45 protein-coding genes (1 of these 45 running past the window's edge) are annotated in these 57,671 nt (G+C 49.0%); 35 read left to right on the plus strand and 10 right to left on the minus strand.

What is annotated here, in order from left to right:
* The 7 genes from dnaA (at window position 1) to NM686_RS00035 (ending at window position 10,981) form a co-directional block, all read left to right on the plus strand.
* On the plus strand, window positions 1-1,317 hold the full coding sequence (dnaA, locus tag NM686_RS00005; protein ID WP_255189895.1) for a chromosomal replication initiator protein DnaA: 1,317 nt from the start codon (window positions 1-3) through the stop codon (window positions 1,315-1,317).
* 190 nt (window positions 1,318-1,507) lie between these two features.
* Window positions 1,508-2,611 (plus strand): DNA polymerase III subunit beta, encoded by a 1,104-nt coding sequence (gene dnaN, locus NM686_RS00010; RefSeq protein ID WP_255189896.1) that lies wholly within the window; start codon window positions 1,508-1,510, stop codon window positions 2,609-2,611.
* A 9-nt stretch (window positions 2,612-2,620) separates the two neighbouring features.
* Window positions 2,621-3,694: a DNA replication/repair protein RecF gene (gene recF / locus NM686_RS00015; protein WP_255189897.1), complete on the plus strand. Its 1,074-nt coding sequence runs from the start codon at window positions 2,621-2,623 to the stop codon at window positions 3,692-3,694.
* Between the two features lie 115 nt (window positions 3,695-3,809).
* Window positions 3,810-6,215, plus strand: a complete 2,406-nt coding sequence (gene gyrB / locus NM686_RS00020) for a DNA topoisomerase (ATP-hydrolyzing) subunit B (protein WP_255189898.1) — start codon at window positions 3,810-3,812, stop codon at window positions 6,213-6,215.
* A 258-nt stretch (window positions 6,216-6,473) separates the two neighbouring features.
* Complete coding sequence (locus NM686_RS00025) at window positions 6,474-8,309, plus strand: SIR2 family protein (protein WP_255189899.1); 1,836 nt, start codon at window positions 6,474-6,476, stop codon at window positions 8,307-8,309.
* 29 nt (window positions 8,310-8,338) lie between these two features.
* On the plus strand, window positions 8,339-9,589 hold the full coding sequence (locus NM686_RS00030; RefSeq protein WP_255187011.1) for an ISL3 family transposase: 1,251 nt from the start codon (window positions 8,339-8,341) through the stop codon (window positions 9,587-9,589).
* 6 nt (window positions 9,590-9,595) lie between these two features.
* Window positions 9,596-10,981 (plus strand): argonaute/piwi family protein, encoded by a 1,386-nt coding sequence (locus NM686_RS00035; protein ID WP_269022099.1) that lies wholly within the window; start codon window positions 9,596-9,598, stop codon window positions 10,979-10,981.
* 15 nt (window positions 10,982-10,996) lie between these two features.
* On the opposite strand, the gene NM686_RS00040 is transcribed toward NM686_RS00035, so the two are convergent.
* Entirely contained in the window at window positions 10,997-11,254 is a 258-nt protein-coding gene (locus NM686_RS00040) for a helix-turn-helix domain-containing protein (RefSeq protein WP_255189901.1), read from the minus strand.
* Between the two features lie 97 nt (window positions 11,255-11,351).
* Here NM686_RS00040 and NM686_RS00045 point away from each other — a divergent pair, with 97 nt between their 5' ends.
* The 9 genes from NM686_RS00045 (at window position 11,352) to NM686_RS00085 (ending at window position 21,345) form a co-directional block, all read left to right on the plus strand.
* Complete coding sequence (locus NM686_RS00045; RefSeq protein WP_255189902.1) at window positions 11,352-12,524, plus strand: hypothetical protein; 1,173 nt, start codon at window positions 11,352-11,354, stop codon at window positions 12,522-12,524.
* A gap of 265 nt (window positions 12,525-12,789) precedes the next feature.
* Window positions 12,790-13,212, plus strand: a complete 423-nt coding sequence (locus NM686_RS00050) for a helix-turn-helix domain-containing protein (protein ID WP_255189903.1) — start codon at window positions 12,790-12,792, stop codon at window positions 13,210-13,212.
* A 246-nt stretch (window positions 13,213-13,458) separates the two neighbouring features.
* Window positions 13,459-13,965: a TnsA endonuclease N-terminal domain-containing protein gene (locus NM686_RS00055; RefSeq protein ID WP_255189904.1), complete on the plus strand. Its 507-nt coding sequence runs from the start codon at window positions 13,459-13,461 to the stop codon at window positions 13,963-13,965.
* Window positions 13,962-14,180 (plus strand): hypothetical protein, encoded by a 219-nt coding sequence (locus tag NM686_RS00060; RefSeq protein WP_255189905.1) that lies wholly within the window; start codon window positions 13,962-13,964, stop codon window positions 14,178-14,180. The genes NM686_RS00055 and NM686_RS00060 overlap by 4 nt, the downstream gene beginning before the upstream one ends.
* Window positions 14,143-16,158, plus strand: a complete 2,016-nt coding sequence (locus NM686_RS00065) for a Mu transposase C-terminal domain-containing protein (protein ID WP_255189906.1) — start codon at window positions 14,143-14,145, stop codon at window positions 16,156-16,158. The genes NM686_RS00060 and NM686_RS00065 overlap by 38 nt, the downstream gene beginning before the upstream one ends.
* On the plus strand, window positions 16,148-17,119 hold the full coding sequence (locus NM686_RS00070; RefSeq protein ID WP_255189907.1) for a TniB family NTP-binding protein: 972 nt from the start codon (window positions 16,148-16,150) through the stop codon (window positions 17,117-17,119). The genes NM686_RS00065 and NM686_RS00070 overlap by 11 nt, the downstream gene beginning before the upstream one ends.
* Entirely contained in the window at window positions 17,113-18,492 is a 1,380-nt protein-coding gene (locus tag NM686_RS00075; RefSeq protein WP_255189908.1) for a TniQ family protein, read from the plus strand. The genes NM686_RS00070 and NM686_RS00075 overlap by 7 nt, the downstream gene beginning before the upstream one ends.
* A gap of 76 nt (window positions 18,493-18,568) precedes the next feature.
* Complete coding sequence (locus NM686_RS00080) at window positions 18,569-20,374, plus strand: TniQ family protein (RefSeq protein WP_269023021.1); 1,806 nt, start codon at window positions 18,569-18,571, stop codon at window positions 20,372-20,374.
* 380 nt (window positions 20,375-20,754) lie between these two features.
* Entirely contained in the window at window positions 20,755-21,345 is a 591-nt protein-coding gene (locus NM686_RS00085) for a hypothetical protein (protein ID WP_255189910.1), read from the plus strand.
* A 337-nt stretch (window positions 21,346-21,682) separates the two neighbouring features.
* On the opposite strand, the gene NM686_RS00090 is transcribed toward NM686_RS00085, so the two are convergent.
* Window positions 21,683-22,627, minus strand: a complete 945-nt coding sequence (locus tag NM686_RS00090; protein ID WP_255189911.1) for a Wadjet anti-phage system protein JetD domain-containing protein — start codon at window positions 22,625-22,627, stop codon at window positions 21,683-21,685.
* 75 nt (window positions 22,628-22,702) lie between these two features.
* Between NM686_RS00090 and NM686_RS00095 the strand changes: the two genes are divergently transcribed.
* Window positions 22,703-24,037 carry an IS1380 family transposase gene (locus tag NM686_RS00095; protein WP_255188233.1) on the plus strand — a complete coding sequence of 445 codons (1,335 nt, stop codon included), beginning with the start codon at window positions 22,703-22,705 and terminating at the stop codon, window positions 24,035-24,037.
* Window positions 24,038-24,252: 215 nt separating this feature from the next.
* Here NM686_RS00095 and NM686_RS00100 read toward each other — a convergent pair whose 3' ends face one another.
* The 4 genes from NM686_RS00100 to NM686_RS00115 are packed head-to-tail and all read right to left on the minus strand — an operon-like array spanning window position 24,253 to window position 30,238.
* Entirely contained in the window at window positions 24,253-24,543 is a 291-nt protein-coding gene (locus NM686_RS00100) for a DUF3322 domain-containing protein (RefSeq protein WP_255189912.1), read from the minus strand.
* A 1-nt stretch (window position 24,544) separates the two neighbouring features.
* The gene (locus NM686_RS00105) at window positions 24,545-27,928 is read right to left on the minus strand and encodes an ATP-binding protein (protein ID WP_255189913.1); all 3,384 of its coding nucleotides are present in this window, start codon (window positions 27,926-27,928) and stop codon (window positions 24,545-24,547) included.
* Window positions 27,921-28,781 (minus strand): DUF4194 domain-containing protein, encoded by an 861-nt coding sequence (locus tag NM686_RS00110; protein WP_064006614.1) that lies wholly within the window; start codon window positions 28,779-28,781, stop codon window positions 27,921-27,923. Before NM686_RS00110 ends, NM686_RS00105 begins: the two co-directional genes overlap by 8 nt.
* Window positions 28,778-30,238 carry a DUF3375 domain-containing protein gene (locus tag NM686_RS00115; protein ID WP_255189914.1) on the minus strand — a complete coding sequence of 487 codons (1,461 nt, stop codon included), beginning with the start codon at window positions 30,236-30,238 and terminating at the stop codon, window positions 28,778-28,780. Before NM686_RS00115 ends, NM686_RS00110 begins: the two co-directional genes overlap by 4 nt.
* Window positions 30,239-30,423: 185 nt before the next feature.
* Between NM686_RS00115 and NM686_RS00120 the strand changes: the two genes are divergently transcribed.
* From NM686_RS00120 to NM686_RS00180, 13 genes are all read left to right on the plus strand, one after another.
* Window positions 30,424-31,338 (plus strand): WYL domain-containing protein, encoded by a 915-nt coding sequence (locus tag NM686_RS00120; RefSeq protein WP_064006616.1) that lies wholly within the window; start codon window positions 30,424-30,426, stop codon window positions 31,336-31,338.
* Between the two features lie 17 nt (window positions 31,339-31,355).
* The gene (gene hhe, locus NM686_RS00125) at window positions 31,356-36,827 is read left to right on the plus strand and encodes a DUF4011 domain-containing anti-phage protein Hhe (RefSeq protein ID WP_255189915.1); all 5,472 of its coding nucleotides are present in this window, start codon (window positions 31,356-31,358) and stop codon (window positions 36,825-36,827) included.
* 224 nt (window positions 36,828-37,051) lie between these two features.
* The gene (locus NM686_RS00130) at window positions 37,052-37,855 is read left to right on the plus strand and encodes a TIGR04255 family protein (protein ID WP_255189916.1); all 804 of its coding nucleotides are present in this window, start codon (window positions 37,052-37,054) and stop codon (window positions 37,853-37,855) included.
* An 18-nt stretch (window positions 37,856-37,873) separates the two neighbouring features.
* Window positions 37,874-38,512, plus strand: coding sequence for a helix-turn-helix domain-containing protein (locus NM686_RS00135; protein ID WP_255189917.1), 639 nt, complete (start codon window positions 37,874-37,876; stop codon window positions 38,510-38,512).
* Between the two features lie 4 nt (window positions 38,513-38,516).
* Window positions 38,517-39,365 carry a hypothetical protein gene (locus tag NM686_RS00140; protein WP_269022107.1) on the plus strand — a complete coding sequence of 283 codons (849 nt, stop codon included), beginning with the start codon at window positions 38,517-38,519 and terminating at the stop codon, window positions 39,363-39,365.
* Between the two features lie 159 nt (window positions 39,366-39,524).
* Entirely contained in the window at window positions 39,525-39,839 is a 315-nt protein-coding gene (locus tag NM686_RS00145) for a type II toxin-antitoxin system HicB family antitoxin (RefSeq protein WP_269022109.1), read from the plus strand.
* Window positions 39,836-40,048: a type II toxin-antitoxin system HicA family toxin gene (locus tag NM686_RS00150; RefSeq protein WP_255189920.1), complete on the plus strand. Its 213-nt coding sequence runs from the start codon at window positions 39,836-39,838 to the stop codon at window positions 40,046-40,048. The genes NM686_RS00145 and NM686_RS00150 overlap by 4 nt, the downstream gene beginning before the upstream one ends.
* Window positions 40,049-40,216: 168 nt before the next feature.
* A complete protein-coding gene (locus tag NM686_RS00155; protein WP_255189921.1) occupies window positions 40,217-40,777 on the plus strand; it encodes a hypothetical protein in 561 nt (186 codons plus the stop codon).
* Window positions 40,778-40,899: 122 nt separating this feature from the next.
* Window positions 40,900-42,267, plus strand: coding sequence for a cytochrome P450 (locus NM686_RS00160; protein WP_255189922.1), 1,368 nt, complete (start codon window positions 40,900-40,902; stop codon window positions 42,265-42,267).
* Between the two features lie 284 nt (window positions 42,268-42,551).
* A complete protein-coding gene (locus NM686_RS00165; protein ID WP_255189923.1) occupies window positions 42,552-43,160 on the plus strand; it encodes a Uma2 family endonuclease in 609 nt (202 codons plus the stop codon).
* A gap of 247 nt (window positions 43,161-43,407) precedes the next feature.
* Entirely contained in the window at window positions 43,408-43,581 is a 174-nt protein-coding gene (locus NM686_RS00170) for a hypothetical protein (RefSeq protein ID WP_255189924.1), read from the plus strand.
* Between the two features lie 60 nt (window positions 43,582-43,641).
* Entirely contained in the window at window positions 43,642-44,115 is a 474-nt protein-coding gene (locus NM686_RS00175) for a copper resistance protein NlpE (RefSeq protein WP_255189925.1), read from the plus strand.
* A 178-nt stretch (window positions 44,116-44,293) separates the two neighbouring features.
* Entirely contained in the window at window positions 44,294-44,716 is a 423-nt protein-coding gene (locus tag NM686_RS00180) for a ProQ/FinO family protein (RefSeq protein WP_255189926.1), read from the plus strand.
* 438 nt (window positions 44,717-45,154) lie between these two features.
* Here NM686_RS00180 and haoB read toward each other — a convergent pair whose 3' ends face one another.
* Together haoB and NM686_RS00190 are read right to left on the minus strand one after the other, a co-directional pair.
* A complete protein-coding gene (haoB, locus tag NM686_RS00185) occupies window positions 45,155-46,150 on the minus strand; it encodes a hydroxylamine oxidation protein HaoB (RefSeq protein ID WP_255189927.1) in 996 nt (331 codons plus the stop codon).
* On the minus strand, window positions 46,150-47,817 hold the full coding sequence (locus NM686_RS00190) for a multiheme c-type cytochrome (protein WP_255189928.1): 1,668 nt from the start codon (window positions 47,815-47,817) through the stop codon (window positions 46,150-46,152). Before NM686_RS00190 ends, haoB begins: the two co-directional genes overlap by 1 nt.
* A 354-nt stretch (window positions 47,818-48,171) precedes the next feature.
* On the opposite strand from NM686_RS00190, the gene NM686_RS00195 reads away from it, so the two are divergent.
* From NM686_RS00195 to NM686_RS00210, 4 genes are all read left to right on the plus strand, one after another.
* Window positions 48,172-49,113 carry a hypothetical protein gene (locus NM686_RS00195; RefSeq protein WP_255189929.1) on the plus strand — a complete coding sequence of 314 codons (942 nt, stop codon included), beginning with the start codon at window positions 48,172-48,174 and terminating at the stop codon, window positions 49,111-49,113.
* A 60-nt stretch (window positions 49,114-49,173) separates the two neighbouring features.
* Window positions 49,174-49,848, plus strand: a complete 675-nt coding sequence (locus tag NM686_RS00200; RefSeq protein ID WP_255189930.1) for a transaldolase family protein — start codon at window positions 49,174-49,176, stop codon at window positions 49,846-49,848.
* 203 nt (window positions 49,849-50,051) lie between these two features.
* A complete protein-coding gene (locus NM686_RS00205; RefSeq protein WP_255189931.1) occupies window positions 50,052-50,633 on the plus strand; it encodes a hypothetical protein in 582 nt (193 codons plus the stop codon).
* Window positions 50,634-50,812: 179 nt separating this feature from the next.
* Window positions 50,813-52,189, plus strand: a complete 1,377-nt coding sequence (locus tag NM686_RS00210) for a 3'-5' exonuclease family protein (RefSeq protein ID WP_255189932.1) — start codon at window positions 50,813-50,815, stop codon at window positions 52,187-52,189.
* A gap of 286 nt (window positions 52,190-52,475) precedes the next feature.
* On the opposite strand, the gene NM686_RS00215 is transcribed toward NM686_RS00210, so the two are convergent.
* Both NM686_RS00215 and NM686_RS00220 read right to left on the minus strand, forming a co-directional pair.
* Window positions 52,476-53,339 carry a pirin family protein gene (locus NM686_RS00215; protein WP_255189933.1) on the minus strand — a complete coding sequence of 288 codons (864 nt, stop codon included), beginning with the start codon at window positions 53,337-53,339 and terminating at the stop codon, window positions 52,476-52,478.
* A gap of 28 nt (window positions 53,340-53,367) precedes the next feature.
* Window positions 53,368-53,967: an FMN-dependent NADH-azoreductase gene (locus NM686_RS00220; RefSeq protein ID WP_255189934.1), complete on the minus strand. Its 600-nt coding sequence runs from the start codon at window positions 53,965-53,967 to the stop codon at window positions 53,368-53,370.
* Window positions 53,968-54,358: 391 nt separating this feature from the next.
* Between NM686_RS00220 and NM686_RS00225 the strand changes: the two genes are divergently transcribed.
* On the plus strand, window positions 54,359-57,671 hold the 5' portion of the coding sequence (locus NM686_RS00225; protein WP_255189935.1) for an EAL domain-containing protein. 14 nt of this gene lie beyond the right edge of the window; only the first 3,313 of its 3,327 coding nucleotides appear in the window; its start codon is at window positions 54,359-54,361; the stop codon falls past the right edge of the window.

A 57,671-nucleotide genomic window follows, 5' to 3' on the forward strand; every position in this document is an offset into this window, starting at 1 on the left:
ATGAGCGCTATTTGGAACAATTGTCTGGCTAAACTTGAACACGAGATCCCCACCAACGATTTCAGCACCTGGATACGTCCGCTGCAGGCGGTCGAGACCGAAAGTCAGCTGAAATTGCTGGCTCCCAATCGCTTCATTATCGACCACATCAAACAGCATTTTTTCGCCATCATCGAAGATGCGGTCAACGAATTTTCCAACGCCACGTTGGCCGTGCATTTTGAAATCGGCAGTAAAAAAGCCCCGGCTATCAAAGCACCGACTTTGCAAAAAGCCCCGGCACAAAAGAAAAACCAGCCGAACTTTTTGAACAAGGCTTTTACCTTCGAAAGCTTCGTCGAAGGCAAATCCAACCAATTGGCTCGCGCGGCGTCCGTTACCGTGGCCGACAACGTCGGCAAGGTTTACAACCCGCTTTTTATATATGGCGCCTCCGGCTTGGGTAAAACCCATTTGATGCATGCAATAGGCAATGCGGTACTGCAAAAAAAACCGGACGCCAACATCGTCTATCTGCATTCGGAAAAATTCGTGCAGGACATGGTCAAGGCGTTGCAACAAAACAGCATCAATTATTTCAAGGACTATTACCGCAACATCGACGTGCTGTTGATGGACGACATCCAGTTTCTGGCCGGCAAGGAACGCTCGCAGGAAGAGTTTTTCCACACCTTCAATAATCTGCTGGATCAAAAGCATCAGGTCGTATTGACCTGCGATAAATATCCCAAGGAAATTCAAGGCCTGGAAGACCGCTTGAAATCCCGTTTCAGTTGGGGCCTGCCGGTGGCAATCGAGCCGCCCGATCTGGAAACCCGCACCGCGATCCTGATCAAGAAAGCCCTGCAAGCCGGCGTGGATCTGAATCACGAAGTCGCCTTCTTCATTGCCAAGCGCATTCCATCCAATGTGCGTGACTTGGAAGGCGCCTTGCGGCGCGTCATCGCCAATTCGCAATTCACCGGCCGCGAAATCACGCTGGAATTCACCAAGGAAGCCTTGCACGACCTGATCAGCCTGCAGGACAAATTGGTCAGCATAGACAACATTCAGAAAACCGTGGCCGAATATTTCAAAATTCGGGTGGCGGATTTGTCGTCCAAGAGCCGCAAGCAATCGTTGACCCGGCCGCGGCAGATCGCGATGACCCTGGCGCGCGAACTGACTTCGCACAGCTATCCGGAAATCGGTGACGCCTTTGGTGGCCGCGACCACACCACGGTCATCAATGCCTGCAAACGAGTCGCGGAACTGAAAGACGAAGACGTCAAGATCGCGGAAGACTATAAAAACCTGTTGAGAACTTTGTCGCATTGATTGCGGATAAGTTGGGGATAAACTGAGATTGGTTTGCCTCGCCCAGGTTATCCCCAAGTCTGCAACAAGCTTGATCGGCAATGAACAACAGGGTTAATCGTTAGCTAACCGGATGATTTATATTTATAAAGCGGTGTTTTCCACAGCTTTTCGCTGATGTAGTAATAACAATAAATTAAAAAATATTTATATGAAATTTATTATTAGTAGAGATCAAATATTGGCGCCGCTGCAACAAATCGTCAGCGTCATCGAAAAACGGCAAACCATGGCCATCTTGTCCAACGTGTTGCTGCAAGTAAACGACGGCAGTTTGGTCATGACGGGATCCGATACCGAAATTCAAATGGTCAGCAAGTTGAACCTGGAATCCCCAGCGGACGATGGCGAAATCACCGTACCGGCCCGCAAGTTTTTGGATATTTGCCGTTTATTGCCGAGCGCCGCCGAGATCAAATTCGAACTGCAAGAAGACAAGGTCAAATTGAGCTCGGGACGCAGCCGCTTTTCGTTGAGCACCTTGCCGGCCGAGCATTATCCCGAGTTCAACGAATCGGAATTCGAATACCAGTTTTTGTTGAATGCCGGCAAGTTCAAAAAAGGCCTGGATAAGACTATCTTCTGCATGGCCAATCAGGACGTGCGCTATTACCTGAATGGTTTGCTGCTGCATATCAGCAATTCCCGGCTGAAGATGGTCGCGTCCGACGGGCATCGGCTGTCGATTTTCGAAGACGACATCGGTCAAGCCACCGGCTACGAAGCACGCATCATTTTGCCCAGAAAAGCCGTGCAGGAATTGAGCCGCTTGCTGGACGATGGCGATGCTGAATTGAACATCCAGTTTTCCAACAACCACATCAAGATTTATTACAAGGATGTGGTGTTTTCGTCCAAGTTGATCGACGCCAAATTTCCCGATTTCAGCAAGGTGTTCAATCAAGCCTTCATGAGTCCGATGTTGATCCAGAAGCAGTTGCTGCGTGAGGCTTTGACGCGGGTGGCGATTCTGTCCAACGAGAAATACAAGGGCGTGACCTTCGACATCGCCGGCGATCAGCTCAAACTCAGCACCCACAACCCGGAACACGACGAAGCCGAAGAAGAATTGATCATCGATTACCAAGGCCAGCCCTTGAGTATTTCGTTCAATTCGCAATACATGCTGGATGCGGTGACCAATCTGGATTCGGAGATGTCGTTGATCACGATAGCCGCCAACGCCAGCAGTTGCTTCATCGAAGAACCGGAACGCCCCTTGTTCAAGTTCATCGTCATGCCGATGCGCATGTAATCAGCGCTCATGACGCTGTTGAAACTGGATGTTTTCTCGGTAAGAAACATCCATTCTGCCAGTATTCAACCTGCACCAACCCTCAATTTGATCACCGGCGCCAATGCCAGCGGCAAAAGCTCATTGCTGGAAGCAATGTTCATCCTGGGCAGGGCGCGTTCCTTTCGCACTCATCACATCAAACAAGCGATCAGCTTCGATCAACCGCAGTTGATCGTTGCCGCTCAACTGCGACACTTTAACGGTTCGATCAGCCAGATCGGTATTCAGATCGACGGCAAGCAAACCGAAATCCGTATCGATCAGGAGAACCGGCAAAAGGCCGATTTGGCTTATGTCCTGCCTGTGCAATTGATACACCCGAAGAGCTATCGACTATTGGATGCCGGCCCGCAAAACCGGCGCGAGTTTCTGGATTGGGGCATTTTCAATCACAACAAAAACTTCCTGACCAACTGGCGCAAATTCAGCAAGGCCCTGCAACAGCGTAATGCCTTGCTGAAAAGTCGACAGCTCAGGGAAATTTCGGCTTGGGATAGAGAACTGGCCGAATACGGCAGCTTGGTCAATGATTTCCGTCAAGACTATATCCAGGCCTTGCAACCGGTTTTTTTGCAAATGGCCGGGTATTTCCTGGACACGACGCAGATCGATTTGCGCTTCAATGCGGGCTGGGACGAGAAGCAAGCCTTGGAACAGGTTCTTAAAGCCGATCTGGACAAAGACCTGCGTTACGGTTTTACCCATAGCGGCCCGCATCGAGCCGATTTTCTGACGTTTCACAACCATAAACTGGCCAAGGATTATTTATCCCGCGGTCAGCAAAAGCTGCTGGTATTGGCCTTGTTGTTGTCGCAAGTCAGTTTACTGAACCAAGAAGCGCAGAATAATTGCTGTATCTTGATCGATGATCTGACGGCCGAATTGGATACAGAAAACAGGGCAAAATTGCTAAAATACTTGGCTGGCATCGGCTGTCAGGTCTTTATGACTGCTACTGAACTGGCCGACTTCGGCGACTTGAACGGCGCTGAAAATTACAAAGTGTTTCACGTGGAACAAGGTTGCATAAAACCTGTTTAAAGTTCCACGTGGAACATCGATAACACGCATCAAGCACGTTTCTTCAAGCCGTTTATATGGCGCGCAAAAGCTGATACGGCATTGTTGTACAACACCAAACAATGGATACAAAACCATGAGTGAGCAATACGATAGTTCGAATATCACAGTACTGAAAGGACTTGACGCCGTGCGAAAACGGCCTGGCATGTACATCGGCGATACCGACGACGGCTCCGGTTTGCATCACATGGTGTTCGAAGTCGTCGACAATTCCATCGACGAAGCCTTAGCGGGTTACTGTAAGGGTGTGGACGTGGTGATACACGAAAACGGCTCGGTATCGGTATCGGACGACGGCCGGGGGATTCCGGTGGATATTCATGCCGAAGAAGGCCGTTCCGCCGCCGAGGTGATCATGACCGTGCTGCATGCCGGCGGTAAGTTCGACGATAACGCCTACAAAGTTTCAGGTGGTTTGCACGGGGTAGGGGTATCGGTGGTCAATGCACTATCCGAAGAGCTGACCTTGAAAATCCGCAAGAACGGCAAGCTGCACATGCAGAAATATGTCCTGGGTGAGCCGGTTGCGCCTTTGGCTATCATCGGGGATGCCGAGGGTAGTGGCACTTACATCAATTTCAAGCCCAGCCCGACGATTTTCACCAACATCGAGTTTCAATACGACATCCTGGCCAAGCGCTTGCGTGAACTGTCGTTTCTGAACTCCGGCGTGCGTATTTCCTTGAGGGACGAAAGAACCGGCAAGGAAGATGTGTTCGAATTCGAAGGTGGCATCAGCGCCTTTGTTCAGCATCTGAACAAGAACAAGACGCCGTTGTTCGAGAAAGTCTTCCATTTTCAAGCCGAGAAAGAAGGCGTCACGGTGGAAGTGGCCATGCAGTGGAACGACTCTTACCAGGAAAACGTATTCTGCTATACCAACAACATCCCACAGCGGGACGGCGGCACGCACCTGGCCGGCTTCCGCGCCGCGCTGACCCGAACCATCAATCAATACATCGAAACCAACGGCCTGGCGAAGAAGGAAAAAGTCGCCACTACTGGTGACGATGCCCGCGAAGGCTTGACTGCGGTATTGTCGGTGAAAGTGCCCGATCCCAAGTTCTCGTCGCAAACCAAGGACAAGCTGGTATCGTCCGAAGTGAAACCCTTGGTCGAATCGACCATGAATGAAAAGCTGCAGGAATTCTTGTTGGAACAGCCGCAAGTGGCCAAAGCCATCGCAGGCAAGATCATCGACGCCGCCCGCGCCCGCGAAGCGGCCCGTAAAGCCCGTGAAATGACACGCCGCAAGACCACGCTGGATATTGCCGGCCTGCCCGGCAAATTGGCCGACTGTCAGGAAAAAGATCCGGCCTTGTCGGAACTGTTCATCGTGGAAGGGGACTCGGCGGGCGGCTCCGCCAAACAGGGCAGGGATCGTCGCACCCAGGCGATACTGCCGCTGAAAGGTAAAATCCTGAATGTGGAAAGAGCCCGCTTCGATAGAATGATTTCTTCCGAGGAAGTTGGCACCTTGATCACCGCGCTGGGCTGTGGTATCGGCAAGGATGAATATAACGTTGATAAACTGCGTTACCACCGCATCATCATCATGACAGATGCCGACGTCGACGGCTCTCACATTCGCACGTTGCTACTGACTTTTTTCTACCGGCAATTACCGGAACTGGTCGAGCGCGGTCACATCTATATCGCCCAGCCGCCGCTGTACAAGGTCAAGAAAGGCAAGCAGGAAACTTACGTCAAGGACGACGTCGCGTTGAATCAATATCTGATTCAATTGGCCCTGGATAAAGCCCAACTGCAAACCGATGCCGACACGCCGGTCATTCAAGGCCAAGGCCTGGAAAAGCTGGCGACAGAATTCGCCGGCGTCATGGCCGTGATCAATCGCCTGTCCAGACGTTACGACGATTTGTACCTGGAACAAATGACTTATCTGCGACCCTTGGACGAAGCCACCAAAGCCGACAAGGAAAAACTTCGCGCCTGGTTCGAGCAATTGGAAACGAATCTGAACGCCGGCGACCACAAGGCCGTATTCAGCACCGAGATCAAGTACCACGGCAGCGACGACTTCGACATTACCATCAACAAGCGCCTGCACGGCATCACCAAAACCTTCGTATTGCACGCCACTTTCTTCTCGGGTCCCGATTATCAAAAAATCGCCCGTTATGCCGAAGAAACCCTGAGCCTGTTCGGCCCGGATTCGGTGATGCGCATGGGTGAACGTGAACAACCGGTGTCCAACTTCAAGGAAGCCTTTGAGTGGATGATGAGGGAAGTCAAGAAAGGTCAACACATCCAGCGCTACAAAGGTCTGGGCGAGATGAACCCGGAACAACTCTGGGAAACCACGCTGGACGCCAACAGCCGCCGCCTGCTGCAAGTCACTATCCATGACGCCATCGCCGCCGACGAAATCTTCACGACCCTGATGGGCGACGTGGTCGAACCGCGCCGCGATTTCATCGTCAAGAACGCGCTGGACGTGGCGAATTTGGATGTATAGCGGAGTATTGTCGGATGCCACAATTATTGAAAAGTGTGCCAAATTAGTGAAAAACTAGTGACACAAAAAATGAAAAAATCCGACGATTTTTACCTGCTCCAAAAACGATAATGATTGCCGAACCACTAATTAGACTTTTTGAGTTTCTTGGTTGGTTCGGTAGTCCCATGTTTGATTTAGGATCATGTTACTTTTGAATAAAGATATTGGTATATGACGGTAATCTCCGAGTTTCCGTCGTCAGGAGGTGTTGAGTGGATGAGCATTGATGCCTTTGTTCGGTCTATAGCTGTTAATAGTGGCCGCCCAGTATGCATGTTACTGGGCGCTGGAGCTTCAATTTCATCTGGAATGCCGTCGGCTCAACGCTGTATTTGGGAGTGGAAGCAAGATATATTTGTTACCAATAACCCCACTCTACGTGAATCAGTCGGTGAGTTGTCGTTACCTGGTACTCGAAACAGAATTCAACGCTGGCTGGACCAGCGGGGTTACTTTCCATCTGAAGATAGTCCGGAAGAATATTCTTTCTACGCACAAGAGTGCTACCCTACCGGCCAAGACCGTCGAAGTTATTTCCATTCGTATGTAGCCAACGCTAAACCTCATATTGGCTATCGTCTTCTGCCACTGATGGCTAGCGCCGGTACAGTCCGGAGTGTCTGGACAACAAATTTTGACGGGCTCGTAAGTCGGGCTTGCGCTGCAGCAGATATTATTTCCGTTGAAGTTGGTATTGATACAGTTAAGCGAGCCGTTCGCCAACACGTAGAAAGGGAACTTCGAATTGTTTCATTGCACGGTGATTTTCGTTACGACGAGTTAAAGAACACTAGCGATGAGTTACAACAACAAGAGGCAGAACTTCGGGAAGAGTTTCTTCATGAACTCAGAGATTACGATCTTGTTGTTGCTGGGTACAGTGGTCGTGATCAGTCGCTCATGGATATTCTTATGGAAGCTTATGGCGAGTCTTGTCCTTGTCGACTGTACTGGTGTGGATTTGGTCAGGAAATTTCCGAGCCTGTAAAAGCTGTTTTATCTCGTGCCCGTTCTGTCGGGCGAGATGCTTTCTATATCGCCACTGACGGGTTTGATGATGTCTTGTCGAGGTTGGCACTCAGGCAATTAGAGGGTGATCTTTTAAAAGTTGCCAAACAGACGATTGCTGTATCTACCGAGACTATAAAAGGTCCGATGGCTTTTGCTGTTCCACCGCTTCCAGCAACCGCGCTCGTCAAAAGTAACGCCTATCCTCTCACCTGTCCTACCCAAGTTTTTAAACTAGATTTATCAGTTCCTGATAATGTGAATAGGCGTGATTGGCTCGATGAACATATATCTCCGAGCCAAGGAATAATTGTTTCAATGAATGATGGGGTATTGGCAATTTCTGATGCAGCCAATATTCAAAAAGCCTTTGGTACTGCTCTTCGTAGCTATCCAAAAGCTATTGCGCTGTCTGAAGAAGATGTTATTAAGGATGGACGGATACAATCACTTCTTCGCCGAGCATTGATTAGAGCGATTGCTGATCAGTTCAAGATCGAAACGGATGATGTACGCCGGATTTGGGAAGCCGATTTTTACGATACCAAGGTTCATGAAAGGATAAAGTATCGCTTGCATCGCGCCCTATCTTTTCGATTGTTATCATTGGAACGAAAACCCCATCTAGTGCTTATGCCTGAGGTTGTTGCAAAACTTCCCAATGGCCAATTGGCGGGAAGTGAAGCCTCGAAAGCATTGCGAGCCGATGTTTATGGTTATCAACATAATGATGTTTTCAACGCCGATCTTGATCGTTGGAGAACGAGGCTAACAAATATTGACATCGTAGCTCAGGGAGGAGCGATGTTTCGAATCGATCATGCCCCTCTTTATGCTGGATTGATTCAAAATGGTCGTCGACCTCTAGATTCTGACTTGCAACGGTATGCCAAGCAAAGCGGGCTCGTTGTTACCGATGCCAACCTAATTTTTTGCGCGTCCAACGGACATTCGGAGGTAAAAGATCCTGGCTCTTCCGTATTTTGCGGAGAAACCACTACATGTAGTGCTATAGTCTTTGCCTGCCACAGTGAGTTTTGCTAAGGTCGACAATTTAACGCTGGAGTATCGTGATGACACAGTCGCTACTTCAAATACCGCTGGATATACCTGATGTTTGTATCGAAAAAGTTGAAACCACCGCCAAAGGCGAGTTCATCATCACGGTCAGTAGTACGTTAACCAGTGCAACCTGCCATCAATGCGGCCAGAGGATCGATAAGTTTTATGGCTATGGCAGAGAAATCACCTTGCGTCATTTGTCGATTTTCGATCGGCCGGTTTGGATCAAGCTAACCCCCAAGCGCTATCGATGCCCTGACTGCCCCAAAGGTCCGACGACCACGCAACAATGTGGCTGGTATAACTGGAAAAGCCCCCATACCAAAGCGTATGAGCAGTGGATATTGCGTGAATTGATCAACAGCAGCGTGACCGACATGGACGTGAAGCACGGCATCAGCGCCGAAGCGGCGGAAGGGATTATCAATCGGCACGTGGCCCAACAAGTTGATTGGTCTGCCATCCAAGGCATTCGCTTGCTGGGACTGGATGAAATCGCTTTGAAAAAAGGGCATCAAGATTTTGTGGTCATCGTGTCGGCTATCGATACCGAGGACCATAAGCGGATTCTGGCGGTGCTGCCCGACCGCAAAAAAGAAACGGTTAAAGCCTTTTTGCAGAATATTCCCGAGGCACAGCAACACGCGTTACAACGCGTCTGCGTGGACATGTATGAAGGGTATCGCAACGCCGTCTATGAGACATTGCCCGGCGTCGAGGTGGTGGTTGATCGCTTCCATGTCGCCAAGCATTATCGAGACGGCGCCGACCAGGTCCGCAAGGCGGAAATGAAAAAACTCAAGAATACCCTGTCTGCCGAGGATTATGCCAAGCTGAAAGGCGCGATGTGGGCTTTTCGGAAGCGCTGGATGGAACTCTCTGCCGATCAGCAAACCGTTTTGCTTTTTCTATTCCAGCAAGCCCCCATTTTGCGAGAAGTCTATATCCAACGGGAGCTTTTGACGGGTATTTTTGAGCGCCGACTCAATAAGGCTGAGGCCGAAAAAGCCTTGGATCGCTGGATGGAGCATATCAAAGTCTTGAAGTTGAAGGGCTTTGATGCGTTTGTCAAAACCTATCAAAACTGGCGAAATGAAATCACCAACTATTTCATTCGCCGGGAAACCAGTGGCTTTGTTGAAGGGCTTAACAACAAAATCAAAAGCATCAAACGACGCTGCTTTGGCATTTACAATACCGTCCGCCTGTTTCAGCATATCTGGCTTGATATCGAAGGGAGACGGTTGTTCGGTTATGCATAACCCTATATGTCGGGGCTACTCCGCGAAATACGGAAGAGCCAAGATCCTAACCCTTTAAAAGGGCTAGTAAGTAATAGACCTTGGGATTATCAACTTACAAGTTCTGGTCTTTGCTCGGAAGTTAATATTGCAGCGATATGTCCCCGGGCTGAGGCGCCTAAATTAAGGCGCTTTTTGAGTCAATTTCAGGAAAGGATACAAGCGACAGATCGGGAACGCGATTATCTTCATGATTTTCCCGGATTTTCCGCTGCTTTTAGCCTTCCGTTATTCTATCCTAGCCAAGGAGAAGCCAGTTGGTTAGATTTAGATGATTCCTTCTCTGGTACTGATGTATTGTCATCAGCCAAACTTCTCGCTCAAAAAATATGCACAGCTCTTGATGTTTTAAGAGGGATTAGACCCAGTGCAGTGGTGGTTATATTTGTTCCAACCCGATGGAGTCCGTTGAAAGTTGTTGAGACCGAGATGGAACAATTTAACCTCCACGATTACATTAAGGCATATGCAGCACGGCATGGCCAAGGTACGCAATTTATCCGTGAAGAAACAACAGATTCATCTCAACCTTGTCGAGTAAGATGGTGGCTTTCTCTCGCTTTATATGCAAAAGCGCTTCGTACTCCATGGCGCCTCGATTGTCTCGACGAGGAAACTGCGTTCGTGGGAATCGGTTATAGCATAGATAATGTGGCTGCTCGTGGAAACCATGTTCTAATGGGATGCAGCCATCTTTATAGCGCTCGTGGTGAAGGGCTCCAATTTAGACTGGGTCGTATTGAAAATCCAATCATTCGAGGACGTAACCCATTTATGTCCGAGGATGATGCTAGGAGGACAGGGGAAACAATTAGACAGCTGTTCTTTGATTCAAAAATGTGTTTGCCGAAAAGAGTGGTTGTTCACAAACGCACGCCTTTTACGGATGAAGAACAAAGAGGACTGGTGCAAGGCCTTGAAGGTGTTCTGAACGTGGAACTCATCGAAATCAATGTGGAAGAGTCACTGCGTTATCTTGCATCAAAACTGAAAGATAGGAAACTGACCATAGACGGTTTTCCAATTCCGCGTGGTGCCGTTGTTGTTCAGAACTCAAATACAGCACTACTTTGGGTACATGGCTCAGCACCCAGTGCGCAAAACCCAAATTTCAAATATTACCAAGGAAAGCGCCGTATTCCCGCACCGCTTCTTATACGCCGTTATTTGGGGCAAGCTGATGTAGTACAAGTAGCTACAGAAATACTTGGGCTTTCCAAGATGAATTGGAACACCTTCGACTATTACTCGCGATTACCTGCAACATTGGATTCAGCAAGCGCTATAGCTAAAGTGGGAACATATTTAAGCAGTTTTGGTTCTGCGCCATATGATTATCGTTTATTGATATGACTTTTTATCAGGTTTTCATTTCGGATTAACTGCCAGATCATCTCGAAATTTCAACATCTCCGCCGGCGAGACCGATAACGCATCCGCCAACTTGCAAATATTCAGCAGGGCAATATTTCGTTTGCCCCGCTCTACTCCACCCAAATAACTTCGTGCCATGCCGCATTCTAGTGCGAGTTGCTCCTGAGACCAGCCGCGCTGTTTTCTAAGTTGGACAAGACGCTGTCCAAATAAGACGAGAGGATCAGGTGTGAGCTTGGAATTAGTAGACATTTGATGATGCTACTAACCGGTACTCTATGAGGCCACGCTCTATAAGTGACAATTTCCCTTTTCCGGCTTATATTTAGCATTTTGTCATCGTATTCCAATGCCCAAAGTCCCGATCCATTCCAAATTGGCTCATCTTTCAGAAGGCCAGATCGATGCGTTGATAACGCGGTATTACGCGGGAGCAAGAATTGCTGATTTATTGGCTGAATACGCGATCGATTGCCACCCGCCGCAACTTTACAAATTATTTCCGTCGGTTATTCATTCATCCGCAACATGCCCAAATTGCGGCGCGGTTATGATGTCGAAACACGTGGCTAGAAGTGTTGGTATGGCTGATTCAAAAACCTTGCACTGCTCTCAATGCCGGCACGAAACTAGTTTTCGCTGTAAGTGCGACTATTGCCGTAATCGTGGAAAGGTCAAGAACGGCCGATTTTCACATACCCCTTTCAGCAATCGAACTTTCGAAGCTCAAGGAGTAACCAGTCAGGTGCTAAAACCTGATCACTTGACATTAGAACAAGCCATTGCTTTGCTGGCTTTGGCCCGTTGCAATGATTTTATTGATAGCTATGGTCGAAGGATTTCGGTGCCCGATTTGACAGTCGTGCCGTTTGCTCCCAGAGGCTGTTATGCCAAAGAACTCATCGAAAGATTGGGCAAGGCGGACTTCTTCGGCTCAGTTCCGGAAAGCCATTATGTTTTTGATGCGCTCAAAGATGAAGAGCTAACGGCATTACAGTTTCCCATTCGTTGGAATATCCAACGTTATGTTCGTATCGAACTGCTTGAGCAAATTGAACAATGTGCGCGGACTATGGTGTGGCCAGGTCATTGGTTGAATCAGCTTTCCGATATGAAGCGTTCTTTGGCGTTTGCCGAATGCCAGGAATTTTACGATTTTTGTGCCAAACAACGGGGCTTACCGCCGTCTGCACAACGAAGTACAACGATAATGCTAAATAATCTGCTGCAAGATCACTCCGTGGCGCAATGTTACCGAATTATCTATGCAGGCGCCCAAGCTGCCGCGGATTTTTTAGTTAGAAGTTCTTGCGCGGGGCAGCACGCCGCCAATTACATGATCGGCGCTTGCCAGCGTTGGGTTGACCGAGCCCGGTCTGAAGACTGGGTTGTAACACCCTTTCGAAGAAATCCTGAACTTCCGCGAAGCATGATCAATTACGTTTTATACGACGACTTTCTGAAATGCGGGGACGATGGGTTCAATTTGGCTTTGGATAAGATCACTCGACCAAACGCATGATTGTTTGCAACACATTGGAATACCTGATTAGGTCCAGCAGCGTGGTTTCATAAAACAAGTAAGTTAAAAATTTCCAGTTAGAGTCGTGCATACCTGCTAGGAAATATTTCCTTCTAAATCAGTTAATTAACAATTAAGCAAAAAACAGTTGTCAAGTGAAATAGCTTGACAATAACTTATTGATAATAATGAATAATTTTACTTTTTTGTTTGTTGAGATTATTCTTCTGTTCATCCTAGATATGCTGTTGGTCCTAACGAAGTCATGAACCCATTTGCTTGTCTCCTGCATTCGATTCGTATGCGACGAGGTATTCGTCAAATTGATTTAGCAGAAATGATTGGCTACGAGCAAACATACATTTCTGCACTTGAAATTGGCAAGAAAGGTCCGCCCACGTCGGAGTTTGTTGAAAGATTGATTGGGGCCTTGGATTTGCCAGTAGAAGAACGTGACCAGCTTCGTCATGCGGCAGATGCGTCGCAACGGAGATTGGTGATCGACTGCGATATGCCCCAGGATGTTTTTTGGATGCTCAAAGAGCTACGTGATCGAGTATCGGACTTGACGCCTGTGGAAATACAGATGATTCGCCAAGTCTTGAAGCTTAAAGAATCGTTCAGCGATGAATGCGTCGAACCAGTATACCGCTTAAAACGGCGGAGAAAAAAGGAGGCTCAAATGTAAAACGGGACAAACCTTACGGCTTGCCCCGCTGGGTGGAATGCCATACGACACTCCTTGGTTGCTCTTTTAGTATCGTCACTCTTCCCGCCAGCGTCAAGTCCAGTCTGATCACTAATGTCTGCGGAACGTCGAGTTTAACTACCCGATGTGAGCGTTGTTACGCCAAAAAGCAGACCTAATCAACCGTAGCAGTGGCTGTGGAAAGCTGCGTTTTGGCTTTTCCGGCCACATAGCAGGAGAGTCGCTATGTCAAAAAATCTTTGGCAAGGAACTTGGAGAGGCCGACAGCCGGCTGGTAATGCGCATAAACGAGCCCGAAAGGTCATTTCCCCATCGGGCGGTATCGTTCGTGGCAAATTCCCTAGCCGCAAGAATGGCCGCATGGTCCATCATGAGGGATTGCTCGAACTCGACGCGATTTATCTATTCGAAACTTCCCCCAATATCGTTAAGTACTGTGAACAACCTGTCACACTGCACTATCCAGATGGTGATCGATTACGGCGATATACGCCTGATTTCGAACTGGTATTAGCAACCGGTGAAATCGTGCTGGTCGAGGTCAAGCCGGTTAGTAGTATCGAACACCGAGACGTGCAGCATAAACTCGACTGCGTAACTAAGCATATGCGACGCTCTGAGACGGCCTTTACCGTTCTGACCGTCAAGACATTCGGCAAGAGCCACGCTTATCCAATCTACGCTGGATCTATCACCAGTGTCAGCGAATTCCCCCATCGCCCGACGCCATGACGGTTGCCATCGATAAGATTCGTCATCGCCTTCCTGTATCGCTTGCCGCAGCCACCACTTTGATAAAGACCGGGACTGTCGATCCCTATATCCTGTTATTGGCCGGCCATCTGTGTTGTTCCTTGGATGAGCCTATTTCTCAAGAAACTCTAATTGAATTGAAGATGGAGGCAGACAATGGCTGGTTTCGCATTGCACAAGAACAAGGTTTTTAATTGGAGCGGGGCTGAATACCGCATCGATCGTATTCAAGCGAATGGCGATGTACTTTTGGAACGCATGAATGATGGCCAGTTATCGGTAGTCAGCCGTGAACAATTGCTCACCGAATATGCGGAAGGAAAAATTTCAGCTAAAAAAGTTGATGCGACTTTCGCTAATTCTTTAGTCCCTTCATTTTCACGGCCGCTTGATGAACTATCCGAAGCTGTCAGAAATGCCGTGAAGCGCCGTAAGCATTACCTTGAAAGTATCCTAGATCATGGTGTTCCGGTTTTTACACCGGAGTATTTGAAGCCATTGATTGAGCGGGCGGCTACGGAAATTGGAGATGCAAAACCACCAGCCGTAATCACCCTTTATCGATGGTACCGGCGATTTAAGTCGATGAACGACGCACGAGCGATCATTCCGAGGACTGACCTTTGTGGCCCCAGGGAGACACGGCAAAGTGATCTTATCCTCCAACTGGTAGCAGAGTCGCTAGAAGAGGCTTTTAAAGCTTCACCGCAGGCGACGTGCCGTAATATCTATACGCGCTTACTCGGCAAAATCGATATTGAGAATCAGCGAAAAATTGGGGGCGAACCTATCAAGCCGCCGTCTTTGCGCACCGTATACCGTTTGGTTGAGCGTGCTGAGGCATACGAACTCGCGGTCTTAAAGGGAGGTAAGGCGGCTGCGGATAGGCGTTTTAGAATCGGTAAAGCCGGTGTAAAAACATCCCGCATCCTTGAGCGAGTTGAGATTGATCATACGCCGCTCGACCTTTTTCTCATTGATGAGAAAAGCTGGCTGCCACTCGGAAGGCCCACACTAACTGTAATTATCGACCACTATAGTCGGATGTTACTTGGCTACTATTTGAGTTTTGACAGTCCTTCAACAGCGGCGGTAATGGGGGCATTACGGCATGCCATTCTGCCCAAGAAATTGGCAGATCAGGTCATACCAAACCTAAAAAACGCCAACACATGGCCTTGTTACGGTCTTCTTGAAGTGATGGTGGTCGACAACGGCTTGGAATTTCATGGTAACGATCTGGAAAGCGTAGCTTATGATTTGGGGATTCGTATTCAATACTGTCCAAAACATACGCCACGTTTCAAAGGGGTGGTTGAGCGCTATCTTAAAACGGTCAACTATTTCTTCGCTCACCAGCTACCCGGCACCAGTTTTGCCAAATTTTATCAGCGTGGTGATTATGATCCACAAAAAGCGGCTCTTCTGACCTTCGCGGAATTCAAACAAATTTTCGAAAAATGGGTAGTCGATGTTTATGCCCAAGATGAACATAGGGGACTGGGTAAAACAACGCCATGGGCACGTTGGCAGGAGGGTTTTGCGCATTACGAACCGGTATTACCTGATGATTTGCTCACGTTGCAGCGCCGAATTGGCTTAGTGGAAGAGCGCTCATTGCGCCGCGATGGCATTGTCCTGCATGGCATCCGGTACAGCGGTGACGAGCTTAGCCCTATTCTGCGCGGCTTTGGCGAAGGGGTGAAAGTCAGGCTGGTTTACGACCCAGAGGATTTGGGTGAAATCCAGGTCTGGGGACCTAATGATGCCGAGCCAGTTACGGTGAAAGCACTCGACTACGACTTTGCTCATGGCCTCACGGTTAAGCAGAATGAGTTTATTCGCGAACAGTTGCGTGAACAGGGCGCGGCGGTTGTCGATAGAGTTGCTCTCGAACGAGCTCGATATGAATTGTCGTTGGCAATTGAAGAATTAATGACCAGTCGAAAACACACGGCTAGACGTCGTAGTGCGGCATTGCGCGGGATCAACAGCAGCAAGCCTAACGGATCGGAAACACCTATCGGTAACAAACCCGATTCGACCAAAAACCCCAAACGCGATATACCTGTGGCGTCGTCTAAATTTCAACAAAATCAGGATGATAAAGGGCTGGAAATCATTAAATCATTCCAAATGAAACGGCAAGAAGGAATTCAACATGAACTTTAAAAAAGTTTTCGACGAATTGCGTCGTTTCGAAGAGGAATATATTCCTTTCCCACCTTTTGTTGCCGCCCTCGATGCCATTAAAACCAATCTGGAGCTGTTTCGCGAGACAGGCATTGCTCAGCATCTGCTCGTGCTCGGGGACGCCGGCACCGGTAAAAGCAGTATTTGCCGCTGGGTCGAGCATCAATATCCACGGTTCGCATTGCCAGATCGGGATGTCATACCTGTACTCATTGTCCCGGTCCCTGCTGCCGCTAGCATTTCCAGTATGGCCTCCGCTATGCTGGAAAAATTGGGCGATCCGTCAGCGCTATTTGGAACGATTTCGACGAAAACGTCGAGGGTTGTTACGCTTTGTCATGCGTGCCGGGTAGAATTGATTTTATTCGATGAAGCCCAGCATATCCATGATCGAGGACAAGTCACCACACACTATATGGTAGGCGATTGGTTGAAATCATTGATTGATCAGACCGGCGTACCGACGGTGTTTTTAGGCTTACCTCGCTTGGAACAACTGCTTCAAGTGAATGAGCAATTACGCCGGCGCTTTTCCCGTCGTCTCAGATTGGCTTTGGGACAAAGCGACAAAAATTCTATCCATGAGGAATGCCTACAGTTGTTTCGTTCATTGGGTGCCTGTCTGCCCGTTCCTTTGGTCTGTGGTGCATATGGCTGGGATGAACTCGGCATGCGTCTTTATTATGCGAGTGACGGGCGAGTTCACTATATCAAAGAGCTGTTAAAAGCCGCCTTACGGCTTGCCTTGGAAACCGACAGCGTTGAGATCGGCCCTCATTTTCTTGAACGAGCGTTCACCGTGCAAATATGGTCGGAAGGGGTTGATAAACTCAATCCATTCAACTCGGCTTTCGAGTTTCGGCGTCTCGACCGCTATAACGAACCGTTCGAGCGCGGTGCTGTCAAGGTGCCGAGCAAAAAGAGGTTAGCGAAATGTTAATACCGCACGCCGAATTTCCGGTACGCCCTGTTAGAGCCCGTGGGGAAAGTTTGGTTGGCTACATCCATCGCTTCTATTTCGAAAATGTTCACGACATCCCTTTAACGTTACGGCAGGCATTACGCGATTATTATTCTGGCCAGAATAGTGATTATGCCTTTCAAATGGTTACGAAGGTTGTCTGTCCGAATCGACAACGGAATAGTCGACTATTTGATAATCAAAGGATCGACGTGAAACTGTCGGGCGGTCGTCGCTATTTCAGCAAACGTTTGCATTACAACCCCATTCGTTATTGTCCAGCCTGTCTTGGTAAGTTGGGTTTTCATGCCGAACTTTGGACCTTACCGAAAGTGGAAGCCTGTCCTTATCATCGTTGCCGGTTATTAACGCGATGTTCAACGTGTGATCGATCTTTGACTTGGGGAACGCTTCGCGCGGGCTGGCTGTGTCGTTGCGGTACGCCGTTAACAGAGGGAGATGCTGCGGTTGCCTCCGAATGGAAAATAGACCTGGCTGAGATCATGATTCAAGCAGCGGATATGGAGAAACCTTATCCCGATAACGGTCACTTGGAAACAGCGACGGCGTCCGGTTATGACCAATACACAATATATGATGTCTATCAGTTTCTTGCCAGAATCGAATATCTTAGGCGAGACCTTCGTCATCGACATAGCTATGATTTACGCTGTCGATGGCCGTTTAACATAAAGCCATCTGCACAGTCAGACTCTGAAAGGTGGTCGCTGAGGTTTTTAACGGCGGATCGAAAGACCAGAACAACTCACTTGCATAGGCTATTAAGATGGAATTTTAGACAACATAAAACCGTCCTTGTCAGAGGAAGTTCACAAAGCCCGCTGGCTTTGGTGTTGAATGCGCTCGTTCATCTTCAGAAAAATCCCTTCGCCAACGTATACTTCAGTCAAGCGAATGCACTGTTACTTGAATATCAAGTCGGCATCGAAAGCCTAGTCGACGTGTATTTCCATCCACGATTGCCTATAAGTTATCACCATCAATATCTAACGGTGCTCACCCGATGGTGGCATGGGCTGGCCAATCGACTAGTGATCCTAGAACCGGAATACCAGTTTGAAAAAACATATCGGCTTTCGACCGGTGGAGGATCATTGGATCAGGTAATCGACGTTCTAAATACTTTGTTTGATGCGGCACTAAGCCGCAGACCATTTGAATGCTACGGTAAGTTTGCCAAGCGATGGTCGATTCCGGCAGCCATGCGGCGTAGATTTCAGGCTAGTGAGATTTTAGCAGTGATGGTCGCTTATTTAAGCGGCTTACAGTCATCGGAGATTTCGTTCTTTCATTGCCTGTTAAAGGACGCAACGTATGTCTCTGTTTTCTAGTCGTGTTATCGATCGTTCAAATCCGATTCTTCAAGGCACTGATTGCATTACCTTAAGTCAAAGACCCTACTCGACTTTGCTGGTTCGGCCTCGGCCGATTGCCGGCGAGGCCACGTTTGGTTATCTACTGCGGGTCGCGCGAGCAAACGGTTACAACACGTTAGCGCAATTAGGAACCGCATTCAGTAGCTTTGAAGCTCTATGTCAGGCATTGAAATTGACGGTAGCTGAAAAAGCTAAGCTGTTTGGACCACGTCCAGGATATTGGCGCCTAACCAATTTGTCGGAAGGGCTGAGTGGGATCGATTTCAATCATACGCGATTGCGTTGGTGTCCGAGTTGTATGAGGGAGTCGGTTTATCTCCGTGGTATTTGGTCAGTGGAAGTTTCCGGCATCTGTAACCGTCATGGTATTCGCTTAATCGATCAATGCCCAAACTGTGGCCGCGCGCAGAAATTGGAGAGGGTGAACTTTGAGCAATGTTCCTGTGGAGCATTGCTTTTTTGTACGCGAAGTGTCGAAAAAGTCGATGGTTCGATATTGCACGTCAGCCAAGTATTCGAGGACTCGCTGAACCAAAAAACGGCCTACGCCAATTTGCCGCCTTTAGCATTCGCGGAATGGGTAAGACTGATCACTTATCTCGGACAATTTTCGAAAAGCTTTCAACCGACAAAGCCTGGAAAGATCGCAAGATTGTATCAGGTCGATACGGCCATGCGTTTGATGTCGCAGATTGCGTATTTATTGGAAAATTGGCCGAAGAATTTTTACCAATTGTTATCGGCATTGCATCGGCAGAGCGACGAAAAACTGAGTATTCGAAGAACTTTCGGTCCGCTTTATCGGGTACTTTATATCGATTTGTCCGATGCTTGTTTTCAGTTTCTACGCGACGAGTTCGAGCATTATTTGATCGAATGCTGGCCTGGTGTAGTGTGTGGCCGGCACCGGGCTTTTCAAGCTGAGACGATAGCCGCCCATCCCAGGCAGGCTTGGAAACAGGTAGTAAAACAAGCCGGTATTGCCCCATCGATTATCCGGCATCTGATCCGAGCCAAGTTGATATTGGCTGACGAAATTGATTTACCTTCCGGTCGAACCGTGCGATCGATTGATAAAAAACAGCTTAAACAACTGACTGATTTCGCCAAAGCGGGTTTCACACTTAAAGAAGCCGCTTACCGGTTAGCGTTGCCGGAAAGTCGAATCAGAACATTGATTACCGATGAAATCATCGAGCCGTTGATTTCGAGGCTACACAGCAACGCCCCCACTTGGTTGATCCCCGAACAACAACTGCGGCGGTTGTATTTTATCGGTCGTGAAATGAATCCCTTACCGGCCACGATCACTATCTCAAAAATCCTCAAACATTGGCGTCTACGCGAGGGTGAGTTCAAGGCTCTGGTACAGGCGCTGTTATTGGGTCGACTCGTGCCAGTGGGCACAAAGGCCGAATATATGCCGTTGGGAAAACTGGTACTAGATGAGCTTCAGGTTCGGCAGTGGTTCACCGAGATGCGTGATGCTGCCGGCGCAAGTTTGTCGATAGATGAGGCAGCGAAACGACTTGGATTGAAACAACAGGTGGCCTATGACTTGATAAAGGCGGGATTACTGGAAACGATCCAAGACGATCTACCTGGCCGGCGTATCACGCCAGTCGCTCTTAAAACCTTTCAGGAAAGCTATATCTCTTTAGCCGAATACGCCCGGTTGTTGAATCGAGCACCACGTTCGGTGTTGCAGTCATTGGAGGTCCAGCCGGTTTCCGGACCGACGATTGACGGTAGCCGGCAATACTTCTACCGCCGGGCTGAGCTAGAGCACGAAGCATGCAATGTTAACGAAGTGACTTGCAATTCAAAAAAAACGTGAAAAAGGAGAATGAACATGTTTGATGACGACTTGCCGAAATCCGATCTTAAACAACTTCGGGATGAGGTTTTAAGCAAACATCCAGAGGCTGCGTTGCCGGTTAATTTACCATCATAGGGTTTAAACCACCGGTTTTTGTTGGTCAGCTTTAGCCCGTATTTTTGGAGTCTTACTGAAAAAGTATGACAGGAAATCGCATCTTGCTTTATGAAGTTTGGATTTCTCGTCAGGAATATTGTTACATCCTTTGTTATTCATGGCATCATTAAGAAAATCAGATATGTCGTAAGCAAATAATGGTCAAAGGTAAATGTGGACGCATTTTTCGTTATCGGGTTAGGGGGGATATCGCGTTACCCATTTTTAGGTAGGATCAATTTATGAAGGAAATTATTATTCTCTATGGGGCGGCAATAACCGTGTCGGTCGGTTTCTTAACTGCGTGGCTAAATTCAAGGGCCCAGGTTAATACTGCAAAAATAACAGCCGAAAAAGATAAGCAACTTCAACTGAATGAAATCTATTTTAGGAGCGTAGAAAAGGAAGTAGAAACAAAGTTGTCTGAATTAGAGAAAATGTATGAAACACTATTATGTATAGAACTTGAAAATTCAAAAACAATGAGCTATATGCAGTCCAGTAATAGCTTGGATATTGAAGAATTCAGATCTAGATATATTTCAAATTGCAAAAAACTGCATGAGATTCAGGCAAAAATAGCTATACGTTTCCCTAGGATGATTGAGGAAACAAATAAGATCTATAGTCAAGCAAACGTTTTTTGGGGAAACCAGGAAAATCTTCTCAGGACAGATATAAAGAATAACCCAGAGCGATACCAAAGTTTGTGCGATAAAATACACGAAGTCAGTTATGTTATATCAGATCTAACTAGTTCATTAAAATCAAAAATAGTTGAAGAAGCTGAGTTTATTCAGCAAAGATTGGTAACTGAGCTAACAAGTGTATGAGCAAAGGCATTAAGAAACGATGTCTCAAAATGGATCATTCATAGATGTATCGCTGGTGTCACTTACAAAAAAAACAACCACAGGTTTTTGTGGAATACAGTTATCGCCATTACTATGGGCGTGGGGTTCTTAAAAACCTTTAAAAATTTGAAAATTACATCAAGGATAAGGGTACGTCTGGCATCATGGGACCTTGGCAGGTACGCAAGCGATCTGTCCAAGTCGCCGATGGCCGCCAATGGTGCACCGCCTGTAACACAAGACTACCCCCATACGGGTGTGGATAACGAACTCAACGCGCTGATCGTCAGGCCGTATATGCTCAGTCAAAGTTGAATTAGTTGATTCCGATCCAAGCTTCGAGTCTGGATTTTATATAGTCAGGCGACAGTCTTTCTTGTTCCAATCTCGAGGCGAATTTATCTGTATTTTTTAAATTCGAAAATATTCGAGCTTCTGAGTCGGTAAGAAATTTAGGCAGGTTATTGACCGATGTTCGTTCACCGACCATCCGGCTCTTATGTTCATCGAGTGTTTCCTGATCCATCATAAGTACTTCGACAGTCGATAACTTTGAACGGACATCGCTCAAGATGGATAGCCCCCAGGTGTCTATATCTCCCCAGTAAGCAACGTTTTTGGATTTAAGCCATACTGCCTCCATCCAGGCCACATTTTTTCCTCCACCAAATATAGCAATGGTATCTGGGAGGGAAGGTAACCCCAATCCTGATTCCATGTTTTCTATAACAAGGATGTTTTTAGCTGGAAGTGCCTGTTGTTTTAAAACGTCTCTGGACAGTTGCAGTACGGGGAAGCCGCCTATTCTCACTTTTGTATCTTCGCACAAGGGACGAATGGTTAACCATGCTGTGGGTTTCGCGATGCATGCAAGCCATTTGAGTAACCCGCCGGCATTTGATACTGCATTGTTATGGATTTTATCGAGAATGTCGGTAATCAAAAAACCATATGTTTCGAGAAACTTGGTGTCGACGCCAACCAGTGGCAGAGCTCTAAGATATTTTCCTGTTCCCATAGCGGGAATTAATTGCTTGATTAAATCCGGCAGTAAACTGGCATCAGCTGGGTTCATTGTCTCAATCGTATTTAAGTTTTTTACCAATGCTGAATAAGTTTCGGGATAGACCTTTAATAAGGGAGACATATTGGTTTCCCAGATTTGACTTCTCTTTAGCGCTCCATCTCCGACAAATTCGATCAGCTCTTGGACGCTTTTTAAAACGAAAAACCTGAATCCGTGACTTAAAAGGCCATCCACGGCCGCAACGCAATGATTTAAAACGCTTATTCTGGGATAATACCGCTATTCTTCCATTCACCCGGCGAGTGATTCATGAAGCGGTTTATCCTGGAGCAATCTGAAACTGAATTTTATACCAGCCATTCTGGATTAGCCTTGGTCGGTTTATGTTTGAATCAATATGGCCAGCTCAATCAGGCGCTGGAAAAAGGTATTCCGCTACGGCACGGTATTGCTCACGCCGATATTATCAAAAGCTATATAGGCACCCTTAGCCTGGGCAAAAGCGACTTCGAAGCCATCGAAAACCATCGCGACGACGACTATTTCAAAGCCGCGCTCGCCATTCATCAAGTACCCTCCAGCGCCCGCCTCAGACAGCGACTGGATGAACACGCCGACGCCTTATTACCGATCATTTATCAAAGCAACCTCGATTTTCTGGCTCACGCCCAGGTGCCGGTAACGCCGTTAGCCACAGGCCATGTCGCGTTGGATATCGATGTTTACCCCATGAACAACGAAAAAACCTGCAAAGAAGGCGTCTCCCGAACCTACAAAGGTTTTGACGGCTACGCCCCGATTGCCCTCTATCTGGGTAAAGAGGGCTGGTGTATTGGTAATGAACTGCGCGAAGGCAAGCAGCATTGCCAATACGAATTCCGCTATGCGCTGGAGCGCGGACTCGCCGCCGCGAAACGTTTGACGACTTTGCCTTTGTTGGTCCGGCTGGATGGCGGTCACGACGCGCTCGACAATCGCATCGACTTACACGAAGCCGATCAGGTCGATTTCATCATCAAATGGAACCCGCGTAAACAAGATGCCGACGCCTGGCTGGCCTACGCCGAACAACACGGCCAGTGGACCACACCGCGCGAAGGCAAACGCGTGGCCTTGTTCAGTGTCATGGAGCAACACACTCGCAACGGTAAAACCTATACCTGTCGCCGGGTCATGCAAATCACCGAGCGCACCATCACGGCTCAAGGCCAAGCCCTCGTGCTACCGGATATCGAAATCGAAGGCTGGTGGACCAGTCTGCCGGTGGCCGATTACGACGATGCCATGGTTATTGCCCTCTATCGCGACCATGCCACCGCTGAACAATTCCACAGCGAATTCAAGACCGATCTGGATATCGAGCGCCTGCCATCCGGCAAGTTTGCCACCAACGACCTGATCATGAGCCTCAGCGCCTATAGCTACAACATCCTGCGCTGGATAGGCCTGATCGGCTTGCTGGGCGAACAAAGCCCGGTCAGGCATCCTGCCAAGCGGCGGCGTATCAAAACCGTGATCCAGGAACTGATGTATCTGGCCGCGCGACTCATCCGTAGCGGGCACCGGCTGAAGCTGCGCTTTTCACAGAGCTGTCCCGGTTTCATCGCTTTTGAATCCACCTACGCCAAACTCGCCGCCGGCTAGCGACTGATCGCTCTGCCATCGATAGCACAACGCCGCAAATTCACAGTGGCTTGGGAATCCTGCGCCTAAAGTCCATCAAATTGAATCATGCAGGGAAAATATTCCAGATAATACGCTGCATTTCTAGCCGTTAAACTCGATTGCCCGGACCACACTTTTAAATTCAGCGAATTTTGGAAGAGTATGACGAATAAAAGGTCTGGCAATATGTGGAGTCACGGATTCAGGAAAAATTTAGGTAACGTTTGTTCGGAAAGCACCCGATAATTTCGGGTTTCCCATTCGATCAGGTGCTGAGCGGCAAATGAGCGCCATTGGCCAATAAATTTTTGGAAATGTTCCATATCACCAACAGCGAGTTGGCCTGTTGGTGGCTTTAATCCAATTCGAATCGGAAACGGTTTATCGTTCAGTAGGCGCGCTTTTAAGCCAGTGAAGTTTTGCCATTCCCGTTTTAATATGAGCTCCTCTATGTCGGAAGGTAGTAAGCCCCACGGCCTATCCATTTTATAACTCCACGCCAAATGATATGGCCTCCATCATGAACTGTTGTTGACGCTGTTGTTCAAGACGTTCGTCAATTTCTTTCCAAGTAACTTCACAGAGGTGGCTTTCATGGTTCTCTTGATCTCGCTCAGCTATGAGCAGAGAACGAGCCGACTCCCTGGCTAAATTGAGATTTTTGTATGGGGTGATCAGGTTGACGTGAATGTGTAGCTCTTTGAACACCCGCAACACTCTGCGGCTGACCGCCTCTGCTGTATTGGAAAATGCCTCGTCTAAAAAAACAGTACAGTAAACAGGTTTGTCGTAGCCGTCCGGTGTCAATACATAGGCCAAACTGGCGGCAACGATGGTACCGGCAAATGATTCTTTCTCGCCGCCGGATTTGCCGCTGGACGATTCCAACACGTCTCGCACTTCATGGGTTTCGGCATCCAGTTCTTCCGCATAAAACGACATTTGATAGCGGGGATCGAGTAGCCTTAAACTTTCTAAAGTGTTAGATGTCACGGGGCTGCTAGCCTTTTCCAGTATCTGGACGACCGATTGCAAGCGTTCGAATCGGGCTTCGTGATCGTCACTGGTTGCCTGGCTCAAAACGGTTCTTACGTGCCTGTTGAAGTCCTGAACATGCGGATATTGTTCGACTTTGCTCCCTAGCTTCAAATGCGAGCCGGGCCGAAACTCGGTTCGAGAGAGTACTCGGTTAATCGTATCAATACGATCGACGATATCTTCCCGTTCCGATTCGAGGCGCTGGTGGATACGTGCCAGCGACTGTGTTGCGTGTTTATTCAACCTCTCTTTGAATTGCTCAACCAAATGTGGCAAACCCTCTTGTTCGAGCCGATTTAAATGAGCTAGATACTCTTCAAGACTGGCGGCGTCACATCCCCAGTCTTCGGCAATGACACGCCATTTGTCGTGAGAGCGAAATGAGGACATAATTCGGATCACGGAATTTTCAGTGTTCCCTTTCCGGTCACGCAATTTTTCTAATTCGCTTTCTATTGTCTGTCTGATCTGGTATTCAATAGAGGGTATCCGTTCAAGATCACTTATCTGGATGGCTCCAACCCTTTGTTTGAGCAAATCGCGCAAGGTATTATCCAAACCGATACATGCTGCGGCCTTAGCTACTTGTTGCTGTTCTGTTGCATCGGTTAGTTTTCCATTCAGTTCACCTTCGGAAATTTTTTGTTGTTCTTTGTTTTCTCTTATATTTGCGAGTTCTTGTTTGGCACTATCCCAACGTTGCCTAGCTTTTTCAAGATCGCTTCCAGCTTCCTCTAGCGCTTGTAAATCGCTTTTTACTAGAGATACTTTCGACTCCCAATAAGGCGCATTAATCTCATCCCACTGATAATTGCGCAACTTTTCCCAAAGCGATTTTCTTTCGTTAATAGTTCCCAGCGTTTCCTCGGCGCTTTTATCAGCTTGAATAGCATCGTTTAATTTTGTAGCTAGATTGCTCAGGTCGTTTCGTAATATTGCCAATCTGGATTTATTGGAAAAACCCAGATACCAGTTGCGGCGGTCGTCAATTCGGTGTTGATCCTTTTTCTCAAAGCGTCCCTTATCCATGTGCATCAAGCCTTGTTGAGTCATGGAAAATGGGGTGATATCCAATTCTTCGGTAGATGAAACACAATGCAGGTCAAAGCGTGCTAAATATCGTTTTAGCCAAGCCCGATATGGATGATCACGCCAGACCAATTTGCGCAAAAAACCATTGGTTTTGAATTCCGCTACTTGAAGGGAGCTTTCATCTCGGACTATCTGAACACGAACATGTAATCCAGTATGGCGGGCATTCAACCAACGGGTTACCATTGAGAAGCGATCAGCTGGAACAGCTAATGTCGTGCGCAACCCTCCCAAAGCACGCTCAATGGCACCTTGCCACGAACGTTGGGATTCATCGACATCAATCAACTCGCCAATAAATACGCATTGTTCACGCACTAGACCCAAAGACTCCACTAGTTCGTCGCGCAGTTGTTGAAACTTGATATCGATATTGGAATCTGGACGCGCTTCGATTTCTTCAATCTCTGTGCGAATGGTTCGTTCTTGCGCTGTTAGCTGGCTAACGGTTCCACGCCGCTCTGCAAAGGTGAGCAGTGCTTCTTTATTTTCTGCCGCAATTCTCTCAAGGCTGGCTTCAGTTTGTGATTGATTATGCAAAAATTGTTGTTCTTGCAATTGATCATTCAATCCCAAAGCACGAGTGTCACTCTGATACCGAGAGGAATGAAGGATTACTTGAGTCAATCGCTGTTCAGCGTTGGCCAATTCCTGTTTTAACGACTCTATACGGCCACCACCGAGTTTTATATAGTCTTCGTGTCGTTGTTCCGCCAGTTTATCGGCATCAGCTTCCTGTGTAGAAAGCTGATTTATCAATAAGGATAAATTTTGTAACGTATTTTTATAATTTTCGATTTTATCGTGCCACAGAGCAAAACCTATTTCTCCAAAGTAAGTGGAAAGCCCATCGCGTTGGCCTTTTAATCGCTCAAGCTCTGTTTCGGTTTGTTTTAGCGTTTCATCCAAGTCGGGCAATCTGGATAAATGATCCATTTGTTGTCTAGCGTCGATCAATTCATTGTGAATTGCAACCAGATCGGCAAACTCATCAACCACTTTCCGGGCGTCATCTTTAACTGTGCTGGGTTCCAACACCAATTCCCTGATCAGACCGGTTAAATCATCGATCTTTTTCAGACCTAATGCTCTCGACAGCAAGGCAGGGGCATTCTTGTTATCCATGTATAAAAGCTTTCGATACAGTTCCTGATAATCGAAAAAGCTATCGTCACAACAAGTGATGGCTGGATCGTTCCGCAGCCATTGTTTCAACGAACGAGCATTGCCTTCGCCAAAAGCATCGAGAATTTCTTTAAGAGATAGGTTTCTTTTTGCAACACAATAAATCCGTTTCACATCGGATAGCGCGTTGTTCGCTTGAGTTGTCCAGAAGATGGCGGTTAATGTTATGGAAGAGCCATCGTCACCACGATAAAGTGCCCTTAATCCAGTAACGACAGCTTTGTCCCGTTTACTTTTGACTCGTGTGCCAGCTCCGTCATGCACGGAACCGAAACTGCCGCGCATGTAGGAAAGCAGCGTTCGATCAGTGCGATCTCCTTGCGCGGCGGCCACGTTGAACGTTGCTCGGCCTGCCGGTAAAAGCAAAGCCATCAGACCGTCAATAAAAGTCGATTTGCCGGCACCGTTATCGCCGGTGACCAAGGTTCCATGAGGATCGATTACTGCGGAATGTAAGCCATGAAACGAACCCCAGTTATAGACGGAAAGCTCTGCTAAACGGATTTGGCCTATGCTGAACAGCGAATGAATGTTTCCAACGTCAATGTTATGCATCTTCCTCTCCCTGATCAATTTCATTTTTTTCCTGCAAATCGGTATTTAACCCGGCTTCACGCGCTAACTGTTGATATTCCAAGAGCATGCTTTCTAAAAATTCCGCATTAACGACATAACGAATAATCGGGGTAATCTCGAAACGATCATCGTTGCCACGTACCGAACTTAGAATATGTCGTTCCGTCATCTTTTTTAATGCGGCATCAAGTTGTCTGCGATCCGATTTGCTGCTGTTGGTCAACGATAGAAAGGGTGACAAATTGGCTTCGATTTTCTCTACGTCGATAATGATTTTTTGTTCGCCTGTCGTTTCCCGTTCCTGATAATGCTTACGCAGTACCAGAAGTAGAAAGGTGTCATAAAGCGAAAGTGTTCTGCGGGTAATTAAGGAAACCGTTTCTTCATTTTCTCCGTCGCTTTCATCCAGCCCGGCAATGAATGCGACGCCGGCCCGCTGATCGAGTATCAGTTTTAGGTAGACATCTGCTAAGTGGTTTCGAATAGCGTCTTGATAACGGCAAATTGAATCAAATAGGTTTGATTTTTGGCTGGCTAAAATCACGCCCTGCCTGAATAAGCTTACGAGTGCTCGTCTTGCTTCGGGCGGCATGCTGCCGTTATTCAACGTTACGGTATCATCGAGTGTTTCTTCAGTTGGCGAATCGTCTTGGTCCTCAATGGGTGTTGCAGAGAAAGATTCTTCATACGCTGACACTGATTTGAGCGCCTGGATATCTCCATTTGAGTTTTGCAATGATGACGGATGATCGTCTTGACGCTGCCGGAATCGATCAAATAAATCGCTTATTCCCGATTGGAGGGCACTGTGTTCCAAATCATCGTGGCTCATAGTGCCATCTCCTCTATGCTGTCGGGAAATAGGTCTGCTGTTAGCAGGAACTTTGGAATGGTAGCTTCAAGACGGACACCCTGTTTGTCTAAAAACGCTACTTTTTCTTTGTCATTCAACGTTGTGGCGCCCACTGATCTGGCCACACGCAGGTAGGCGACTAATTCTTCCAGACCTGACGTCAACGGGTGCCTCGCTGCGATAGAGGCAATTGTCATCGGGCCATGTTTAAGCAGCGTGTCTCGAGTTAGCATGGCAATTTCCTTAACTTTTACAGTGTCTAAACAATCCAGCATGAGTGCGTTCGGGATTCTGGAATTGGTTTGCTCTTCTACGCCGGACGTATTCAATTTTTCGTCAGGCATTCTCAGGCGCATATTGTCGGGAGAAGACATTTGAATTGGGCCAACGGGTAACGATAACGAAGTTGAAGTTTTGGGCTCCGTTCCGGCTTCTTTCAAGTCAATCGCCAGGCGTTCCAATTGATGTAGCAACTTATCAACCGCTCTATTTTCCAGAGCAGCTCCGCTTTCGATATAGGCCCTTAAGCTCTCTTCTGTCCTGCGTCTGATATGAAAAACGCGTTCGCTTTCATGGGATAATTCCCGCATCAATCGGCTCAGAAACTGATGTTGCTGCTGCGTTAGCTGTGCTGAGACCGGTCGGTTCAAGATACTGCGCAGCTGGTCCTTAAATTCGGTGGATCTGTTTTGATCGCACAAAAGTTGGAAAAAACCCTCGAATGCGCTTCCCGCATCGGTTTCGGCCAGCAACATTTCCTTTTCCATGACGGATAACAGGAGATCGCCACGTTTCGAACCTCCCTCGATCATCTGTACCCGAACAGCCTGGTCAAGTTCGCGAATTTCATCCTCTACTCGTCGAAAATCTCCGGTCAACACAGAAGCCAATTGATATATTTCCCTTATTCGTTCCCGCTGCTGTACCTCGGATAACTGGGTAACTACGCCGGCATTCAACGCATCGATTTCGCGCTGTAACTCGGATTTTCTCTGTTCGAGCAGTGCAATCCGTTCGTCGGCATTGGGGCTGACAGCCACCGCAAAATCACGCACGGCTTCTTGTACGATTCGAAGATGTGATGCCGTTGTACCCGTACTTCGCTGATCCAGTCCCTGGCAAAATCTCAATGCAACTTCGCTGGCATCTGTTTTGGTGAGTTTGTCGTCCATCTCTCGCAACCAGCCGCTTCGAATCCATTGATTCAAATAAGCTGCGCCTGTAGTTTCTGTTTCCCAAATACCCAGTTCTCTGCATCTTTCCAACTCGGCATCTAACGCCACACGTGCGCGACCGAAAGGAACTTCACTCTCATCGGAAAATAAATCCGCAATGAATGCCAAGATAATCGGCGCATTATCGGCCCGCAGCAATTTCCAAGCGGTGCTTTCCTGAAACAGCCGGCGATACTTAGCTTGTAATCCCTGAAAATTCAAACTCCGCTCCTATTAAGACTTCAGAACTACAATGCAAGGAAGGAATTCACAATCATTGTCTGTTGACTTCTCTTCGGCGCAACTAAAATTCATATTATTCATAATGGGTACAATAAATAATCAATTTGATCATGTCAATAGCTCAAATAAATTGCTTTTCTGTGTTTCTGTTTTAGAATATTCCTATGAGCATCGAACTTTTATCTGCCCCACCCTCGCAAGCAATCGAGAATTTGAATCAAGCGCAGCGGGAACGTCTGACTTTTATTGAATTTCGGCTATTTTTTCTTGGCGGACTAGGGCGACAGGAGCTAATACAAAGGTTTGGTGTTGCCCCGGCAGTCGCGACAAGGGATTTTGCTCAGTATCGGGAAGCATTCCCAAACAACATTAGTTTTAACGGTAAGACAAAGTCATATGAATTAGGACACGCCTTCTCCCCTGCTTTTAAACATTTTCCAGATCAAGTGTTAGCAGTCTTAGCGCATGGATTTGGCTATGGTGGTGTTTACACTTCTGATTGCCTTGTGCCGTGCGAACTTCCGATTATTCTTAGTCGGCCGACAATAGATGTTCTTGCCCCGATCAGTCGCGCTATCCACCAACAAAAAATTGTTAGCCTAAACTACCAATCTCATAGCAGTGGATTAACGCAACGTGAAGTAGCGCCATTTGCTTTAGTGAATGATGGCCTTCGTTGGCACGTTCGAGCTTATGATCGGAAAACGAATGAATTTCGTGATTTTGTACTGACAAGAATGGAGGAAGTGTCAGCATTGGCAGAGAGTGTGTTGTTGAAGCATGAGCTACCATCTGCTGATATTCAATGGAATCGAATAGTCGAACTCGATTTAATACCACACCCCAATCAAGATCATCCTGAAATTATTGAAAGGGATTATGGGATGACCGCCGGTGTTTTACACCTTAAGTTAAGAGCGGCAGTTGCCGGATACGTTCTACGCCAGTTGATAGTTGATTGTTCACCCGAGCATAGCTTGAAAGGTAAGGAGTACAGACTCTGGCTGAGAAATCATTTAGCGCTTTATGGGGTTTCCAGTGCAGTCCTTGCACCTGGACATGAAGTAATCAGTTTGTAAATATTTTAGAGTTGGTGATGAAACAGGGAAATAATTCAAAGCAATTGCTAGCTCAAAAGGCGTTAGAAAATCTCCGTATGCGGTTGCTGGATTTAACTGCGCGTAATCGTCTGATTAATTTCCGCCATACTAAGAGTGCTAGCCTGCGTATCATTGATGAATTGCCAAATCAGCTGGTAGAAGCGCTGCTGGCAGAGACTGAAATGCGCTTCGAGGCAATTCCCGAGCCTACCGAAGAAGAGCTCATTAGGTCAGGTTATCTCAAGTTCGATGAAGAAACTCAACAGTTGGTGAAGTTGCGAAATGACCCTACCGCAGAGGAATGGGCCAAACATTTGGGTTTTGCAACGAGTTTCGAGGTGCCAGAGGTTTCTGCAGATGATGACTCTAGCAAACATTCGGATACTGGAATTCAGACACTGTTGTACCCCTTCGAGATGGAGGCGACATTAAAGAATCTTTTACAAGCAGCGGAGTCTGCGATTCAAGAAATGGGGGCGAATATCCTCTATCTGGCCTTCGGCTTTTTGGAGTGGTACGAAGCTAATAATTCGGAAAGTGTGCGTGCCGCTCCGCTTTTTTTGGTTCCTGTGAGGCTCCATAAAGGTCGATTGAATCCGGTTACTCGTGCTTACGAGTACACGCTAAGTTATTCCGGTGAAGACATAATTCCCAATCTTTCTCTACGTGAAAAACTACGAGCTGATTTCGCTATGGCTCTGCCGGAGTTGGATGAAAATACAGTACCGGAGGATTACTTCAGCGAGGTCCGTGCGGTTATTAAGGATAAACAACCGCGCTGGCAGGTACGTCGTCAAATCACTTTGGCATTGCTCAATTTCAGCAAGTTGCTGATGTATCTCGATCTAGATCCAGCGCGCTGGCCAAAAGACGCCAATATTGTCGATCACCCAGTGGTTTCGCGTTTTCTATCAGGTTTTGGAGAGGAAACGAATGTTCCAGACCAGTCTGCAGGTGATCTTGGCTTTGGCGAAGAATACATCATCGATGATATGGATACGGTGCACGCCAACTATCCTTTGATCGATGATGCTGACAGTTCCCAGCATAGTGCTCTTATTGATGCTGTCGATGGTAAGAACTTGGTCATTGAGGGACCACCTGGAACGGGTAAATCGCAGACAATTACCAATCTGATTGCCGCAGCCATGGCGCAAAGAAAAAAAGTGCTGTTCGTTGCGGAAAAACTTGCTGCGCTTGAAGTGGTGCGTAGTCGGCTGGATAAGGCTGGGTTAGGTGAGTTCTGCCTAGAACTTCACAGCCATAAGTCGCAAAAGCTCAAAGTACTCGATGAAGTTAATGAGCGCTTAAAAAAACATGGGTGCTATCGAAAGCCTAAGGACATTGAGGTTGATATAGCGCGCTACGAAGAAATTAAGACGACGCTTAAAAACCACGCGGAAAAAATCAACCGGCCCTGGAAGAAGACGGGTAAAACGCGGCATGAAGTTTTCATGGCGGCAACGCGATATCGCAATTTGATTGGAATCAACCCCGAATCGCTTCATCCTGATGGTTATGACGGCAATAACTATGATTCAGCTGCGCAACGCCGTAATGAGGATCAGGTCGAGCTTTATCGCAAAGTCTACCAAGCTGTAGCAAGTCAGTTGGATGGCGATGCTGCGCTTCAGGATCACGCATGGTATGGAGTGCGTAATGGCGACTTGCAAATTTTCGACTTGGACAGAGTGAAGAAATCTCTGGCGGCATGGCAGGAGTCACTGCATCAATTGCGTTCGCAACGAGAGACTTTTGCCGATACCCTTGGTTGTGATGAGTCTACCGTGTCTGAAACGCTGACTGAAGCGCAAACTTTTCTCGAAGAATTGGAAAGTATCCCAAAATTGAACGGTGATGAAATTTTAGAGGCAATCCCCGTTCTTCGGGGTGATGTTTTGGAGAAGACACAACGCTATCTAAAGTTGTTTGAGGATATTCAAGAGCAGTACACTTTAATAGCTAAGAAAACGGGGTCAGAAATACTGCAGGATCTATCAATCGCGGATCAGCTGAGTTCCGGTAGTGAGCAGTTGAAAAAACTGGTTGGGGACGATGTCACACTCGGTGGTTTGGCTGAGGCGATTAGAAGTTTGAGCGGAATCAAGCATCAGTTGGATCAGCTTGATGAGCCATTTAAAGGTGTGGTATCTGCCTTGGGAGATGCTGGCTCCAGGCACTTTGCAGTCAGCGAGTCCGGCTTGATTGAGTTCAAAATGGTTATTGAACTGATCGTCAGCCTCAATCCCTCATATTGGAAGCACCGTGATGAGCTTTTTGATAACGAAGAGCTGGATGAATTACTGCCGCAGTTAAGGACCGAGCTTGAAGAGTTACGGGAGATTTATAACGCTGTTTATGGTGTGTTTTATTTGGAACGGATTCCGGACGAAAATGAAATCCGCCGATTAGCGAATGTGCTTGCTTCGGGTGGAGTGTTTCGTTGGTTCAGAAGTGGCTGGCGTGCTGCACGGAAACAGTTGCTGAGTTACGCGGCAAATGCCCAAGTAAAGTATACCCGCATGGTGCCATTACTTAGTGACTTGGAGGCTTTGGCTGGAAAACGTCGAAAGCTTGATTCCAATACGCGCTACAACGAGGCGCTTGGCGAGCACTTACAAGGGCTGGATACAGACCTTGATGCGTTGGAGGAACTAAGAGCTTGGTATAAACGCGTTCGCCAACAGTATGGTATCGGTTTTGGGCAGAAAGTGTCGCTAGGTAATGCTATCTTGGAGTTATCGCCAAACATTGCTAAAGCGGTGCGTTCGTTAACTGAGCGCGGCCTCAAAAATCAACTGAACGATTTGCTCGATGAATTGGGCAGATTGAAAAAGGTGTTTTCCCCCGTCGCAATGTTGCAGAACGAGCAAACGTTGCTAACCGGTGATGAGGGTGCGATTTCGTGGTTATTGGTTGCAGGAAATAAAGCAATCCAGGACTGTAGGCTCTTGGCTGGAGATGATTCACTCTCAATCTCAGGCCTAACAGATCTCATAGATCAGATTGGATTGTTAAAACGGCGTGTTGAAGCGTGGCAAAAAGCGGATTTTGACAAAAAACTATTCCGAGAGAGGCTTGGCCTAAAGGTAGGAATTGGTGCTGACAATACCATTGGCATCTACATGTTGCGCAATACGCTCCAACTCGCACAACGAATAGACGGACAGCTACGAAATCAAGCGCTAGTTAGCCACATCTATAGTAATCCTAATGACGCGACTTTCTCGTTCTTGGCTTCACAGGCAGAACAATTGCGTGCCATTCTCCTCTCAGAGCAAGCGTCTTTTGAGGACTTTGGTACCTTGGTTCAGCTGGATCGTGAAGATTGGCTTTTATATTCCGGTGATCATTTAGATGATTTAGTCGAACGAAATCAGTTGGCACTGGATAACAGCGAGATGCTGCAAAATTGGCTTGATTATGTAAGGGTTCGAGATCAGCTTGAAAAATTAGGGCTTGGTAAGCTCGCAGTTGCAGTAGAGAGCTTCGAGTTCGACATCGAAAAATTTGAAGATGCTTATCAAGCCGGCGTATTCGATATGTTAGCGCGAGAGATACTTCGCGAAGAATCTGATCTTGGCCGATTCTCTGGTCATTCTCAGGAGGCCTTACAGGAAAAGTTCAGAGAGTACGATAACAAGCTAAAGCAGCTTCAAGCTGAGCAGATCGCATGGAAGATCGATCAGGCCCAAATCCCCTCAGGAAATATGGCAGCTCGTGTAAGCGAACGTACGGAGAGGGTTCTTCTTGAACATGAATGCGGTAAGCAAACAAGGCATTTACCAATCAGGCAGTTGCTGCAAAGGGCGGGTGGAGCATTGGTGGCGTTGAAGCCATGCTTCATGATGGGGCCGATGTCTGTTGCTCAATACCTTGCGCCGGGGAAAATAGCTTTCGATCTTGTGGTTATGGATGAAGCTTCCCAGATTAAGCCGCAGGATGCACTTGGAGCCGTTGCGAGAGGAGGACAGCTGGTGGTAGTTGGCGATCCAAAACAGCTTCCTCCGACCAGCTTCTTTGATCGCATAATCGAAGACGACGAGGATGACCCAACCGGTATTGAAGAGTCGGAAAGCATTCTCGACGCAACGTTGCCGATGTTTCCCGCGCGTCGATTACGCTGGCATTATCGCTCACAGCATGAAAGCTTGATTGCGTTCTCTAATCACTCGTTCTACGAGAGCAATCTGATTCTCTTCCCCTCGCCGCATAAGCAGACTGAAAACTACGGAATTCAATATTTCCGTGTACCACGTGGTTGTTTCGTGAATCGGCGAAACATGGAAGAAGCAAAGGTCATTTCCGAGGCGGTAAGGGAGCATTTCAGACATCGCCCAGAAGAAACCCTGGGCGTCGTTGCTATGAGCGCCGAACAGCGTCTGCAGATAGAGCGTGCAATTGAGACATTGGCGAAAGACGATCCTGGATTCCTTGCATGTTTGGAGAAGGATGCAACTCGGCGCGAATCGCTGTTTATTAAGAATTTAGAAAATGTTCAGGGTGATGAACGTGACGTAATTTTCATTTCGATGACCTATGGTCCACAGGAACCGGGCGGCAATGTGTATCAGCGATTTGGTCCAATAAACTCTGACGTAGGTTGGCGACGCTTGAATGTACTGTTTACCCGCTCGAAGAAAAGGATGCATATCTTCAGTTCGATGGGCTCAGACGATATCGTGGTTGGAGCAAACAGTAAACGCGGAGTCAAGGCCTTACGTGACTTCCTAAGCTACTGCGAAACTGGCATTCTTCATAAAACTGAGAGAGATACAGGAAGAGAGCCCGATAGCGATTTTGAGATTGCCGTGATGACTGCGCTCAGTGAAGAAGGCTTTGAATGTGTTCCTCAGGTAGGGGTTGCGGGATTTTTCATTGATGTAGCGGTAATCGATCCAGGAAATCCAGGTCGTTACCTGATGGGCATTGAGTGTGATGGGGCTACTTATCACTCTGCTAAGTCGGCACGTGACAGAGATCGTTTACGCCAAACGATCTTGGAACGCCTAGGGTGGAGAATTCGGAGAATTTGGTCAACTGATTGGTTCAAAAACCCGCAAGGTGAGTTATCGCCTATTATTCGCCAGCTGCATGAATTGAAGTCGCCTGTTCTGCAGAGTGCATCGGAGTTTGAGTCTGAGGTTGACGAGATTGCACAGATTATCGATGAGGTCGATGCCAAAGAAGCCCAGGTTGATCAAATTGCTTTTGAGGAGATGAGTCTCAAAGACAAATTGATTCGGTTTGATCGCGAGGTGATTCGAAAAGAATTTCCGGAAATTCCTGAAAATAAACGTCTGTTGCGCCCAGCGATGCTCGAAGCACTGTTGGAATATACACCGACTAGCAAGGTGGAGTTTCTCGAGGCGGTCCCTTCTTATATCCGAAAGGCCACAGAACCAGCCGAGGGCAAATATCTGGAACAGATTTTCGACATCATAAATATGTCTTTGGAAAAATCGTGATTGATCAAAAAGAATACCTGGCAATGAGAAAGGCGGGTCAACAAGTCCGTCCGAGCTATTTTTTGGAGGGCTTAGAGGTTATTCATCAATAAGTTCGTATTATTTTGAGTGCTGAAACGAGAACTTCTCCTTGTGCTAGTTGTCAACCAAGTTGTAAACTGACAACTAAAGTGTAAACTTGGTTCGTCCGTGTACAACTATTACTATAATTTAGGAGAGATGCCATGAGCGAGAAGATGTCCAATGCGCCTGTCTATTATGCATTAGCTCAAGTGCAATTCAATCCTGTGGCCGCCATGGCAAAGTATGTCGACGAATTGCAGGATATTCTTCGTCGTGAAGGCTACACGCTTTATGAGCCTCAAGAAATCAGGCAACTTCAGTTTATTGCTGCAGCAGGAGAAGCTCCAGCAGAGCCAAAATTAACGCAGATAAATACTTGGTTAATCACTAAAGCCGATAGAAGCTCTGGATTCATTCTTGGGCCATCATCTTTGACATATCACACTACCCATTACGAAACGAGCGAAGAGTTTCTTCCCGAATTATTACATGGTTTAAAAGCTGTTCATAAGGTGGTTGGTCTTGATCACTTGAGCAGGTTGGGAGTACGTTATCTTGATGCAGTAATACCTACGGAAGGTGAGACAGTGGAACTATATTTAGCGAGCGGACTTCGCGGTGTGGAGTTCGGGGCGACCCAGCGATATGCGCTAAGTGAATCTGTTTTTGAAACAGAGAGCGGGCCACTGCTGTCTCAAGGCACTTTGGTAGCCAGAGTTCATCGTGCGACGTCTCAGTTAGGCTACCCACCTGATTTGATTCCGAACGGCTTAGTACCTATGACACGTTTTGAAAGCAAAAGAGTGGTATCACACGCAATAATAGATACAGACCATTTTGTCGAAGGCAGAATGCCGCTAGATTTTGAGCAAATTCACGCTCAATTTGTGAGCTTACATAAAATTATAAAACTCGCTTTCGAAGCCACGACTACTGATCACGCCAGAAAAGTTGTTTGGGCTTAATATTTTTTGGAGCTACCCATGTATACAACACAGACAGGGACACAACCACTCCAACCATCCAATCATACCAAGACCGCTTTTTTTGTCATAAGTACTCTTCTGGTTGGTACAGGTACCGCTTATTCGATGGATAGAACGGAAGAATGGCGTCACCACATTCAGCCTCGTGTGGCATTTGTTGTCGATAAGGTACCAGAGTCTACAGACCTTCCGGCGACGCCTGATGTCCGAACTGCAGTGGAACACATCGATAATATTCGTTCGGTACTTAATCCTTCCGTCGCAGACCTTGCTAACTTGTTCGACATATCTCGACAAGCTATTTATAAATGGCTTTCTGGAGACTCCATCCCAGAGCCAGAAAAACTAGATCGCATCGTAAAGCTGAGTCAAATCGCCGATGATTTCAATGCAGAAAAAATCTCGCGCGCGGGTTCTCTACTTAAGATGAAAACTTTTAATGGAAGATCATTAATGGATCTACTAAAAGCGGGGGAAGATTGCACTATGCAAGTTACTGCCCTGATTAAAGAGGCTAAGGCAATGGAAGTATCCTATCAGCGGTCTGGCTTAGCAAATTCGAAAGCCAAGCTGACTAGTGATTGGCAATCTTATCTATCTATTCCTGGTTCATCCGAGCAAGATAGCCAGGGATAAATAAGTGATAGGTCGCGATACGGAATGGAGGCAAGGCTGCGTATTGATCGACGAGGATGCATACGCACTGGGTTTGGTTGAGTCACAGGCATCGGACAAACGTATAGTGGTTATTTCACATGATTGTGATTTACCAAATAATGCAGAGCCCAAGGTTGAAGTTATAGTTGGAGCCGTTATCCAAAAAGCCGACCCTATGTTTGCCCGAGCCCGAAATCCCCGTTGTCTTCACCTCAGATTTTCGAAACAGACAGGCGAGGAAATTTGCGTCGAACTTCGCCACTCTAATCGTATTGATTTACCAAGGGCACAGTTTTCCGAATTAGGATGCCACGACAGAGACTTTATTCTGAACCCCGACGAAAAACGTGGGTTGAAACAATGGTTAGCGGCTCGATATGGGAGGCCGGCTTTTCCGAATGCATTTGAGAATCGATTGAGGAAGCTAGTCGGTAAAAAATCTGTTGAATATAACATTGCAAAGATCCTAGAGCCGGCGAGTACTCACTTGGTAGGGCTGTTCTTTGATTTGGGTGATGATCGAGTTAGTGAGTTATCTGAAGGTGAGCCCTATTTTTTATCAATTTCAGTAGTTTATGACGCTACAGAAGGTGGTCAAGTAGCTAGAGATTTCGCTGAAAAAGCAGCAATCGACTTAGAAGCTTCATTTTACCAAGCGTATGGAACTCCGGAAATCGCGAATGAGATTGCGTTGGAAAAATGTAATGCCGTAGCTGACACTTATTTGACTCTGGCGGACCTCCGTAAAGTTGACCAGTGGAGGCTTGAATACATTAGCCTCCGTGAAACTCCCGTAGGAGATTTCTTTGCTGTTGGAGAATCACCTTCTTAATTTTCACCGGATGCCTAATATTAGAAGACTGTGGCATATTAAGTTCTGAGTAGGTACTCTTTGGTTTTCACCGCCGCGAAATTTTTCATTATTAGTGGCACAAAATCCGGAATTTTTCATTAATTGTGTCAAAAGTGGCTGTCGTAAGTGACACAATTAATGAAAAATCGCTTTAAAACCAATGACTCTTTTTTCACTAATTGTGGCACCCAACAGGAGTATGCTGTCAGGCGTAGAATGACAGCTATTTCTTTATCAGGAGATGATATGAACTTTCATATTGAATATGAACAAGAGGCTGATGGTCGCTGGTTAGCAGAGGTTCCCGAAATTCCAGGAGTGCTTACTTACGGAGTAACAGCGAACGAGGCAATGGCTAGAGCCGAAATATTGGCTCTTCGCGTGCTTGCTGAGCGCATTGAAACAGGGGAAAGCCATCCTATACCCATCCACATTGAACTCGTTGCTGCATGAATCATTGGCCGTCGGTAAAAGCTAAACGTGTTCTTGCAGCACTAATTGCTGTCGGCTGGGAAATCAAGCGCCAATCTGGGTCACATCGTACTTTATCCCGCAATGGCTGGGCTGATTTCGTGTTCGCGTTCCACGATGGCGAAGAAATTGGCCCCCGTATGCTTGCTCGTATCGCTAAGCACACCGGGTTAAAACCAAACGACTTATGAGAATAGCCCGCGTATATGGGAAATGATTGTGTGAATGATTTAATGCTTGCCTCGGATTCCGCAAGCTTCATCCGGGCTACTCGCTGTATATCATCCGATCTTAGATGACATACAGATCCATTTAATTTTTGTTGGGCACTATGTGCGGATTCCAAAACATTTTGAACTATGGACGATAAGCTACTTAAAAAATACCTTGAATACGCCAGTACCGAAGAAGCCCTTGCAGTTCTCTTTGTAAAGAAACATCTCATTAAAGCAAAAGGGCATTGGGTAGATATTGTCGATTACGATCGCTATGAGATGTCCGACCCGGATGATTTACATTTCCGATTCGTAGAAGGCGGCTTGTATAAGCGAAAAATACAACCCCACTATCCATCGAAATCTGCATACACCATTAACGGCAAATTTGATGAACGCGGGTATTACTTGATGACACGAGCTGTAACGTGGGAAACCGCACATAGAGACATAGAGCAGCAGAAGTCAAAGAATGTGGTGGCGACGAGATTCATGATAACAGGCGTGAGCTACGATAAAAATCGAAACAACAAGAACTATTTTCGGGACGATGCGCCACCGGAGATAAAGGCTCTAGCAAAGAATCTTTACGACCGTACCAACCCACTGTGGAACAAGGCAATGCAATACGTCAATAAGCCGGAGTTTGTATATAAAATAAAACAGGTTCGCATCTTCAAGCATGGTGCCGAACAACCGCATTAACTCCGACCTTCGCCGCGATGCGGTTCAGTCTGGTTATGCAGAGCGTTAAGCCAACATACAACAACGTTTAGGAATAACTAAAAATAGCGGTACTCTCCGTCAATTCTCCTAATCCCATCTCCATGCCTCAAACCAAACCCATCCCTCAAGCCAAAGGCGATTTTCTGTTGGGCAATTTTCGCCAGCTCAAGGCGGATTCGTTTCGGGCGCTGTGCGATTGGCGGCGCGAGTACGGTGACTTAGTTGGATTCAAGATAGGCACTCAGCAATTCTATTTGTTCAGCCATCCGAAGTTAATAGAAGAAGCCCTGATCAAACAGGCGGATGTCTTTGTCAAAATGTACGATCCGCAAAAGCCCAGAGGGTTGGAATTGGTGTTGGGGCAAGGCTTGGTGACCAGCAAAGGCGAATTGTGGCAAAAGCAACGCCGGTTGATGCAGCCAGTATTTCAGCGCAAAAATTTGAGCGGCTTATTGCCTCAGTTTGCCGCGGCCGGCGAGGATATGTTGAAACGTTGGCGCCAACTCGGCGATGGTGCCGAGATTGATTTGTGCAACGAAATGATGCGTCTGACCTTGGAAGTCATCACGCAAACCATGTTCGGGACCAGCGTGCTCGACAAAGTCGAACAGATTGCGCCGGCCTTGGATACGGTGCTCAGATTTGCCGCCAAATCCTTGATGAGTCCGATCGCCATACCGTTGGCGATTCCGACGCCGTCCAATCTCAATTTCAAGCGTGCCATGGGCTTCTTGGACGACATCATCTACGGCATCATTCAAGAACGCCGCAAGAAACCGTCTGGCAACGCCGATTTGTTGGACATGCTGTTACAAGCGCGTGACCCGGATACCAACGCACCGATGCCAGACAAACAGATTCGCGACGAAGTGATCACGATTTTCAGCGCCGGCCATGAAACCACGTCCAATCTGCTGACCTGGACCATTTATTTGCTCGCAAAGCACCCCACGGTGTTAAGCACGCTGCGCCGGGAAATCGATCAATCAATAAACGGCAAGCCCTTGGAATTCGACGATTTGGCAAAACTTGGCTATACCAAAGCGGTTTTGAACGAATCCTTGCGATTCCGTCCACCGGTCGGCGTGATGATGCGCAAAATTCAGCGGGAAACCGAAGTCGATGGCTATCGCCTCAAAGCCGGCAGCTTGGCTATTTTCAATATTTACAACGTGCATCATCATCCCGATTTATGGCACGAACCGGAACGCTTCGATCCCGGTCGTTTTTTGAGCAGCGAAAGCCGCCGATTTTCCTTCATGCCGTTCGGGGCCGGCGAACGCATCTGCATCGGCAATCATTTTGCGATGCTGGAAAGCCAGCTACTATTGGCCATGATCATTCGGGAGTACGATTTTGAATTGCTGAATCCTGTTGAAGCCGAAGTCGAGATGGTGGTCAGTCTCCGCCCCAAAGGCGGTTTGCCGGTCAGGATAGGACGGCGCTCCGACGGTGAATGTTTTCAATAAGGCCGATCGGAACGAATGTTGTGTCCATGGCAGCGATGCTTGGTCACGACTGGGTGCCTACGATTATGGCTGACAGGATAAACATTTTCAGCAAGTCAGCCACGCAATGCGTAACTATGTGACTTCGGAAAACTTGTAGGATTTGTTGAGCAACGCGAAGCGCATGAATCGCGAGCGGATGCGCTTCCTTGCGTCAGCACTTCCTACGTCCCTGGAACCGAAATCAAATATCAATTGGCTCTGTGACGTTTTGGGAATTTAAGCGAATATTCGAGGTAAAGACCATGGCACCTATTACCCAGCTATCACAATTGGACTTGAACCAAACCTACAGCTATGCCGATTATCTGACGTGGCAGTTCAGCGATATGGTGGAACTCATCAAGGGTAAAATCTCTTTGATGACGCCAGCGCCGAATGTCCAGCATCAAGGTGTTTCGATGAATATCAGCCGCGCATTGTCCAATTACTTTCATCAAAAAAAATGTCGCGTATATGCCGCACCGTTCGATGTGCGGCTATATGACCGCAAAAAATCCATCTTGGCCAGCCAGGAGATCCAAACCGTGGTACAGCCCGATCTCTGCGTGATTTGCAATCTGGAATTGTTGGATAAGCAGGGCTGTAACGGCGCGCCGGACTGGATTATCGAAATCGTATCCAAAGGTACCCGGCAGAACGATGTAAAAATCAAATATCAGCTTTATCAAGAAAGTGGTGTGGCCGAGTATTGGCTGGTTTTTCCGCATGAACAAACGGTGCATCAATTTATATTGGATGAAAATGGCCGTTATCAATTAAAAGCCATGTTTGTCGATCAAGCATCATCACATTTATTTCCCGATTTATTGATCGATTTAAACGAGGTATTTGAATCGGCCGATGATGATTAACGCGATGAACAAATTCGTAGGTTGGGCCGCGCGTTGCTTGGCCCAACCTACTGTCGCCAAGATGGGTGAATCAATCGGGTACGCACCGCGTACCATTTTGTCTAAGGATTCGGTGACAAATAAGTTCCGTGTTTTCGATGGTAGCTGCGAATTCATCCGCCCAAGGCGATTAAAATCGCCCCACACAGCTTTCATTTTCGTAAAGTTATTTTGGCTGGAATCCTGAAATGGCGGCAATCATTTTGCGATGCTGGAAAGCCCGCTGTTACAGGCCATGATCATTCGGGAGTATGACTTCGAATTGCTGAATCTTGCCGAAACCAAAGTCGAGACGGTGGTCAGCCTCTGGCCCAAAGGCGATTTCATGGAATTGCGGGATTATGGCTTGGATGCAAGCCAATTTGAGGGTTACAGATGTTAAACTTGGCAAACGCGAATTCATTGGTAATCTTCTGTTATTTATTGCCTTGGAGAAACTGAAATGCGCTTTGTCAATTTTGCGGTCAAAAAACAAGGACTGGCAGCGATGGTCTTTTGCGGCTCGTTGTTGCTAGCTCAAGCGGTGGTGGCGGAAACCAATAACGATCATCACCCCGAACAAGCCAAGAGGGAATGGAGCGGGGTTTATTACGGCATGTTGCCTTGCAAGGATTGTTATGGCATCAAAACCACACTGGCCTTGAATGCCAATAATAGCTATCTCAAAATCACCCAAAATACCGGAAAATCGTTGCGCGATTATGTCGAGAAAGGCAAGTTCAATTGGGACGATAACACCCACCGCATAACCTTGATCCCGCGCAAGGGCGATAGCGCCCAGCAATATCTGGTCGCGAAAGACCAATTGATTCAGCTGGACGCGAATGGCAACCGTATCACTGGCAAGGATGCGGAACGCTACATCCTCAACAGAACCGATATGAAAAACCCCGAAGAAACGCATGGCGGCCATTGATACCATCTGGCCGCCAATTGAAATCCAGGTTCCACGGATGGACGAAATGCGGCGTATTTGAGGGCGCATAGGAGCATGCCTTGCTCCCCCTGGCCCGCTAAAACAACCCGACTCTTGCCGAAGCAAAATAACCTTACAATAGCCTCGGCGTTTAACAACATCATCACTAACCGGTTTTATGGGATTTGAGCAACTTGCACCGTTGAAAGAGGCATTGGTAAAACAAGCCGCGGATAAAAAAAAGAAAGCCGATGCGAAAAAATCGGCGTCGACTGGTCCGGTCGACCCGGTTTTGCGGACGATAGGACTTTTACAAAAGCATTTTCCGCTGGCCTTTCCGAAAAAGCCCAGCCCCAAGGTGCCATTGAAAATAGGTATTCACAAGGATTTGCTCGAACAAGCGGAGCAACTTGGAATTACCCCAAACGAAATCCGCGCGGTAATGAAAAAATGGTGCAGGGGCAAACGCTATGCCGAGTGCCTGGTCGCCGGCGCCGTCAGAGTCGATTTGCAGGGCAACGAAGCCGGGCATGTCAGCAAGGAAGAGGCCTCGCAAGCCGACAAACCCCATGCCCCCATTCAATCAGCCGAAACGGCGTGACTGATGTAGTTCAAACGCTATAAACCCAAACAACCTTGGTTGACGCGCGTTCCGGAATCATCTTATCCAATAATGCAACCTGGATTAGCGCAGCGTAACCCAACGAAAAGCCATGCAATTATTCAGGTGGGGGAGCTAATGATTTTGCTTGGATGCGCTTTTAACACTGAGTTTTAGATCACTAGTCCCCCGTGACGATTAGATTACCGGGGGAAATCCTTTCGTCAAACCGAAACCCGGCTGGGCAAGCGAATTTCACTTTGGCTACGAATAACTTCCCTTCTGGAGGTCGAAAAAGCCCCCTTGCGGGAGAAGGCGAGGGTGAGGGGAATGAATAATGTAAGCAACTGATTTATATCCCCTCATCTTAACCTTCTCCCGGCGGGACAAGGAATCGTGAGAAGTGGCATCGAAGCTTTGCAGTCGCGGCTGGCTATCTCAATGCTTTGGCTGCGGATCGATCTGGTAAACGGACAAAAAACCGCCCCAATGGCTTTGGTAAACCAGGCTGACGCCGTCCGGCAATTGTTTCAGGGAATCGACAAAAGGCAGCAGCCGCACCAGCAGCGTGTTTTTGGTTTTTGCATCGGCCGTGGACCAAACCCGGTAATAACCGCCTTCCTTTTGCGCCAGATAATTGCCGTCGCCGGTTTCGCCGGCCCAGCGCTTGACCTGGGCGATGTCTCCGTGCAAATCATTGCCGGCCGGAATATTTTTGGACTGCAGCAGCAATGGCTCGCCGCCGTAAGCCTGGAGCTCGGCCAGATGCAACAGCATGTCGTTGTTGACCAGCAAAAAGACGGGGCGCGAGGAGCCGAAATGCGTGGCGATTTCGGTCAGGGCGGTTTTGCTGTCCATCGTCAGCCAGCGCGCCATTTGCACCGTTTGCGCCGCTTCCTGATCCGAAGCCATGGGCAGCTCGCTTTGCAAGGCCTTCCATACCGGATTGGCGAAGCTGTGCGCGGCGGGCTTTTGCAGCCAAGCCGCCTTGCCGCTCAGGTAACGAATGCGCTGGCCATCGTCCCACCAACTCAAAAATAGCGCATCTTCCGGCGCCTTGCGGGCGATGACATCCGCTGCGGAGCGCCAAATATCGTGGCGCAAGCCGGTCGGACTGGACGCAATACCCTCCGCATCCTTGGCAAACAGCACGGCGGTTTGCGGCGCACCTGCGTTGTCCTGATAGCGGGCCAACAGCAGATCGAATAAATCCTTGCCGTCCTGACTGAAGGTGTAGCGTTCAACCGAGCGCGCGGGGAAAAAACCAGCCGCATCGGTCGGCGCCGCTGGCGCATGGCGGACGGCGAGTTGCCCGCCGCCATCGGCCTGCGCCACGGGCGCCTGTGTCCATTGCCGGTACAGCAGCGCGCCGCCGGTTGCCAGCAGCGCGATACTTAACAAGCCCAGCAGTCTCTTCCTGGCTTTTTCAGACATCAATTGGCTTGATCTCCTTGGTCGCTGGCTTCGGCCTTCTTGGCACCAAAGGGTCCAAACATTTTATAGGCCGCGGCCAGTCCCAGTGCGATCAAAAACCAGCCGAGTAAACCCAGGCCGCCGCCTTCCTCCTGCTTGGAATTTTTGGCAGGCGCAGCTGCCGACTTGCCGCCGGCTGATTTAGTGCCAGCTTGTTCACGCAGACGGGTATTTTCGTCCATGATTTCGGCATAGTCTTTCATCAGATTCGACCAGCCTTCGGTATAGGTAAAGCCGCCCGGATTGGCGTGGAAAATGCCTTTGTAGTGCTTGATCACGTCATGCTCCCACATGTCGGCATGGATGCGCTCGATACGGCTCGGGTTGTTGCCTTTTGCCCAGAACAACTGGAAGAATCCGGCCGGGGCATCTTTTTCCGGCGCAGGGGGCGCGGGGCGGTTGGTTTTCTGGCCGACCAGCAAGCCGTCGTCATACAGTTTGGCAACGACTTTCTTGGCTTCCTGCTCGACGTTCAGGCCCTGAATCGTGCCTTTGTCGGCCGCGTCCAGATAAGCCTTGGCGAAACTGGCCGAATGGCACAAGCCGCAGGTGTCGACCCAGGCTTTTTTACGATCCTCGAACCAGGGGTGGCTGAGGTTGTCGGCGATGGCCGGCGTCGGGTTGAAGGCCCAGCGCACCTTGCGCACCAGATTGTGGGAATATTCGCCGTTGAATTCGAAGTGGCAGACCTGGCAGGTCGGCGCCGTATAGCCGCCCTTGGTAATCGCGTCTTTCAGCGGGGCTTCGAAATTCCATTTGGCTTTGCCTTGGGTTTGATAGACGGTGCCGTGCTTGGACATCATGAAGTTTTCAAACTCGTTGTGGTCCACGCCGTTGTGGCAGGTGGCGCAGGCTTCCGGCTGCCGGGCTTCGGCGACAGAGAAGCTGTGGCGGGTATGGCAGCCGTCGCATTTGTTTTGCTGGTAATGGCACATGTCGCAGCCTTGTGCGACTTCCCGTTCGGGCATGGCGGCCCAGATGGTGTTCTCGACGTTGGCTTCCCAATCGACCGCGTGGGAAGGATGGCCCTTACCCCATTGTTTTTGCGGCCATTCCTGGTTTTTTTCCGCTTCGGCCTCGGCGAATTCATTCAAGTGGCAGGAGCCGCAGGCTGCGCGATCCGGCATCACCAGATTCTCGGCGTGGTTGATTTTTTCCTTGCCGACGCCGCCATGGCAATCGATACAGCCGACCTGATCGAGCGGTTGGCCGGCTTTCAGCAGGCCTTGTTTGACCAGGTTTGCTTCCACGTCGGCCAATTTTTGTTTTTTGTAGGCGCGTACATCGCTGTCGGGCAAGTTACGAATCTTGGCGAGATTACTGTGAGGGCTGTTTTTCCAGGCATGAAATGCGCCAGGGGTGGCGGCTTCGTGGCAAGCGACGCAATCGTCGCGGCCGAATTCACCCTGAATGGTTTTGGGTGGCTTGTAAAAGTCCTTGGGGTTCCAGTACTTCTGGATCGGAATTGGTTCCCAATAGGCGGCGTGCGAGCCCTTGCCGGGGTGCGTCTGATAATAATCCTTCTTCAGTTGGGCAAAGTCGGGCTCGTCCGTACCGGCAAGCCCGATGCCGCTGAAAGTTATAAGGCTGAATAGCATCATCATCAGCGCAAGTATTTTTGTTTTCATAACGCCCCCCTCGACTGGCATGTTTGGATACGTCGAATTGATTCGAATCGAAACTAAAGTCTAGTGCAATCTGCGGTAGATTAAAACCATTTTTACAAGATAACCTGAGCGTGGCCGGAGGCAATTGCCGATGCCGTTGACATAAGTCGGTATACGAGCAGGGATTTATCGCTATCAAAATTACAAGGCTGCTAGCCTCGGCTAGCATCCGCGGCTTCTGGATTCCAGTATTCCCTGCCGGTATGACGCGCTTTGCGCATAAGGCTATGGTTTGGGCGAAGCGGAATGGCCGAATGGGCTTTCCTCGTTTGCCGGCCGTATGCTACCTTGTTTCATTTGAAAGCCGGAACCGACATGAAATTCACTACTCGCATTCCTTTCGCCCTTGCGTTGCTTGCAACCAGTCTTTCATTCCAGCCTGCCCATGCCGCACCCACTCCGGCAGGAGAAAACAAGCTGCGCATTCATACCAGCTTGCCCAAAAAGACGGGCGAATCCTTGTTTTCATATACCGCCGAATGGCGGCAAGATGGTGGTCAGCACTACCATGCAACCGGCATGAGTTTTCTGGATGCCAATAAGCTCGATGAATCGGCTTCTGCGGCTCGCGTCGCCAAAAAGCTGGCGACGTCGATGAAGGACAGCATGATCCAACTGGACCCCAATTGGCGCGGCCTGAGCTTTGATCAGCCAGAAGAGCAAGCGGAATTGGTCCTGAGCAACAAAGCCGGATATGCGCTGACTTCGCTGGTGGTCAGAGATTACACCAACCAGGCCCTAGCTTTCGATCTTGCCGGCAAAAGCTTCAATAGCGAAGGCGTGCAATTGGCATTTGATCTGGTATTGGCGGCCGATGTGGAATACCTGGATAAATTTTCCGCGCAAAAACCCAAAACCGCCTCGCAAGGCGAGATCGAAATCAGAATAGACGAGCAAAAGCCGATTCAAATCAAAACAGACGGCAAAACCACGCGTGAACTGGAGGCGGAAATTGCCCGGCAATTGAATCTGTCCCGATTGAGTGAAACCAGCTTGGTCACCAGCCAGGCGAACAAGGATACCCGTAACATCAAGCCCTTCGATGGTTCGGAGATTCAATTTTCTAATCTGGCCGCCAAATCCGTTGCCATCGACATCACGGACCCGAGCGTGGGTGTGTTGGTCAAGTTTAAGTTCAAGGATGAAAACCCAGGCCTGGAAGCCGAACCTCGTTCGATGTTGGGCATATTGGGACTGGTTGGCTTGGTAGCCGCCGTATATTTCTGGCGCAGAAAAATCCAAAAACCGGTCGCTTGAGTCGTATGTCAATTGCAGTTCTTTACATATAAACCATGCCTTGAACCAATCTTACCAACCATGTTCGAATTGTACTTAGATAGCGCCAATATAGAAGAAATCAAAGTTTTAGCAGGGATGATGCCGCTGGCCGGCGTCACCACCAATCCCTCCATCATGGCCGCGGGCGGCGTGGGCTTGACGCAATTGCTGCCGGAACTGGCCGAAGCCATTGGCCCGACGAGCCGATTTCATGTGCAGGTCATTGGTGACACGGTGGAGGACATCGTTGCGGAAGCCAAACGGCTACACGATTTGCCCTTCGACATCGTGGTGAAAATTCCGGCGCATGGCGCCGGACTGGCGGCCATCAAGCAGATCAAGCGCCACGATATTCCGGTGCTGGCGACAGCGATCTACAACGTGCAGCAAGGTTGGCTGGCGGCTTTGAACGGCGCCGATTATCTGGCGCCTTATCTGAATCGCATCGATAACCAGGGTTTTGATGGTATTGGTGTGGTCGCCGATCTGCAGAGCTTGATCGACCGGTATCAAATGCCCACCAAACTCCTGGTGGCGAGCTTCAAAAACGTACAACAGGTGCTGCAGGTGTTGAAACTGGGCGTGGCGTCGGTGACGCTACCGTTGGACATTGCTCGGCAAATGCTGACCAATCCGGCTACCGATGCCGCGGTTAGCCAATTTCAGCAGGACTGGCTGGCGGTATTTGCAGAGCGTTTGTCGTTTGACAGCTAATGTTTGAGCCGGCGGTGGGATCGTGGTTTTTCGGATTGGTTTCGACATGCGATTTAATCTATAGTTAAGCCGATGCCGCGCATACTTGAGCTCAAGCATCATGTTCGTTTCAGTGAAAGCCTTGGTTTAGCGGGAGTTTGCCAAAACCAGTCCATCATTTTTCAGGGAAGCAACTTTTTAACGCATAACAATAGAGGTCCCGTATGAAGATGAAGTCATTACTCGCCACCAGTTTCTGTACAGCCTTGGTTTTAGCCGGTTGCGATCAGAATAAATCCGCGGAAAGCGGCGACACGGCTGCCGCCAAACCCGAAACCCCCATTTCCGCCCCCGCAACGACACCGGGCAGCGTGACCAGCACTGTCACCGAGAGCGTCAAAGCCGTTGAAACTCAGGCTGAGCAAGCTACCGAAGCCGCTGGCGACATGGCAAAAGACCTGGGTCAGACCGCAGCCGACGTGACCGAAAGCGCGGGCCAGGCGGCCAGCGACGCGGTTGACGCCACCAAGAGCGCTACCAGTGAAGCGGTGAACGGTGCAAAAGAAGCCGCCGCGCAAGCAACCGATGCAGCGACCCAAGCTGCGGAATCCGCCGTGACGTCCTCCAAGGAAGCGGCTAACGCAGCCGCCGAAGGCGCCAAATCGGCCGTCACTGACGCCGTTCAAGAAGCGGGCAAAGAGGCTGCGGCGGCGACGGATGCTGCAAAAGCCAAAGCTGGGGAAGCCGCTACCACGACCACCGAAAAAGCCGTCGAAGCAATCGATAAACTCAAACCCGCACCCTGATTTTAGACAGCCGCGGTTTGCCGTGACGCTACCGTCGCGGCAAACTGTTTTGACATTTATTTGCATAACCGGAACATGAACGCAAATCCCGGTCTTCTGCCTCGAGCCCATGTCCGCACGCTGTCGGGCACATTCCCAATCAGATAAAATACCGGCAAGCCTATCTTGTTCACCGCTCCATGCAATCCCTAGCCTTTGTCGACCTAGAAACCACCGGCACATCGACGACGCAAGACCGCATTACCGAAATCGGCATCGTCCTGGTCGATGCAAATGGCGCGCGCGAATGGAGTCGGCTGCTATATCCGCAAATGCGGATTCCGGCCTATATCGAGCAATTGACAGGCATCACCAATCAGATGGTGGACCGCGCGCCGCCATTTGCCGAGGTGGCGGCTGAAGTCGCCGAACTGCTGCAGGGACGTTTGTTCGTCGCTCACAATGCCCGTTTCGATTACGGTTTTTTGAAGAACGAGTTCAAGCGCATCGGACTGAATTTTCAACCGCAAGTGCTGTGCACCGTCAAACTATCCAGGGCGTTGTTCCCTGAATTTCATCGCCACAATCTGGATAGCTTGATCGAGCGCCATGGCCTCAGTGTCGCCGATCGCCACCGCGCGTTGAGCGACGCCCAGTTGATTTACCAATTCTGGCAACACCTCGCCGGCCGGTTCCCGGCGGAACTATTGGCGGATACCGTGCGGAAACTGGTCAACCGTTCCAGCTTGCCGTCGCAAATCGATCCGATGCTGGTGCATGACTTGCCGGAAGGCCCCGGTGTTTATCTGTTTTACGGCGAAAACGATTTGCCGTTGTACATCGGTAAAAGCGTCAATATTCGGCAACGGGTGCTGTCGCATTTTTCCGCCGATCATAGCAGCAACAAGGAAATGAGTTTGTCGCAGCAGTTACGGCGCATAGAGTGGATGGAAACCGGCGGTGAACTGGGGGCTTTGCTGACCGAAGCCAGGCTGATCAAGGAAAAGATACCGGTGCATAATCAAAGATTGCGCCGCAAGAGTGCCTTGTGTGCCTGGCAATTAGCGCAACAGGGCGCGCATTTGACGCCCAAGTTGACTTGGGCCGACGAGCTGGATTTTGGTCGGCAAGACAATTTGTACGGTCTGTACCACAGCCTGCGCGATGCGCAGAAAGCCTTGCGCGGCGTAGCCGAGCAACACGGGCTGTGTCTGAGCCTGTTGGGTCTGGAAAAAACCGCCAAGGACAAACCCTGTTTTGCGTATCAACTAAAACGTTGCCAGGGCGCCTGTGTCGGCAAGGAAAAACCTTTGGCACATGCCGCGCGCTTGATGCTGGCGATGCAGAAATTGAAACTGGCTAGCTGGCCTTATCCCGGTGCTATCGGCATCCGGGAAGGCGAGGATTTACATGTCATCGACCATTGGTGTTACCTCGGCACCGGCAAAACCGAGGCCGAAGTCGACGAGCTGTTGGCCGCCGGCCGCCCGGCATTCGATCGCGACACGTATATGATGCTCAGCAAAGCCTTGAAAAAAGCCAAAGTAGTCATGCTGGAATCTCGTAAGCAACAATAGTTGCGTAGATAAAGCCGGCATAAATCGAGCGCCGATGCGGCAATGGCTAAACCTAAAAACATCGGTAGTCCACGAAAAGCACGAAAGACACGAAATAAAACAGAGGGTTGCGTCACTTGATTTAGTTACCCGCAAGGTCCCGGCTTTTTGAGCAATAACTTTTTGAAACTGTTCGTGATTTTTGTGTGTTTCGTGGACCAAATGATTTTTATAGGCTAAAGCGATTGCACTCCGGCGTTGCAGATTTGGAGTGAAAGAGCTTCAGCTTTTTCCCATAAACGCCTCGTTAAAATCGCCCAGCTTGATAATCGGCGATAGCCTGCCGGATTTCTTCTTCCGTATTCATCACGAACGGGCCATGCTGCACGACGGGTTCGCCCAATGGCCGGCCGGTGACTAGTACTGCCCGGCTTGATTGCTTGGCATGCAAGACTACGCCATCGCTACTGGGATGGTTGTCCAGTATCGCCAGCTGCTGCACGGCAATATCCCGATTATTTATGGTCATTTCGCCGCGATAGACATAGACAAAAGCAGTTAAGTTGGCAGCGAGCGGCTGACTGAATGCGGCGCCGGCCGGCACATGCAGATCCAGAAACAAAGGTTCGGTGACGGGTCTTTGTATAGCGCCTTCCAGGCCCATGCTGTGTCCGGCGATGACTCTGAGCTTGCCGCCGTTGGGCAACGGTACTTCCGGAATGTCGTCATTTTGCACATCGCGGTAGCCTGGAGCCTGCATCTTGTCTTTAGCCGGCAAATTGATCCACAACTGAAAGCCTTCCAGCAGGCCATCTTTCTGTTCCGGCATTTCGGAATGGATGATGCCACGTCCCGCCGTCATCCACTGAATCCCGCCAGCTTCCAGCAGGCCGCCATGGCCGGCGTTGTCGCCATGTCTCATCCGACCAGCCAGCAAATAGGTCAAAGTCTCGAAACCGCGATGCGGATGATTCGGAAAGCCGGCAATGTAATCGTGGGCTTCGTCGCTGCCAAAGGCGTCCAGCATCAGAAACGGGTCCAGCCGCTGTTGCAAGGATTGGTCGATCAAGCGGGTCAATTTGACCCCTGCGCCATCGGACGTTGCATGTCCGGCGATGAGTCGTTCCACGTTGCGCGAATGGTTGACGGTGTGGTTGGCTATATTCGGCATGATTGCCTCCTCGCTCATTCGAGCAACATTAAACGGCCAGGGCGGCCACTTCAGCCTCGGCTTGTTGCAAAGCGGCTTTGGCAATGTCTTCACCCATCGCCAAGCCTTCTGCATGGATAAAAGTCAGATCGGTCATGCCCAAAAATCCCAGCGCGGTTTGCAGGTAAGGGGTGACCAAATCGTGCGGCGTGCCGCGATGCAGGCCGCCGAAAGCCAGGGCCAGATGGACCTTTTTGCCGGTTAGCAGTCCTTCCGGGCCGTTGGCGGTATAGCGGAAGGTGACGCCCGTGCGGCTGATCGCATCGAACCAGGCTTTCAATTGCGCCGGTATGCCAAAGTTATACATGGGCACGCCCAACACGATATGATCGGCTTGCTGTACTTCGGCTATGAGTCGATCATCCATGGCTATTCGGTCTTGCTGGGCCGCGGAACGTTGCTCGGGTGGTGTAAACAAGGCCTGTAACGCGGCGGGGTCCAGCAACGGTGGTGGGGTTTGTGCCAAATCCCGGAAAATGATCGGCGAGGCAGGATAGGCGGTTTTCAGTTTATCGGCCAGCAACCCGGCCAAGCGGCTGGAATGGCTTTGTTCGCCGCGAATGCTGCTGTTGATGTGTAGAATGGTCATGGTGCTTCTCCCTACGATGAGAGTGAGGTTTAACTATAATCCGGCAAAAAGGATGACAGCGTTCCATGCAGGGCTGATTGTTCAGGCCCTTGCATCTAAAACAAACCGGCAACTTGGTTTCTCCCTTTGCAAAAGGGATTTTTAAAAAATCTCATCCAGCCCCTCGGCAACCGCTCAATGCGCTGTCTCAGCTTCCGCATCCATCCATCCATCCATTCAATCGTCCTTTTCCAATGCCTACACCCAGGGCAACCGAGCTCTATAGTTAATCCGATGGCCGTATCATTTGCAGCGAATCACATAGTAGCGAATCACACCTTATCTTAAAATACCGGATCTTATAAAACCTTTTGCTTTTGCTACCATTGAAAATCTATCGACAAGAAGCGTCATGAATAAAAAAATAGCCCAACTGATGACCAGGGACGTCGTTCAGGTAGCCCCAGAAATGCCTTTATCCGAATGCGCGGAATTGATGGCGCGGCACCGCATCAGCTCGATACTGATCAGCGAAAACGACAAACCGGTCGGTTTGCTGACCGAGCGCGATGTGGTGCGATTATTGAGCCAGAATACGCCGCAAAACCAGGCGGTGTCCATGTTGATGTCGGCAAATCCGGTGACCGTGCGCGCCGATACCGATTATCGCGATGCCTATCATTTGTTTGTGCTGCATGGGATTCGGCATCTGGTGGTGGTCGACGGCGCCGGCCGTCTGGCCGGTATCGTCAGCGAAACCGATTTTCGCAGGCATGCCGGCGTTGCCGAATTCATCGGTTTGCGTACCGTGGCCACCATCATGGATAGGTCCGTGTTGTTGCTGCAACCCGATGAGCGGGTGATCGACGCGGCGCAGAAGATGCATGATCGCCGCGCCAGTTGCGCGGTAGTGGTGAAGAAGCGCAAGCCGATAGGCATCGTCACGGAACGCGATATGGTCAGGTTATATCGGCGGCAGGCCGGCGATGCGCGTGTACGCGACATCATGTCCGCGCCGGTCGCCACGGTAGGGCCTGAACAATTGGTGGTGGATGTCGTGCAGCGCATGCAAAATCAGGGCATACGCCATCTGGTGGTAGTCGATGGGCAAGGCGAAACGCTGGCGGTGGTGGGCGAACACGATGTGGTGAAGCACACCGAAGGGCAATATGTCGATTTGCTGAACACGATCATTCGCGAGCAGATCGTGGAACTGGAATTGCAGCAGGCGAAAATCGACGAATTGATGTTGAGAACGGCGCTGAGCGAGAAGGAAAAACAATTACGGGATTTGCAAGCCCGTACCGAAAACGAAAAGGCTCTGCTTAGAACCCTGATCGATCATATTCCCGATCTGATTTTTTTGAAGAGTACCGAGGGACACTATATCGGCTGCAACAAGGCATTCGCAGCTTTTTTGGGCATCGAGGAAAGCGCGCTAATCGGCAAGACCGATTTCGATTTTTTCGATGCGCAAACGGCCGGTTCATTTCGGCAACTGGATTTGGAGGTCATGGCTTCCGGCCATTCACTGGTCAACGAAGAATGGGTGACGTACCCCGACGGTCGCCGCGAATGCATGGAAACCTTGAAAACGCCTTATTGCAACGAACAGGGCGGTTTACTCGGCGTCATCGGCATCAGTCGCAATATCACCAGTCGCAAACAGTCCGATCAAGCCTTGCGGGAAAGCGAGGAAAAGTTGCGCTCGCTGTTCGAAATGTCGCCGCTGGCCATTGCCCGCAATGCCCTGGACGGCCGGTTCATCGAAACGAACCAGGCCTGGGTGGACATGCTGGGTTATACGCTGGATGAATTGAACGCGCTCAGTTACTGGCAATTGACGCCGAAAGACTACGATGCGCAGGAGGCGCAACAGCTGGAATCCTTGCACAACACCGGCCGCTATGGTCCGTATGAGAAAGAATACTGGCACCGCGATGGCTGGCGGATTCCGGTGCGCCTCAATGGTGCCTTGATTATCGGCAGCGATGGGCAGCGTTACATCTGGTCCATCGTCGAGGACATCAGCGAACGCAAGCGCAACGAGGAAGACATGCAACTGGCTTCGATGGTGTATCTGAACAGCGCGGAGGCGATGATGGTCACCGACGCCGACGGCAAGATCATTACCATCAATCCGGCCTTTACCGAGTTGACCGGCTTCAGTTCGGAGGAGGCGATAGGACAGAGCCCGCGCATTTTGAATTCCGGCTTGCACGATCGGTCCTTCTACGAGGCCATGTGGCAAAAACTGCAAAGCTCGGGTTTCTGGCAGGGCGAGATCTGGAACAAACGCAAGAATGGCGAAATTTTTGCCGAATGGCTGACCATCAACAGCATTTATAAGGAAGACGGCTGCTGCTTTAGGCGGGTGGCTTTGTTTTCCGACATTACCGAAAAGAAAAAGACCGAGGAATTGATCTGGACGCAGGCTAATTTCGATCCGTTGACCAGCCTGCCCAATCGGCGCATGTTCAACGACAGGCTGAGCCAGGAAATCAAGAAGGCGCATCGCGGCGAACTGCGCTTGGCGCTGATGTTCATCGATCTCGATCATTTCAAGGAAGTCAACGACATTCTGGGGCATGGCGTCGGCGATCATCTGCTAAAGGAATCCGCCAAGCGATTGAGGGCCTGCGTGCGGGACACCGATACCGTGGCCCGTTTGGGCGGGGATGAATTCACCATCATCGTTTCCGGACTGGAAGAAGCGCATAGCGTGGACCGCATCGCCCAAGAAGTTTTGAGCAAACTGGCGGGTCCTTTTCATCTTGAAGGCGAAACCTTGTACATTTCCGCCAGCATCGGCATCACGATCTATCCGGACGATACCATCGATGTCGAAGAGCTATGCAAAAACGCCGATCAAGCCATGTATGCGGCCAAACATCAGGGCAGGAACCGTTTCAGTTATTACCTGCCATCCATGCGTAACGAAGCCAAGCGGCGCATGCGCCTGTCCAACGATTTGAGGATCGCGCTGGAAGAGCAGCAATTTAAGGTTTATTACCAGCCGATTGTCGATCTGGCCGATGGCAGTATTCGCAAGGCAGAGGCCTTGATTCGCTGGCAGCATCCCGAGCGCGGCTTGATCAATCCCGGCGAGTTTATCGCCATTGCCGAGGAAACCGGCAGAATCGTGGAAATGGGCGATTGGGTGTTTCAACAGGCGGCTTTGCAGGTCAAGCGTTGGCGGAAATGCTATCGGCCCGATTTTCAGGTTAGTGTGAACAAATCGCCGGTGCAGTTTCAAAACGACGAAACCTTTTACAAAGGCTGGATCGAACAACTGCGGCGGCTCGGCCTGAACGGCAATAGCGTGGTGATAGAAATCACCGAGGGTTTGCTGCTGGATAATAAGCCTATCGTCAACGATAAATTGTTGCTGTTCCGCGATGTCGGCATTCAGGTGGCGATAGACGATTTCGGCACCGGCTATTCCTCGCTCGCTTACCTGAAGATGTACGACATCGATTATTTGAAAATTGACCGCTCTTTCATCCGTAATTTGCGGCCGGATTCCAGCGATTTGGTGGTGTGCGAGGCCATCATCGCGATGGCGCACAAACTGGGCATGAAAGTCATAGCGGAAGGCGTGGAAACGGTGGAGCAGCGCGAACTGTTACGGGTCGCCGGCTGCGATTGCGGTCAAGGTTATCTGTTTGCCAAACCGCTTCCCGTACAAGCTTTCGATGCCTTGCTGCATCAGGCCAAACAGGTCA

This window comes from Methylomonas rapida, assembly GCF_024360925.2.
Taxonomy (GTDB): domain Bacteria; phylum Pseudomonadota; class Gammaproteobacteria; order Methylococcales; family Methylomonadaceae; genus Methylomonas; species Methylomonas rapida.

Coding starts and splice junctions, on each gene's coding strand:
- NM686_RS00105 (WP_255189913.1), bottom strand. CDS start 27,928: ATGCATAACATTGACGTTGGAAACATTCATTCGCTGTTCAGCATAGGC.
- NM686_RS00045 (WP_255189902.1), top strand. CDS start 11,352: ATGCCCAAAGTCCCGATCCATTCCAAATTGGCTCATCTTTCAGAAGGC.
- NM686_RS00055 (WP_255189904.1), top strand. CDS start 13,459: ATGTCAAAAAATCTTTGGCAAGGAACTTGGAGAGGCCGACAGCCGGCT.
- NM686_RS00170 (WP_255189924.1), top strand. CDS start 43,408: ATGCTGGAAAGCCCGCTGTTACAGGCCATGATCATTCGGGAGTATGAC.
- hhe (WP_255189915.1), top strand. CDS start 31,356: ATGAAACAGGGAAATAATTCAAAGCAATTGCTAGCTCAAAAGGCGTTA.
- dnaN (WP_255189896.1), top strand. CDS start 1,508: ATGAAATTTATTATTAGTAGAGATCAAATATTGGCGCCGCTGCAACAA.
- NM686_RS00175 (WP_255189925.1), top strand. CDS start 43,642: ATGCGCTTTGTCAATTTTGCGGTCAAAAAACAAGGACTGGCAGCGATG.
- NM686_RS00110 (WP_064006614.1), bottom strand. CDS start 28,781: ATGAGCCACGATGATTTGGAACACAGTGCCCTCCAATCGGGAATAAGC.
- NM686_RS00060 (WP_255189905.1), top strand. CDS start 13,962: ATGACGGTTGCCATCGATAAGATTCGTCATCGCCTTCCTGTATCGCTT.
- NM686_RS00195 (WP_255189929.1), top strand. CDS start 48,172: ATGAAATTCACTACTCGCATTCCTTTCGCCCTTGCGTTGCTTGCAACC.
- NM686_RS00220 (WP_255189934.1), bottom strand. CDS start 53,967: ATGACCATTCTACACATCAACAGCAGCATTCGCGGCGAACAAAGCCAT.
- NM686_RS00065 (WP_255189906.1), top strand. CDS start 14,143: ATGGCTGGTTTCGCATTGCACAAGAACAAGGTTTTTAATTGGAGCGGG.
- NM686_RS00160 (WP_255189922.1), top strand. CDS start 40,900: ATGCCTCAAACCAAACCCATCCCTCAAGCCAAAGGCGATTTTCTGTTG.
- gyrB (WP_255189898.1), top strand. CDS start 3,810: ATGAGTGAGCAATACGATAGTTCGAATATCACAGTACTGAAAGGACTT.
- NM686_RS00025 (WP_255189899.1), top strand. CDS start 6,474: ATGAGCATTGATGCCTTTGTTCGGTCTATAGCTGTTAATAGTGGCCGC.
- NM686_RS00210 (WP_255189932.1), top strand. CDS start 50,813: ATGCAATCCCTAGCCTTTGTCGACCTAGAAACCACCGGCACATCGACG.
- NM686_RS00150 (WP_255189920.1), top strand. CDS start 39,836: ATGAATCATTGGCCGTCGGTAAAAGCTAAACGTGTTCTTGCAGCACTA.
- NM686_RS00040 (WP_255189901.1), bottom strand. CDS start 11,254: ATGTCTACTAATTCCAAGCTCACACCTGATCCTCTCGTCTTATTTGGA.
- NM686_RS00205 (WP_255189931.1), top strand. CDS start 50,052: ATGAAGATGAAGTCATTACTCGCCACCAGTTTCTGTACAGCCTTGGTT.
- NM686_RS00135 (WP_255189917.1), top strand. CDS start 37,874: ATGTATACAACACAGACAGGGACACAACCACTCCAACCATCCAATCAT.
- NM686_RS00190 (WP_255189928.1), bottom strand. CDS start 47,817: ATGAAAACAAAAATACTTGCGCTGATGATGATGCTATTCAGCCTTATA.
- NM686_RS00200 (WP_255189930.1), top strand. CDS start 49,174: ATGTTCGAATTGTACTTAGATAGCGCCAATATAGAAGAAATCAAAGTT.
- NM686_RS00050 (WP_255189903.1), top strand. CDS start 12,790: ATGAACCCATTTGCTTGTCTCCTGCATTCGATTCGTATGCGACGAGGT.
- NM686_RS00030 (WP_255187011.1), top strand. CDS start 8,339: ATGACACAGTCGCTACTTCAAATACCGCTGGATATACCTGATGTTTGT.
- NM686_RS00085 (WP_255189910.1), top strand. CDS start 20,755: ATGAAGGAAATTATTATTCTCTATGGGGCGGCAATAACCGTGTCGGTC.
- NM686_RS00035 (WP_269022099.1), top strand. CDS start 9,596: ATGTCGGGGCTACTCCGCGAAATACGGAAGAGCCAAGATCCTAACCCT.
- NM686_RS00095 (WP_255188233.1), top strand. CDS start 22,703: ATGAAGCGGTTTATCCTGGAGCAATCTGAAACTGAATTTTATACCAGC.
- dnaA (WP_255189895.1), top strand. CDS start 1: ATGAGCGCTATTTGGAACAATTGTCTGGCTAAACTTGAACACGAGATC.
- NM686_RS00165 (WP_255189923.1), top strand. CDS start 42,552: ATGGCACCTATTACCCAGCTATCACAATTGGACTTGAACCAAACCTAC.
- NM686_RS00120 (WP_064006616.1), top strand. CDS start 30,424: ATGAGCATCGAACTTTTATCTGCCCCACCCTCGCAAGCAATCGAGAAT.
- NM686_RS00155 (WP_255189921.1), top strand. CDS start 40,217: ATGGACGATAAGCTACTTAAAAAATACCTTGAATACGCCAGTACCGAA.
- NM686_RS00180 (WP_255189926.1), top strand. CDS start 44,294: ATGGGATTTGAGCAACTTGCACCGTTGAAAGAGGCATTGGTAAAACAA.
- haoB (WP_255189927.1), bottom strand. CDS start 46,150: ATGTCTGAAAAAGCCAGGAAGAGACTGCTGGGCTTGTTAAGTATCGCG.
- NM686_RS00130 (WP_255189916.1), top strand. CDS start 37,052: ATGAGCGAGAAGATGTCCAATGCGCCTGTCTATTATGCATTAGCTCAA.
- recF (WP_255189897.1), top strand. CDS start 2,621: ATGACGCTGTTGAAACTGGATGTTTTCTCGGTAAGAAACATCCATTCT.
- NM686_RS00070 (WP_255189907.1), top strand. CDS start 16,148: ATGAACTTTAAAAAAGTTTTCGACGAATTGCGTCGTTTCGAAGAGGAA.
- NM686_RS00075 (WP_255189908.1), top strand. CDS start 17,113: ATGTTAATACCGCACGCCGAATTTCCGGTACGCCCTGTTAGAGCCCGT.
- NM686_RS00100 (WP_255189912.1), bottom strand. CDS start 24,543: ATGGATAGGCCGTGGGGCTTACTACCTTCCGACATAGAGGAGCTCATA.
- NM686_RS00215 (WP_255189933.1), bottom strand. CDS start 53,339: ATGCCGAATATAGCCAACCACACCGTCAACCATTCGCGCAACGTGGAA.
- NM686_RS00145 (WP_269022109.1), top strand. CDS start 39,525: ATGAAAAATCGCTTTAAAACCAATGACTCTTTTTTCACTAATTGTGGC.